This window comes from Pseudoalteromonas porphyrae, from assembly GCF_001298125.1.
Lineage (GTDB): Bacteria > Pseudomonadota > Gammaproteobacteria > Enterobacterales > Alteromonadaceae > Pseudoalteromonas > Pseudoalteromonas neustonica.
The window spans coordinates 1-57671 of record NZ_LHPH01000028.1 but is presented as its reverse complement, the minus strand read 5'-3'; the positions used below and the strand labels follow the sequence as shown (position 1 = coordinate 57671).

The 57671-nt window shown below is 40.3% G+C and carries 50 protein-coding genes (1 of these 50 running past the window's edge); 23 read left to right on the top strand and 27 right to left on the bottom strand.

Features of this window, described 5'->3' with window-relative positions; translation table 11 throughout:
• Nucleotides 1–958, top strand: partial view of a response regulator gene (locus ADS77_RS18745; protein WP_054455800.1) — the 3' portion only. 773 nt of this gene lie to the left of the window's left edge; only the last 958 of its 1731 coding nucleotides appear in the window; its start codon lies off the left edge, out of view; the stop codon is at nucleotides 956–958.
• Between the two features lie 21 nt (nucleotides 959–979).
• Here ADS77_RS18745 and ADS77_RS18740 read toward each other — a convergent pair whose 3' ends face one another.
• On the bottom strand, nucleotides 980–1597 hold the full coding sequence (locus tag ADS77_RS18740) for a hypothetical protein (RefSeq protein WP_054455799.1): 618 nt from the start codon (nucleotides 1595–1597) through the stop codon (nucleotides 980–982).
• A gap of 741 nt (nucleotides 1598–2338) precedes the next feature.
• On the opposite strand from ADS77_RS18740, the gene ADS77_RS22770 reads away from it, so the two are divergent.
• The gene (locus ADS77_RS22770) at nucleotides 2339–2611 is read left to right on the top strand and encodes a hypothetical protein (protein WP_235575807.1); all 273 of its coding nucleotides are present in this window, start codon (nucleotides 2339–2341) and stop codon (nucleotides 2609–2611) included.
• A 417-nt stretch (nucleotides 2612–3028) separates the two neighbouring features.
• Complete coding sequence (locus tag ADS77_RS22895; protein ID WP_268794919.1) at nucleotides 3029–3157, top strand: hypothetical protein; 129 nt, start codon at nucleotides 3029–3031, stop codon at nucleotides 3155–3157.
• 502 nt (nucleotides 3158–3659) lie between these two features.
• Here ADS77_RS22895 and ADS77_RS18730 read toward each other — a convergent pair.
• The 7 genes from ADS77_RS18730 to ADS77_RS18700 all read right to left on the bottom strand — a co-directional run bounded on the left by ADS77_RS18730 (nucleotide 3660) and on the right by ADS77_RS18700 (nucleotide 11014).
• Nucleotides 3660–3857 carry a hypothetical protein gene (locus ADS77_RS18730; protein WP_054204933.1) on the bottom strand — a complete coding sequence of 66 codons (198 nt, stop codon included), beginning with the start codon at nucleotides 3855–3857 and terminating at the stop codon, nucleotides 3660–3662.
• Nucleotides 3858–3934: 77 nt separating this feature from the next.
• Entirely contained in the window at nucleotides 3935–4813 is an 879-nt protein-coding gene (locus ADS77_RS18725; RefSeq protein ID WP_054455797.1) for a TraB/GumN family protein, read from the bottom strand.
• Between the two features lie 46 nt (nucleotides 4814–4859).
• Nucleotides 4860–6293: a sensor histidine kinase gene (locus ADS77_RS18720; RefSeq protein ID WP_054455793.1), complete on the bottom strand. Its 1434-nt coding sequence runs from the start codon at nucleotides 6291–6293 to the stop codon at nucleotides 4860–4862.
• A complete protein-coding gene (locus tag ADS77_RS18715; RefSeq protein ID WP_054204930.1) occupies nucleotides 6274–6948 on the bottom strand; it encodes a response regulator transcription factor in 675 nt (224 codons plus the stop codon). Before ADS77_RS18715 ends, ADS77_RS18720 begins: the two co-directional genes overlap by 20 nt.
• A gap of 57 nt (nucleotides 6949–7005) precedes the next feature.
• Nucleotides 7006–8955: an LTA synthase family protein gene (locus ADS77_RS18710; protein ID WP_054455789.1), complete on the bottom strand. Its 1950-nt coding sequence runs from the start codon at nucleotides 8953–8955 to the stop codon at nucleotides 7006–7008.
• Nucleotides 8946–9317 carry a diacylglycerol kinase gene (locus ADS77_RS18705; protein WP_054455787.1) on the bottom strand — a complete coding sequence of 124 codons (372 nt, stop codon included), beginning with the start codon at nucleotides 9315–9317 and terminating at the stop codon, nucleotides 8946–8948. Before ADS77_RS18705 ends, ADS77_RS18710 begins: the two co-directional genes overlap by 10 nt.
• Nucleotides 9314–11014 carry a phosphoethanolamine transferase gene (locus tag ADS77_RS18700; RefSeq protein WP_054455785.1) on the bottom strand — a complete coding sequence of 567 codons (1701 nt, stop codon included), beginning with the start codon at nucleotides 11012–11014 and terminating at the stop codon, nucleotides 9314–9316. Before ADS77_RS18700 ends, ADS77_RS18705 begins: the two co-directional genes overlap by 4 nt.
• A gap of 607 nt (nucleotides 11015–11621) precedes the next feature.
• Here ADS77_RS18700 and ilvG point away from each other — a divergent pair.
• From ilvG to can, 7 genes are all read left to right on the top strand, one after another.
• Nucleotides 11622–13271, top strand: coding sequence for an acetolactate synthase 2 catalytic subunit (gene ilvG / locus ADS77_RS18695; RefSeq protein WP_054455783.1), 1650 nt, complete (start codon nucleotides 11622–11624; stop codon nucleotides 13269–13271).
• Nucleotides 13268–13510 (top strand): acetolactate synthase 2 small subunit, encoded by a 243-nt coding sequence (gene ilvM / locus ADS77_RS18690; RefSeq protein ID WP_054204925.1) that lies wholly within the window; start codon nucleotides 13268–13270, stop codon nucleotides 13508–13510. Before ilvG ends, ilvM begins: the two co-directional genes overlap by 4 nt.
• Before the next feature lie 112 nt (nucleotides 13511–13622).
• The gene (ilvD, locus tag ADS77_RS18685) at nucleotides 13623–15479 is read left to right on the top strand and encodes a dihydroxy-acid dehydratase (RefSeq protein ID WP_054455810.1); all 1857 of its coding nucleotides are present in this window, start codon (nucleotides 13623–13625) and stop codon (nucleotides 15477–15479) included.
• Nucleotides 15480–15481: 2 nt separating this feature from the next.
• Nucleotides 15482–17032 (top strand): threonine ammonia-lyase, biosynthetic, encoded by a 1551-nt coding sequence (gene ilvA / locus ADS77_RS18680; protein ID WP_054455781.1) that lies wholly within the window; start codon nucleotides 15482–15484, stop codon nucleotides 17030–17032.
• A gap of 393 nt (nucleotides 17033–17425) precedes the next feature.
• Nucleotides 17426–18475: an ABC transporter substrate-binding protein gene (locus tag ADS77_RS18675; RefSeq protein WP_082355724.1), complete on the top strand. Its 1050-nt coding sequence runs from the start codon at nucleotides 17426–17428 to the stop codon at nucleotides 18473–18475.
• 33 nt (nucleotides 18476–18508) lie between these two features.
• Complete coding sequence (locus tag ADS77_RS18670; protein ID WP_054455779.1) at nucleotides 18509–19693, top strand: methyltransferase; 1185 nt, start codon at nucleotides 18509–18511, stop codon at nucleotides 19691–19693.
• A gap of 11 nt (nucleotides 19694–19704) precedes the next feature.
• Entirely contained in the window at nucleotides 19705–20358 is a 654-nt protein-coding gene (gene can / locus ADS77_RS18665) for a carbonate dehydratase (RefSeq protein ID WP_054204921.1), read from the top strand.
• Nucleotides 20359–20414: 56 nt separating this feature from the next.
• Here the strand turns inward: can and ADS77_RS18660 are convergent, their stop codons facing one another.
• From ADS77_RS18660 to ubiK, 5 genes are all read right to left on the bottom strand, one after another.
• The gene (locus tag ADS77_RS18660; RefSeq protein ID WP_054204920.1) at nucleotides 20415–20870 is read right to left on the bottom strand and encodes a carboxymuconolactone decarboxylase family protein; all 456 of its coding nucleotides are present in this window, start codon (nucleotides 20868–20870) and stop codon (nucleotides 20415–20417) included.
• A gap of 90 nt (nucleotides 20871–20960) precedes the next feature.
• Nucleotides 20961–21764, bottom strand: coding sequence for a helix-turn-helix domain-containing protein (locus ADS77_RS18655; RefSeq protein ID WP_054204919.1), 804 nt, complete (start codon nucleotides 21762–21764; stop codon nucleotides 20961–20963).
• An 8-nt stretch (nucleotides 21765–21772) separates the two neighbouring features.
• Entirely contained in the window at nucleotides 21773–22561 is a 789-nt protein-coding gene (gene map / locus ADS77_RS18650) for a type I methionyl aminopeptidase (protein ID WP_054204918.1), read from the bottom strand.
• Nucleotides 22554–22760, bottom strand: coding sequence for a ParD-like family protein (locus tag ADS77_RS18645; protein WP_054204917.1), 207 nt, complete (start codon nucleotides 22758–22760; stop codon nucleotides 22554–22556). Before ADS77_RS18645 ends, map begins: the two co-directional genes overlap by 8 nt.
• A 113-nt stretch (nucleotides 22761–22873) precedes the next feature.
• Entirely contained in the window at nucleotides 22874–23149 is a 276-nt protein-coding gene (ubiK, locus tag ADS77_RS18640; protein ID WP_054455777.1) for a ubiquinone biosynthesis accessory factor UbiK, read from the bottom strand.
• A 113-nt stretch (nucleotides 23150–23262) separates the two neighbouring features.
• Here ubiK and rep point away from each other — a divergent pair, with 113 nt between their 5' ends.
• Nucleotides 23263–25281 carry a DNA helicase Rep gene (gene rep / locus ADS77_RS18635; RefSeq protein WP_054455808.1) on the top strand — a complete coding sequence of 673 codons (2019 nt, stop codon included), beginning with the start codon at nucleotides 23263–23265 and terminating at the stop codon, nucleotides 25279–25281.
• Between the two features lie 29 nt (nucleotides 25282–25310).
• On the opposite strand, the gene ADS77_RS18630 is transcribed toward rep, so the two are convergent.
• The 3 genes from ADS77_RS18630 to elbB all read right to left on the bottom strand — a co-directional run bounded on the left by ADS77_RS18630 (nucleotide 25311) and on the right by elbB (nucleotide 29680).
• Entirely contained in the window at nucleotides 25311–27890 is a 2580-nt protein-coding gene (locus ADS77_RS18630; RefSeq protein WP_054204915.1) for a diguanylate cyclase domain-containing protein, read from the bottom strand.
• A 197-nt stretch (nucleotides 27891–28087) separates the two neighbouring features.
• Nucleotides 28088–28477: a c-type cytochrome gene (locus ADS77_RS18625; protein ID WP_054204914.1), complete on the bottom strand. Its 390-nt coding sequence runs from the start codon at nucleotides 28475–28477 to the stop codon at nucleotides 28088–28090.
• Nucleotides 28478–29029: 552 nt separating this feature from the next.
• Nucleotides 29030–29680 carry an isoprenoid biosynthesis glyoxalase ElbB gene (elbB, locus tag ADS77_RS18620; protein ID WP_054455775.1) on the bottom strand — a complete coding sequence of 217 codons (651 nt, stop codon included), beginning with the start codon at nucleotides 29678–29680 and terminating at the stop codon, nucleotides 29030–29032.
• An 806-nt stretch (nucleotides 29681–30486) separates the two neighbouring features.
• On the opposite strand from elbB, the gene polA reads away from it, so the two are divergent.
• Nucleotides 30487–33222, top strand: coding sequence for a DNA polymerase I (gene polA / locus ADS77_RS18615; protein WP_054455773.1), 2736 nt, complete (start codon nucleotides 30487–30489; stop codon nucleotides 33220–33222).
• A 59-nt stretch (nucleotides 33223–33281) separates the two neighbouring features.
• On the opposite strand, the gene ADS77_RS18610 is transcribed toward polA, so the two are convergent.
• On the bottom strand, nucleotides 33282–34088 hold the full coding sequence (locus tag ADS77_RS18610; RefSeq protein WP_082355723.1) for a lipase secretion chaperone: 807 nt from the start codon (nucleotides 34086–34088) through the stop codon (nucleotides 33282–33284).
• A gap of 3 nt (nucleotides 34089–34091) precedes the next feature.
• Entirely contained in the window at nucleotides 34092–35012 is a 921-nt protein-coding gene (locus ADS77_RS18605; protein WP_054204910.1) for a lipase family alpha/beta hydrolase, read from the bottom strand.
• Between the two features lie 444 nt (nucleotides 35013–35456).
• Between ADS77_RS18605 and ADS77_RS18600 the strand changes: the two genes are divergently transcribed.
• Nucleotides 35457–36047, top strand: a complete 591-nt coding sequence (locus ADS77_RS18600; protein WP_054455771.1) for a YceI family protein — start codon at nucleotides 35457–35459, stop codon at nucleotides 36045–36047.
• The gene (locus ADS77_RS18595) at nucleotides 36044–36568 is read left to right on the top strand and encodes a DUF1285 domain-containing protein (protein ID WP_054455769.1); all 525 of its coding nucleotides are present in this window, start codon (nucleotides 36044–36046) and stop codon (nucleotides 36566–36568) included. The genes ADS77_RS18600 and ADS77_RS18595 overlap by 4 nt, the downstream gene beginning before the upstream one ends.
• A 19-nt stretch (nucleotides 36569–36587) precedes the next feature.
• Here ADS77_RS18595 and yihA read toward each other — a convergent pair whose 3' ends face one another.
• Entirely contained in the window at nucleotides 36588–37253 is a 666-nt protein-coding gene (yihA, locus tag ADS77_RS18590) for a ribosome biogenesis GTP-binding protein YihA/YsxC (RefSeq protein ID WP_054204907.1), read from the bottom strand.
• 280 nt (nucleotides 37254–37533) lie between these two features.
• Between yihA and ADS77_RS18585 the strand changes: the two genes are divergently transcribed.
• The 3 genes from ADS77_RS18585 to ADS77_RS18575 all read left to right on the top strand — a co-directional run bounded on the left by ADS77_RS18585 (nucleotide 37534) and on the right by ADS77_RS18575 (nucleotide 40020).
• Nucleotides 37534–38166, top strand: coding sequence for a c-type cytochrome (locus ADS77_RS18585; protein ID WP_054204906.1), 633 nt, complete (start codon nucleotides 37534–37536; stop codon nucleotides 38164–38166).
• 754 nt (nucleotides 38167–38920) lie between these two features.
• On the top strand, nucleotides 38921–39508 hold the full coding sequence (gene yihI / locus ADS77_RS18580) for a Der GTPase-activating protein YihI (RefSeq protein WP_054204905.1): 588 nt from the start codon (nucleotides 38921–38923) through the stop codon (nucleotides 39506–39508).
• Nucleotides 39508–40020: a DUF2489 domain-containing protein gene (locus ADS77_RS18575; protein WP_054204904.1), complete on the top strand. Its 513-nt coding sequence runs from the start codon at nucleotides 39508–39510 to the stop codon at nucleotides 40018–40020. Before yihI ends, ADS77_RS18575 begins: the two co-directional genes overlap by 1 nt.
• A gap of 65 nt (nucleotides 40021–40085) precedes the next feature.
• On the opposite strand, the gene hemN is transcribed toward ADS77_RS18575, so the two are convergent.
• The gene (gene hemN, locus ADS77_RS18570) at nucleotides 40086–41459 is read right to left on the bottom strand and encodes an oxygen-independent coproporphyrinogen III oxidase (protein WP_054455768.1); all 1374 of its coding nucleotides are present in this window, start codon (nucleotides 41457–41459) and stop codon (nucleotides 40086–40088) included.
• Nucleotides 41460–41573: 114 nt separating this feature from the next.
• Entirely contained in the window at nucleotides 41574–43601 is a 2028-nt protein-coding gene (locus tag ADS77_RS18565) for a methyl-accepting chemotaxis protein (RefSeq protein WP_054204902.1), read from the bottom strand.
• Nucleotides 43602–43730: 129 nt separating this feature from the next.
• Between ADS77_RS18565 and ADS77_RS18560 the strand changes: the two genes are divergently transcribed.
• Complete coding sequence (locus tag ADS77_RS18560; protein ID WP_054204901.1) at nucleotides 43731–44501, top strand: NADP-binding protein; 771 nt, start codon at nucleotides 43731–43733, stop codon at nucleotides 44499–44501.
• Here the strand turns inward: ADS77_RS18560 and hutH are convergent.
• From hutH to hutC, 3 genes are all read right to left on the bottom strand, one after another.
• Nucleotides 44498–46030 (bottom strand): histidine ammonia-lyase, encoded by a 1533-nt coding sequence (hutH, locus tag ADS77_RS18555; protein ID WP_054204900.1) that lies wholly within the window; start codon nucleotides 46028–46030, stop codon nucleotides 44498–44500. The two genes, ADS77_RS18560 and hutH, sit on opposite strands and share 4 nt — an antisense overlap.
• A gap of 2 nt (nucleotides 46031–46032) precedes the next feature.
• A complete protein-coding gene (gene hutU / locus ADS77_RS18550) occupies nucleotides 46033–47706 on the bottom strand; it encodes a urocanate hydratase (RefSeq protein ID WP_054204899.1) in 1674 nt (557 codons plus the stop codon).
• 81 nt (nucleotides 47707–47787) lie between these two features.
• Complete coding sequence (gene hutC / locus ADS77_RS18545; RefSeq protein WP_054204898.1) at nucleotides 47788–48495, bottom strand: histidine utilization repressor; 708 nt, start codon at nucleotides 48493–48495, stop codon at nucleotides 47788–47790.
• A 110-nt stretch (nucleotides 48496–48605) separates the two neighbouring features.
• Between hutC and hutI the strand changes: the two genes are divergently transcribed.
• Together hutI and ADS77_RS18535 are read left to right on the top strand one after the other, a co-directional pair.
• The gene (gene hutI, locus ADS77_RS18540) at nucleotides 48606–49853 is read left to right on the top strand and encodes an imidazolonepropionase (protein ID WP_054204897.1); all 1248 of its coding nucleotides are present in this window, start codon (nucleotides 48606–48608) and stop codon (nucleotides 49851–49853) included.
• 130 nt (nucleotides 49854–49983) lie between these two features.
• Nucleotides 49984–51642: a GGDEF domain-containing phosphodiesterase gene (locus tag ADS77_RS18535; protein ID WP_054455806.1), complete on the top strand. Its 1659-nt coding sequence runs from the start codon at nucleotides 49984–49986 to the stop codon at nucleotides 51640–51642.
• Here the strand turns inward: ADS77_RS18535 and ADS77_RS18530 are convergent.
• Entirely contained in the window at nucleotides 51639–52697 is a 1059-nt protein-coding gene (locus ADS77_RS18530) for a formimidoylglutamase (RefSeq protein ID WP_054455765.1), read from the bottom strand. The two genes, ADS77_RS18535 and ADS77_RS18530, sit on opposite strands and share 4 nt — an antisense overlap.
• Before the next feature lie 2 nt (nucleotides 52698–52699).
• A complete protein-coding gene (gene rraA / locus ADS77_RS18525) occupies nucleotides 52700–53197 on the bottom strand; it encodes a ribonuclease E activity regulator RraA (RefSeq protein ID WP_054204895.1) in 498 nt (165 codons plus the stop codon).
• Between the two features lie 215 nt (nucleotides 53198–53412).
• On the opposite strand from rraA, the gene ADS77_RS18520 reads away from it, so the two are divergent.
• The 3 genes from ADS77_RS18520 (at nucleotide 53413) to ADS77_RS18510 (ending at nucleotide 56974) form a co-directional block, all read left to right on the top strand.
• Nucleotides 53413–53946 carry a phosphatase PAP2 family protein gene (locus ADS77_RS18520; RefSeq protein WP_054204894.1) on the top strand — a complete coding sequence of 178 codons (534 nt, stop codon included), beginning with the start codon at nucleotides 53413–53415 and terminating at the stop codon, nucleotides 53944–53946.
• A complete protein-coding gene (locus ADS77_RS18515; protein WP_054204893.1) occupies nucleotides 53943–54971 on the top strand; it encodes an MJ1255/VC2487 family glycosyltransferase in 1029 nt (342 codons plus the stop codon). Before ADS77_RS18520 ends, ADS77_RS18515 begins: the two co-directional genes overlap by 4 nt.
• A gap of 122 nt (nucleotides 54972–55093) precedes the next feature.
• On the top strand, nucleotides 55094–56974 hold the full coding sequence (locus ADS77_RS18510; RefSeq protein WP_054455763.1) for a methyl-accepting chemotaxis protein: 1881 nt from the start codon (nucleotides 55094–55096) through the stop codon (nucleotides 56972–56974).
• Nucleotides 56975–57100: 126 nt separating this feature from the next.
• On the opposite strand, the gene tnpC is transcribed toward ADS77_RS18510, so the two are convergent.
• The coding region (gene tnpC / locus ADS77_RS18505) for an IS66 family transposase (RefSeq protein WP_152960641.1) at nucleotides 57101–57671 on the bottom strand (571 nt) is incomplete at its 5' end.

Here is a 57671-nt window from a genome sequence, read left to right as displayed (position 1 = left end):
CACAGCGCAACAGGCTGTAAAACAACAAGCGCAATACTGCGCTAATCGCCTTATCAATATGTTAGATGAGTTACATGAAGCCCAGTTGATAAATAAAGGTTTGTGGCAACTCAAATTGTCTCGTGCGAATGTATTAGATAGCTTACAGTCGGTGGTTAATTCGTATCAATTTGCTTGCACACAAAAGCAACTCGCTTTATTTATAAATTTATCGCCAGAGCTTGACTGTGATGTGGAGTTGGATCATCCCCGTTTGCAGCAATTGGTTGGCGAGTTACTGAGCAATGCGATTAAATTTACAGATAAAGGCAATATAACGGTATCTGCATCCATACATAAAATGCAGCAACTGCATTTAACAGTAAGTGATACCGGGACGGGATTTTTAGGGGATTCACCAGCGTTTTTTTTACAAAATGAGACGCAACAAAATCACTTTCAAGGCCTGCAAATGGGGCTCTCTCGCGTGCAGAATATAGTTTCGGCACAGCAAGGAGATATCGAATTTTTAAGTAACAAACCTTACGGTGCAAAAGTGCATGTGGTGTTACCTGTTAAAGTCGCAAATGCCGGTGATGAAACTCAATTACCAGTAAATTTACATTGCCTAGTTGTTGAAGATAACCCACTTAATGCAATGATATTAGGGCGTATTTTGGCAGAGTTAAATTACACTTATGACATGGCTGAAAATGGTTTAATTGCAACGGATAAAGTAACTGAATCTCAGTACGATTTAATTTTTATGGACTTAAATATGCCCGTAATGGATGGTTTTCAGGCGATTAAGGTTATTCGTCAAGAATTAAAATCGCAAGTGCCTATTATTGTCGTCACTGCAAATACCTCAACCGCTGATTTAGAGAAGACCTACGAATTGGGCGTCAATAATCATGTATATAAACCGATTAATGCTGAGTATATTAAAAAAGCCCTTATTGAAGCTGTTAAGGGCTAAACTATTTATTTGCTGACAAGGTTAGCGAGTGATTTTAATATCACCTACGCCCACTTCAACATTAATAGAATATTGACCATTACCACGGTATAGTGTTTCAGAACTTACCATTTTACGGGTATGCTGAGCATCATTTTTCATGTTAGATACACGCGTGTCGCCCACACCACTATCAAGTTCAATACGTTTGTAATCATCAAGTTCGCTGCGAATACGCACCGCACCAACACCTACGTCAATATCGGCTGAGTTAGCAAAATCATTGACTTCAATATCGCCCACGCCAAGCTCTAAATCAATAGCCATGCTCGTTGGTAAACTAACAACCCACTTTTGTTGGATGTCGTCATTATCTACATTTAGGCTTAATTTATTGGCGTTTTGTTGATGATCTAACGTGATACTTTCAAGATCAATCTCAGATTTGAATCCGTTATTGTTTTTAGCTTTAAACTCTATCGATACTTTAACATTAGAGCCTTGGTGAGTCGTCAGTTCTAAACTGCCAACAGGGACATTAATATCCAACTGCTGTTGCCCTGAAATATTAAATGTTTGCTCAATATGTGGCTCAGCATGAGCAAAAACACTGGTTGTTAATAGTGCACTGGCGGCTGTGAAAAGTAAAAAATTGTTCATAGTATTGCTCATTATTAGTTGGTTTATAAGTTAGACGCAGTGACGTTTAAAAAGGTTTAAAAAGGTTTAAATTAATTTTTACCATCAGTAGTTATCTTTATCAAAGTCATGTATTTTCAGGTTAAATAACGTAGAGGATCGTTTAGTGCAATCAATTCAACTGCAAAATATTACAGCTCGGTTAGGCGCTGAAGAGCGAGATGGTTACCTGCTGAAAGGTATAAGCTGGCAAGTAACAGTGGTGAACATAGGGTATTATTAGGTGGTAATGGCGCCGGAAAATCCGCAATTACAGCAACTCTATTATTTTACTAGCAAAGAAAAGGTTCTAGATGCTAGGCATTAGGAAAAGCCACTTACTTCTCAATCAATAAAAATAAACTGGCTTAAAGTATATGGATAGTAAACAGTTACATAATTTGTTATTAATGAGTAATGTATATAAGGGTACGCGCCTTTTGTCTAAAAGAGGAAGGTACTCTTTGATTGAATTGTTAGATATATCACATTGGGGCTACTATGGATGCAATGACTTGGGGGTTTGCTGGTACGCTTGTAGGGGCTACAGCAAGTATTGCTACTACCGCGATGACAAATTAGATTACATATAAAACTTCAAGAAACACCAAAATTCAAGATCGAGAAGAGCGTGCAAGAGTATTCCAAAGAGAAACGTTACTTGAATTACAAATTGAAATTCGAAAATATATTCTCATCTGTTCTCGCTCATATCGATCAAAAATGAAAATTTACGACTTAACTTGTGAATGGAAAGAGCATATTCTTGAAAATTTAGATGAACAATTATTTGAGTTGAATTCAAAAACATCAATTTTAATTCAGCGTGTATCAAACGACAAACTACGCAATAAATTAGATGAACTACAAACAGCAGCAACCAAGTGTAATAGGTCTAAAAATGAATGCGAGGCTGAAACACATTATGTTGCTTATTCAGATATTTATGAAAAGTTGCATGAACAATTAGGCTACGAATTGAGAAGTTTATACTAGTCAGAATGCCTAATAGATATAAGTCTTAACCAGTCGATAGTAGTCTTTTTGGCCGCTTTATACAATGATGGTCAATTCTAAATCAATAAACAAATTCGTTCACTTCCTCTAAAGCGCAGCGCCTATTAATCTTTTTGAAAATAATTGCTTAAATTTTTTTGCATAATAGAGGAAAGAATGCTCATCCGGTAGGTCGTCATTTATGGCGACAGTTTTTAGTTATTGTATTTTACGCGCTAAAGCACGACCTACGCCAATCCCTGACTTTTAGTTACCTAACATACTAACTTAGATTTTACCTCTTAAGCGCAGCGCCTATTAATCTTTTTGAAAATAATTCGCTTAATTTTTTTGCGCAAAGAGGAAAGAATGAGAAGTAAGTGAGGGTAATTTAGCGCTTATTATTGGTATGTTTAAATGTGTAATCAAATCGGTATTGAAGTTAAAGCAGCCCGCTTGGCTATTAATAACCAAGCGGCTGGATTGTTTATCCGTGGTTGCTTACAGTCGAGTGACGGTAAAACCGTGATCTTTAAATTGCTTTAATAAATCGTGTTACTCTGGTAAATACAGTACTAATACTCAGAATACTTATTCAGAAGACATCCACCCTAAAGGTTGTATTTTTCATATTTTTTACTGGTTTTTAATTAGTATGAAAAACAAATAGCTTCACAAGAAGTTACTGTGAAAGTCTAAACAGAAAGCAGCGAGCGAATCGCATAGAACTTGAACTACTCATTAAAAAATTAAAGATGCAATCATGCAGTGATTTTCATGCATGTAATTTAGGGTTTTCAATGATATTTACTCATTTAATGAACGATGAGCGAGTAGTGATAAAAAGAGATAATTTTTAGCCCAAATAATACTAAGATGACATCTATCTTAAATATCGTATTTATAATATAAACAAACTATGTTTGGGGCTTGACGAGAGGATCAGCTGTGTTATAGCTCTAAATATAATAATAGGCGCTGACATGGTAATTTATGTAAATCACCATGTAAAAGTTAAAAGGACAAATATTAAGTACCACTTATAGTGTTAGGCTTTTGCTATTAAGGGCTTTTTATATTTTTTATAAAGTTTGATCGTAAAATAAACGCTTACTTCCATAACAAGAATAATAGAGGCGAAAATTAATGTTCCACTTAGGTTGAAGCTGCCTTCTTGGTAATAGTAAACAGCGCTTAAAAGTAAGGCTAATACAAAGTATGAAATTGTGAATTTAAAACGTTTCATCGTTATCCTTAATAACCAGCTGGTATTACTCAGCTGGTTTTAATGGTGGTTTTAATGGTGGTTTTAATGGTGGTTGCTTACAGTCGAGTGACGGTAAAACCGTGATCTTTAAATTGCTTTAATAAACCGTGTTGCTCTGGTAAATGCAGTGCGCCGACTGCAATGAATAGCTTTTCTTTACCAATACGAGGAGTGAGTTCCTTCACCCAGTTGTTGTTGCGCTCAATGAGCATGACCTGTTCACTGATTTCGCCGTAGCTGCTGTCATCAAAGCTTTCATTGTAATACTTGGTTAACGTTGTCATATCGCCATTTTTCCACGCATTTACTAAGGTAATAAAGTAAGTTTCAACATCAGCGAGTTGCTCAAATGTTTCTTCAATCATTTCATTGCTTAATAAAGACATGTGATTAAACATTTCCATTTGATACTCAAGGGTTTCTAGCTCACCAATAGCAATGCCATTGCTTTTGGAGTAAGCAAGTACTTGCTTGTCAATGCCATTTTGATCTGAAAACCCAGCATTTTGAAATTCAATTTGCATCATAGTGACCATAACGGCCCACGGTGCTAAGTTGTTAAACATCGCAATATCAATCGACTTTTCGGCGAAGTATTCTTTGAGCTTTTTGTAGTTATGTTCAGAGAGCTCTGACTGTAGTGTTTTACCATTTTTAAGCATCATAAAAGGCATTGAACGGCGCTGCATTTCGATTGGGCTAATAGCGCTGATATCAACTTCTACAATTACTTTTTCGCTGGCATCAATTGCTTTGATAACTTTTTTAGGAAGTCCTTTCATGGAGGTATCACCTACATGCACGGTGCCAAAAAGGTAAGAGTTAATGCCGTTTTTTTCTATTTTCCAAAGGCCAGGCTCACTATGGCTGGCAAAACTGGCACACAGTAAAAGAGATAAAATAAAGTAGCTGCTAATACGCTGTGTAAAATTCATAATTGTCCTTATTGTTTAGGTATGCGTTCATCTTAAACCAATATGTTTAATTGGGTAATATTAAAATTAGGGCTAAGCGGGAGTCTGGTTTATTTTCTGCTTTGATAGTAAATTTATTAAGTGTACAAATGCTTTTAACTATCGCTAATCCTAAGCCATGGCGTTGGTTATTTGTTCTTGAACTATCAAGTTGGTACAAGGGATCAAAAATAGCTTCCAGCTGCTGAGCCGTTAAAGGTGTTACCAAGGTATTACATAAGGTGATTGTTGTATTATCAGGTGATTGCTCAACGTGTAAGTTGATAGGATCAGTGGTTAAGCCATAGAATAAGGCATTATCGAGTAAATTTAATAAAATAGTATGCAAACAAAACCGATCAGCGACAACGCGAGCTGTCGGTACAACTGTAAGATTTAAACGCTGCTTAATGTTTGGGTGTTTAAAATTTAATTCGTTACAGGTTTGTTGAATAAAATCAGCCAGAGTGATGATTTCTTTGGTTAGCTCTATCGAACTGCTTCCAGCGCGTTGTAATAACAATAAGTTATTTACAATGGCTTTCATTCGCACCGAAATCGCCAGTATATCACTGGTATAAGTGGCGCTAATTCGTTCATCGTTAGGATAACGCAGTGCGACTTCAGATAAGCTTATTAATTCAGCAATAGGTGTTTTTAACTCGTGGGCTATATCGCTTGTGAGGCGTTTTTCATTTTGATACAGCTGCTGGTTGGTGGTAATAAATTTATTGAGCTCGTTACGTATCGGCTCAATTTCCTCTACAGGAAAATCACTTTTTATTGTTTGTGATGCACCGGTAATATCCAATAACTTAATTTGTTCATTTAAGTTATTTAGCGGATAAAGCCCTCGACTTACAATGCGCGTGACTAAATAGCGCACCCCAAAAACAGCAATAATACAGGTGAGTACAAACACCACATCAATAATAATCAGTACTTTATTTAAAGCGGCGGTAGGGGCTGCAATCGTTAATGTCATTGTCATAAAGTGATTATTATCTTGGGGGAGATCGTCATCTTTTTGAGCAATAAAATGGCTGATCATAGCGCGACCGCTTTCACCATTAGGTAATACGTAATCAATAATTTTAAACTCGTTGATTGGAATGTCTAAATTAGGCAGTTCAACGGATGGGTATAACGCTAATGAATCTGATTTTTCAAAAGTACGTTGCTCATGCCATAGTTGATAAAACTCTGTGGCATTAGCTTGTTCGTATTCAGACATAAACTCACCTGCAAAATCAAACTCTAGTATGCCGTTATCGTCCTCAACCAATGTTTTTAAATAGTTCGATTTATTTGAAAGAGATTGATTAAATTGATCTTCAACCCAGCCATCAACGCTTAAATCCACGGTTAAAAAAATAGTGACTAAAATAACGGATATAACCGCACTGATATTATTTACGAGTTTACGTTTAATTGAATGAATTTTAATTCTCTGAGGCGACATAGCCAAATCCACGTTTATTTTTTATTGGTAGTTCGCCGCCTAATAGACGCACTTTTTTACGAACGGCTGAAATATGCGCCTCTAGCGCGTTTTTTGAGAGCATATCAAATTGCCCAACGACGGCTTCGCTGATCATTTCAAGCCCAAGGACTCTGTCTTTTGCGCTAAATAAACACTCGATAATTTTGTATTCATTACGAGTGATATTGACTGACTGCTGCTGATAATTAAACGTTTTTAAACTCAAGTCTAATACGCAGTCACCAACACGTAATGTATTTTGTTGGCTTTGTAGTTGCCCTCTACGTGACAACGCAAGCACTCGAGCATGCAGCTCTTCAAACGAGAATGGCTTAGTGAGGTAATCATCAGCGCCTTTCATTAAGCCATTTATTTTATCGTGCGCTTCACTGCGTGCTGAGAGAATTAATACCCGTGTTTGGCTGGGCGTACTCCTTAGCGCTTGTAATATGCTCATACCATCAACACTGGGTAGCATTAAATCGAGTATGATTAAGTCATAATCACTTGATAGCGCCATACTCAAACCTTCAGAGCCATCGCCGCTTTCATCCACGGTAAAGCCTAAATTGTTTAGCCCCACGAGAAGGCTGCGCCTTAGCGGCTCTGAATCTTCGATTATTAGTATTTTCATGCTGTTAGCTTTTATAAAACATAACCTTTAGCTTCTAACTGTAGCAAGCTGCTTAAATTAATGATACCAACCTTTTTGGTAGGCAAGGTTGCCTAAATTAGCGTGAGCTAACGCTTGTTTGACCATTATTGGATCATTGCTAGTCGGCACCAGTTTATTTTGTGTGTAAGTGTACGTTGTAGCTGGTTTTTGTGGTTGTAATATGACGACTTTATTGCCTTGCATATAAGCAAAGTTTTTATCGTACTGCATTATCGCGCGATGTTTATCTGAGTGCATTGTTTGCGATAGGTCATGACCTATCATTGGGTGTTCGCCACTGGCACCAATAAGTGATAACAGTGTCACTGGGATATCTAATTGACTTGCTAGCTGGTGGTCGCGTTTAGCGGTAATGCCATTACCAAAAATAACAGCAGGAATACGAAAGTGATCGATAGGCACAAGGCTTGCGCCAGAAACACGTGAGTCATGATCAGCAATAACAATAAAGATGGTATCTTCCCAGTAGCGTGATTTTTTTGCCTTCTCAATAAAAGTGCCTAATGCGTAATCTGCATATTTAGCGGCATTATTGCGGGTTTGCTTTTGGTTATCGTATAAAGTGATTTTACCATCAGGAAATTCATAAGGGCTGTGGTTTGAGCTTGAAAAAATTAAACTAAAAAATGGCTTATTCTGTTGCTGCAATTTATTTAATTCTATATCGGCTTGGTTAAATAGATCTTCATCTGAGGCACCCCACGAGCCATTAAAGTCAATATTAGCAAAGTCATCACTATCAATAATCTGCTTAAAACCATTACCTAAAAAGAAGCTTTGCATATTATCGAAATGACTTTCACCGCCGTAAATAAACTGTGTATGGTAATCCCGCTTGGCAAGAAAATCAGCGATAGTGAAAAAGTCTCGTTGTGATTTATCTAATTTGACAACGGCACGTGAAGGGGTTGGCACAAAGCCGGTGATCACAGCTTCAATGCCTCTGACGGAACGAGTGCCAGTGGCGTACAAATTATCAAACCCCCAACCTTGTTGATAGAGCGCGTCAATATTTGGTGTCAGTGGTAAGCCACCTAATGTCCCCACGTAACGTGCACCTAAACTTTCTTGTAAAATGATCACCAAATTCTTTGCTTTGCCTTGGTTGCTAGCGCTATGAAAGGTTTTTGTTGGTGCTGTTGTATCGTTAAATAATGCAGATTCGTTTTGCATTGCTGCTCTGACTAAATTGAGTAACTCTGGTTCAGGTATTGTGCCGTAGTAATCTTGGCTGGATTTTTCATTGCCTAATTGTTTAATTGCAAAGGCGACGCTATACAGTGAGTTTAATGTCAGGTCATTTAATAAATGATCAGTGGAAAATGCGACCATCGCAGGGTTAAGTGGGCGGTGCCCTAACGAGTTTCGTGCACCTAATACTGTTAAGCACAATAAGCTTACAATTAGGAGTGTATGCGTTATAGCTGAGAGTTTACTTTGACTACGCCATTGACTTGAAAAAATTTTAGTGGCTAGCTTCACGCCTAAAACCAACACGAGTAAAGTGATAAATACTTCAACTTTATAACCTGAAAAAATCATTTTTGAGACTTCTTTAGGGTAAATGAGGTACTCAATAAATAAGCGGTTTGGACGTAAGTCGTATTCGTTAATAAAGGTTGGTGTGATCACTTCAAAAAAGATTAATAAAGCGGCCATGAATACTAAATAGTATTTAATGATAACGCGAATAACATGTTCTCTGGAGAATAAAGTACTGGCAATAATAAGTAATAATGCAGGCATTAAAATATAACTTAAGGTCGCGATATCAACCCGTAAACCACCTATAAAAATAGACATCCACGCGTGGGAGCTAAAAACTCTTTCGCCTTGCCATATGCTCAGACTAAAGCGAGCGAGTGTGAGGATACAGAGCGATAAAGCAAAAAACACCATTAATACCCAGTATGGACCAAGACGATTTTTAAATGCTGTAAACGCGGTTTGATTAACTAAGCCCATAATAGTGCCCACCAAATTGCAGCGCAAATAAGCATGGCAATAAATACACTCGCAGAAGCGATGTCTTTGGCGAGTCCTGACAGCTCATGGTGCTCAGTCCCAATGCGATCGACTACCACTTCAACTGCGGTATTAACGAGCTCTGCAAACAACACAAATAAAAGGCTGGCAGCTAATAGTAACTTATCTGATAGCGGGATCGTTTGAAGCCATAAGTACAGTCCTAGCAGGCTAAATAGCATGAGCTCTTGGCGAAATGCGGCCTCGTGTTTACTCATCCATTTTAAGCCATTAAAAGTATGGCGTAAGGTAAATATAAGGCGCATTAGTCCCTGGCGTTTTATCACTGTTTTATTATTCATAAGATTACTTCGCTGTGATGTTTAAGTTGGGTGATTGGCTGGCAATGGGCAAGTACATCTAAGTTTTGTTGGTAAGTGAGAGTGTTAATGCCGATTAAATTCACTAAGGTATGAAAAATATTGTCATGAGAAAGGCTTTGCGTTGGGTTTGCTTGCGCTATACATGTATTTGTAATGCCTTGATTTGTATGATCAGCCCAAATATAAAGAGGAACATGAGTTTGGCCGCTAGGGGCAAAGCTATATGGAAAACCATGCAGATACGCACCATTTTCACCTAGAGACTCACCATGATCAGAAATATATAAAAAGCTTTTTTCTATATTGTCAGGGAGTGCATTTAGTTGTGCGATGGCCAAGCTATTTACGTAATCGCTATAGGCAATGGTGTTGTCGTATGTATTCGTTAATTGTGTGCTAGAGCAGTTTTGAATATCACTGCGATCACAAGTGGGGGTAAATTGTTTAAATTGTTCAGGATAGCGCTGAAAATACGTAGGCCCATGAGAGCCCATCATATGCAATACAATAACGGTATTAGCGTGGCTAAGGTTTGCCAATTTGCGTCGTAAAGGTGCAATTAGCGCTTCATCGTAACAATGTGCTTGTTGACAAAAAGCAGCATTATTAGGGGTCTTAATTGCTTCATTGTTGATTGTAGTAACACGGTTGCATACCTCTTTACAGCCGCTGTTATTATCAATCCACAGTACATCTGCTCCCGCACTTTGAGCTAGGTCCAGTATATTTTGTTGGTTGTCAGTGTCGCGACGAGAAAATGCAACTTGTGGCTGAGCTGAAAACATACAAGGAACAGACACTGCGGTAGCTGTACCACACGAAGCCACATTATTAAAATAATGCACGCCCAACGGTTGCGTATATTGATTAGTATTACGAGGGTAGCCTTGGTAGCTAAAATTTTCAGCGCGGGCTGTTTCGCCTACCATAATGACGGTAACGCGTGTTTGGCTTGGTTTAACTAATAGTGGATTGGTATCAAGTTGTTTAAATGGCATATCTTTGTATAGCCATTGATCACGGATATATTTATAGCTACTCGTTAAATATTGAAATGGAATGAGCTCTTTTTTCAGAATCCGATTATTACGCCCAGTTGCAGCGTAATCAGCATAAAAATTAACGACCACAAGTGCGATGAGCACTAAGCAGCCGGCAACTAGCTTGCTACGACTGAGTAGCTCTTGATGTGGGCGATTGAAGTTAATTTTCACTTTATTCAAAACAAATAGCGGTATGGCGCAAAACAACATTAAAAAGCCAATGAGCTGGGGATTTAAGTAGCTCATTGCTTCTTTGCCGTCGGTTTCAAAAGTGTTTTGAATCATTGAATAATCAAACACCACGCCGTAATTAACAGAGCCATATAGCGCGGCGCTAGAAATCACTAACAGTATGTAGGCGGCTGGCTTTAGTAGCCAGCGAGTGGAAAGCAGTGAGAAAAACAGCACCAGCAAACACATTAACAAAAGTGGTACAGACAGCAAAAATAACCATGAAAATGAATTTAAAGCAGTAATTGCCGTAAATGCACCTTCTATAAAAGGTATGTTGATCACTAAACAGTAGTAACAAGCTAGCACTACAATAAATACGTTGGCGCTACAGTGAAAATAGACGTGTTTATTATTGGTCGTAACTTTAAGCGAGGGTAATCTTTTAATTAAATCTAACATAGCAATACTCTGTAAACATAACCTCGCTATATTAATTAATTAGACTTAAGAAACGCTGAGGAGAAACTACTCTTTACCTGAAGACGTTGCTGCTGGTGTGGTATTTTTGCTGGTTTTTTGAATTAGACTGATTTAGTCGCTTAAAAAGAATAATTTATTGAAACAGTCACAAAAATTAATCAAACCGTTAATTGGTTATAACGGGGTATGAAATATCAATACTTTCGAATGTAGGAAAAATAAATCTATTTATTGGTTTATGTTGGATTTTTATACCTTTTAAACGATATCAACCTCTTCTTTTTGGATTGATTTTAAGGTTGACTTGAGCTGCTCATCGCGGTACTAATATAAAAAGACAGCGGGGGAATTGATACCCTTGCCTAATTCAACAAATTATTGGTATTTATTACATGCTTACAAACGCACTAAACCTAGTCCTAATTAACGTCGTGGTGATTATTATTACCGCGGGGGCTACTTAGTGCTTTAAGAAAGTAAAGCATTGATAAAGCCCCCCGCCTTAACAGTCGGGGGGCTTTTTAGTTTCAGGGTTTAGAACAGGTTATTGAGCTTTAAAATGTCACTGAGGAATGAGGGTTATTTAATGACAGGCGCAGAGTTAACAATCGATTTATTAGCCAAACATGGCGTAAATGAAGTGTTTGGTTACCCAGGTGGAGCCATCATGCCAATTTACGATGCGTTGTACGGCGCGCCAGTGAAGCATTATTTGACTCGCCATGAGCAAGGGGCTGGTTTTGCTGCTGTAGGCTATGCTCGCAGCACGGGTAAGTTAGGGGTTTGTTTTGCGACCTCCGGCCCTGGTGCTACTAACTTAATTACCGCCCTGGCTGATGCAATGATGGACTCGGTGCCGCTACTTGCTATCACAGGTCAAGTACCAACAGCCGCAATCGGTTCAGATGCATTCCAAGAGATAGACGTGCTGGGCATGTCACTGTCATGTACTAAACACAGTTACATGGTGGAACGTCCTGAAGATTTAGCTGAAATACTCCAAGAAGCAATGCATTTGGCACAAAGTGGCCGTCCAGGTCCGGTGTTAGTTGATATCCCTAAAGATATTCAAATGGCGCAAGTGCCATTCAAACCTTGGTTAGCAGCTGATGATTACCTTCCAGAACTAGATTTAAATCAAGTTGCTATAGCTAATCAGCTATTAAGCGAAGCAAAACGCCCCGTTGCCTATGTTGGCGGCGGTGTTCAAGCGGCGGGTGCGCAAAATGAGTTAATGCAATTTTTAAATAAAACGCAAATGCCAGCAGTATCAACCTTAAAAGCACTGGGTAGTGTATTGCCTGAGTACGAATATGAACTGGGCATGCTTGGGATGCATGGCGGGCAAGCGGCTAACTTTGCAGTACAAGAATGTGATGTGTTGGTATGCATAGGCGCACGCTTTGATGACCGTGTGACGGGTAATTTAGGTAAATTTGCAGCCAAAGCAAAAGTAATCCATTTAGATATCGATGCCGCTGAAGTGGGTAAGCGTAAACCCGCTAGAGCGTCATTAATTGCAGATTTAAAAACATCATTACCGCAACTTGAGTGTTTTGTGACTGAGCAAGCATGGCGTGATCACACTAAAGCAATGAGCATTGAGCATGCATGGCGTTATGACTACCCAGGCGATAAAGTATTCGCCCCGTATTTACTTAACCAACTTAGTAAGCGTATGCCAAAAACAGGTGTGGTGTGTTGCGATGTGGGTCAGCACCAAATGTGGGTGGCGCAGCACATGAAATTTAGTCATCCAAGTAACCATTTAAGCAGTGGTGGCGCGGGTACAATGGGCTTTGGTTTACCCGCCGCCATAGGCGCGCAAGTAGCGCGTCCAGATGACTTTGTAATCACGGTATCTGGCGATGGTTCTATCATGATGAACATTCAAGAGCTTGCGACTATCCGCCGTAACAATTTACCTGTAAAAATACTCATACTTGATAACCAACGTTTGGGGATGGTTCGTCAATGGCAAGAGCTGTTTTTTGAAGGGCGCTACAGCGAAACCGATTTATCAGACAATCCGGATTTTGTGCAACTGGCTGCTGTATTTGGTATCCCAGGGCAAACAATTACCCACGCAAATCAAGTTGATGATGCTATTAGCGCGCTAATAAGCAGTAAAGGTCCTTATATTGTTCATGCCTGTATTGATGATAAAGAAAATGTATGGCCATTGGTTCCACCAGGTGCTGCAAATGATGAAATGATGACGGAGAGTGCAAAATGAAACACAGTTTAACCGTATCTTTAAAGAGTCAAAGTATCGCTGTTGAACGCTTTTTACGCGTTGTGCGTCATCGTGGCTTTGATTTAACCCATTTTCAACTCAATATGGATGATGGCCAATACCATGTCGCAATGACAGTCGACAGTGATAAACCTATTTATTTATTAACCACGCAGCTTAATAAGCTGGTGGATGTTAAAAATGTGACATTGGAAAATTTACAACAACAAGCAATGTAACTTGTTATAAAAAATCAACAGCGTTAATAGGCATGTGCTAATTAACAATAAAAATTTAAGAATGAGGAAGTCAGCGTCCTAAATGCTGGTCGCTGCAAACACTGAGGTAACTATGGCTAAATTAAGAAGTGCAACAACTACGGAAGGACGAAAGCGCGCAGGTGCTCGTGCATTATGGCGTGCAACAGGAATGACTGACTCTGATTTCGGTAAACCGATTATCGCCGTTGTAAATTCGTTCACACAATTTGTGCCAGGTCATGTTCATCTTAACCAGCTCAGTGAATTGATGGCTGAAACCATCACTCAAGCGGGTGGTGTGCCAAAAGAATTTAATACAATTGCAATTGATGATGGTATTGCGATGGGCCACGGCGGCATGCTGTACTCATTGCCTTCACGCGACTTAATTGCTGACTCAGTTGAATACATGGTTAATGGTCATTGTGCTGATGCGATGATCTGTATTTCAAACTGCGACAAAATCACTCCAGGGATGATGTTGGCAGCACTGCGTTTAAACATCCCCGTCATATTTGTCTCTGGCGGGCCAATGGAAGCAGGTAAAACTAAACTTGCGAATATTGATATTAAGCTAGATTTAGTTGATGCCATGGTCAAAGGTGCGGATCCAAGTGTAAGCGATGCAGACTCAGAGCAAGTGGAGCGCTCGGCTTGCCCTACGTGTGGTTCATGTTCAGGCATGTTTACGGCTAATTCAATGAACTGTTTACTCGAAGCAATAGGTTTAGCATTGCCTGGTAATGGTACAACGCTTGCTACTCATAAAGATCGTAAACGATTGTATGTTGAAGCGGGTGCACGCATTGTTGATTTATGCCGTGAGTATTATCAAAAAGATAACCACGATGTATTGCCTCGTGCGATTGCTAACAAAACGGCTTTTATGAATTCAATGGTTGTTGATATTGCCATGGGCGGCTCGTCAAATACCGTATTGCATTTACTTGCAGCGGCACAAGAGGCTGGGGTTGATTTTGATATGTCGCACATTGATGAATTATCTCGTAAAACGCCATTTTTATGTAAAGTTGCGCCAGCAACTCCTGAGTACCACATTGAAGATGTGCACAGAGCGGGTGGCATGATGGCGATAGTACGTGAGCTTGGCAAAGCGGGCTTAGTAGACTTATCGGTTAATCATGTTGCTGGTATGACGATGGGTGAACTGGTTAAAAAATGGGATGCGACAGATCCTAATAATGAAGTTGCACAAAAGTTTTATCGTGCAGGCCCTGCGGGTATTCGTACTACTAAAGCAATGAGCCAAGAGTGCCGTTGGGATGAAGGGGATAATGACCGTGAACATGGTTGTATACGCAGTGTTGAACATGCATTTCGTCAAGACGGCGGCTTAGCAGTATTGTCGGGTAATTTGGCCGAAAATGGCTGTATTGTTAAAAGTGCGGGTGTGGTTGATGAAATGCTGCATTTTGAAGGCACCGCCGTGGTATATGAATCTCAAGATGATTCGGTTGACGGTATATTAAATGATGAAGTAAAAGCTGGTGACATTGTAGTAATTCGCTACGAAGGACCTAAAGGTGGCCCAGGTATGCAAGAAATGCTTTACCCAACCAGTTATTTAAAATCAAAAGGCCTCGCTGAAAAGTGTGCTTTGATCACTGATGGCCGTTTCTCTGGTGGTACATCTGGTTTATCTATTGGTCATGTTTCACCTGAAGCGGCTAGTGGCGGCGCGATAGCCTATGTTGAAAATGGTGATAAAATCATTATTGATATCGCAACCCGTGAGATCACATTAGCGATTAGTGATGAAGAGCTGCAAGCACGTAAAGAAAAGCAACTTGCGCGCGGTAAACAAGCGTATAAACCACTGAATCGTGAGCGTTATGTATCATCTGCGTTAAAAGCGTATGCGCTGCTTGCCACCAGTGCCGATAAAGGTGCGGTGCGTGACTTAGCCAAACTGGAGGAGCTTAGCTAATTATGGTTTCTCAAGAGCTCGATTATTTTCGCGCTATAATCCAAGCGAATATGGAGCCACTGGCTAAGGTCACTGATGTAAGTGACATGGCTGAGCTTAGTACTCGCCTTGGTAATCAAGTGTGGTTAAAGCGCGAAGATCAGCAACCGGTTTATTCGTTTAAATTGCGTGGCGCGTATAACAAACTAGTAAAGTTACCAAAAGGCTCGGTAGTTATTACCGCTTCTGCGGGTAATCATGCTCAAGGTGTGGCGCTCAGTGCGTCACATTTGGGCCATCAAGCGACCATTGTAATGCCGCTTACTACACCTGAAATAAAAGTTAATGCAGTGCGCGCACTTGGCGGTGAAGTGATATTACATGGTCATCACTTTGATGCTGCAAAAGCACACGCACTGGAATTAACTGAACAACGAAATGGCGTGTTTGTCCCTCCATTTGATGATCCTGATGTTATTGTTGGACAAGGCACAGTAGCGCGAGAATTAATGCAGCAACTTAATGAATTAGATGCGGTGTTTATTCCTGTTGGCGGTGGCGGATTGCTCGCAGGTATGGCCGTTTATATTAAGTCATTACGTCCTGATATTAAGGTTATTGGCGTAGAGGCCGACGAGAGTGCGTGTTTGCAAGCGGCACTGAAAGCTGGCGAGCCCGTTGAGCTTGAGCGCGTTGGTAGCTTTGCAGACGGCGTAGCAGTAAAGATTATAGGTAAAGAAACCTTTCGTCTAGCGCAAAAATTTTGTGATGAGGTGGTAACAGTAACTGGCGATGAAATATGTGCAGCGATGCAGGACATTTTCGTATCAACCAGAGCTATTGCAGAGCCTTCAGGGGCATTAGCCACGGCAGGGCTAAAAAAGTGGTGCCAACAAACGGGGTATAAAGGCCTGCATTTAGCGGCTATATTGTCTGGCGCTAATTTGAACTTTGATCGCTTACGTTATGTTGCTGAACGCACGGCGCTTGGAGAAAAAAATGAAGCGCTATTAGCCGTTACTATCAATGAAGAAAAAGGCAGCTTTAAGCAGTTTTGCGCTTCATTGGGGGGGCGTGCCATTACAGAGTTTAATTACCGTTATGCAGGCCCGGGCGAAGCGCAAATATTTGTCGGTATTGCGCTGCGTCAAGGCCAGCAGGAGCTGGATGAACTCAAAGGTGATTTAGCAACTAATGGTTACCAATTTTGCGACTTATCAGATAATGAATTAGCAAAGTTACATGTGCGTTATATGGTCGGCGGTAAAGCACCAGAGCAAATGCATGAGCGTTTACTGCGCTTTGAGTTCCCTGAGTATCCCGGTGCATTGGCACGCTTTTTAGATACTTTGGGCTGTAATTGGAATATTACGTTATTTCATTATCGTAACCATGGTGGCTCTATGGGGAATGTATTGGCTGGTTTTGCAATTGAACCAAGTCAGTATGAGATATTTAACGAGCACTTAAACCGTCTTGGTTACAGTGTACAAGATGAAACACACAATCCATGTTTCACTCAGTTTTTGACTAGTCAGGCTTCAGTTAATACAGCAAAAGCTGCCAATCACTAGCGCAACACGCCCTAGGGCGTGCTGCGCTTTCGTGATTAATTTTGCAGCAGTATGTTTGGTATTTAGGCAAGGTATAGCCTATGTTGTGTGGTTGTTCCCCATAAATAGGCGATAACGCAGTATAAATGCCAAACATGCGCTGCCCAAAGGGTTCTTCCTAGGGGCGATTGACTCTTTGTTGCTCGATTTTTACTTAGCCCGCTAGGTTACAAACCTCGCGCCGCGATTAAATCGCCCCTAGATTGAACAAATTTCAATCCACAAAGGTCAACACGCCCTAGCACTTTGCAATAAACAGTATTTAACGCGAGATACTGTTTATTGCACATATTTTTTGGTCTTATCAAGCCTGTTATCTATAGTTATATAATTAAAGTGCCTAGCTAGGTTTGCATGTTGCCATTTAAAAGGTTGTTAACACTAAGTGTGGCTGCTTTGTTGTTCAGTACAGCAAGCTTTGCCAGTAAAAATGTTACACTGCAATTGAAGTGGCTCCATCAATTTCAGTTTGCCGGCTATTATATGGCTGCTGAAAAAGGCTTTTATAAAGATGCTGGCTTGAATGTCACTATCTTACCCGCGGATCCAGATAACCCGGATACTTTTAGTAAAGTACTGGGTGGACAAGCCCACTTTGGGGTTGGCCATTCAGGAATATTACAGCATAGAATTGATGGCAAACCGCTGGTGGCTATGGCCGCGATATTACAATTTTCACCGTATTGTTGGATGGTAAAAAGAAGCTCCGAAATTTTTCATCCTAGGGATTTTGCTAATAAACGCATTAGCAGTATTAGTCGTAAAGAAAGTGCAGAACTACTGGTAATGCTAGAGCGCAGTGGTATTAACACTTCAAAACTCCCCGTTTATTCAGGAAGTGGTGGGAGCCAAGACTGGCTTGATGGATTACTTGATGCGATGCAGGTGTATGTAACTAACGAACCATTTTTGATGCGTCAGGCGGGGGTTGAACATAGATTAATTTGCCCACAAAAGTATGGCATTAATGTCTACAGCGATATTCTTTATACCACCGAAAATATGCTTTTATACCATCCACAAACAGTGGAAAATTTTCATCAGGCGAGCTTAAAAGGGTGGCGCTATGCGATGATGAATTTAGATGAGTCAATTGCCGTTATCCAACAACATTACGCTCCTAATAAAAGTCTTAGCGAATTAACGTATGAAGCTGAGGTCTTAAAGGATTATATTTTACCTCCTGGGACTCATCTCGGCGCTATGTCGATGGCTAAATGGCGATTGATCGCAGACTTATATAAGTTCGATCAGACTGTGTTTAATAGCGCAAAAGAAGGGTTTATCTACTCTTATGATAGACCTGAAGAAATACAAATGTCCTGGATGTTGATCGCTGCAATTATTTTAACTTTATTATCAATACCGCTTTATTTACGACTGATGCTGAGAAAAAGCGTATAATATACACATTCACATTTCACCGCTTATGATCATATGACCCTTGCTGAGCAGTTTACAGCCCTCGATAACCTATTAATAACACACCGTAATTTTTGGCAGTGTACAGCTTTTGATTTTGACGAATTACCATGGCCTGAGTTAGTCCCAGTTTTTGATTTATTAAGCGATGAACAGGTTGCTGAACTGGATACTGATCAGAATGCGCTCTACCAACTTTTTAGCCCCTATATACCCGGTTTGGATACTCTTACTTCTTTGTGTGAGTTAACGGCTGCAAACACAGATCGTGATGAATATCCTTTTTGGCTAAGTAATGGTATTAAAGGGCGTAAATTTACACAATTACAAGACTTTGTCAGTGCACTTGAGCGACCACAGCCTGCGTTACCTATTTTAGAATGGTGTGCGGGGAAAGGGCATTTAGGTCGAATGCTTGCATTTAACAAAGCCTCTAATGTGCACAGTATAGAACTCCAGCAATCATTATGTGAGCAAGGTGAAAAAAGTGCACAACAACAAGGGCTGGCTATGCGATTTACTCAGGCCGATGTGTTAAAAGACAATGTTGCTAAGCATTTTTATCCAGCTCTGCATGCCGTTGCTTTGCATGCCTGCGGCGGATTGCATCAAACGTTTATGTATCAGGCCTGCCTTGCAAAAACGCAGCAGATCAGCTTTTCACCGTGTTGCTATCACTTATTTACAGAGGATACTTATCAAGGCATGAGCGTTGAGGCTAAAAAAAGCGAGCTGCGCCTATGCCATCGTGATTTGAAATTAGCGCTACAGGAAATGGTTACGGCACCATCGCGGGTGGCTAAAATACGTGAGACAGAAGTTGAATGGCGCTTAGGGTTTGATGCACTGCGTAAATCTCTCACAGGCTCACAATGCTATGTTAGTGTGCCTTCAGTACATAAAGCTATTTTCTCCGGTTCATTTAAAGCATTTTGTGCATGGGCGGCGGATAAAAAATCGTTAGAGTTACCTCAAGACATTGATTACGAGTCATTTTTACTAAAGGGGAAAATGCGCAAAAAGGTGACTGATCGCATTGAACTGGTTCGACATGTATTTAGAAGAGCAATTGAGGTTTGGCTTGTGCTCGATCGTGCTTTATATTTGCAGCAACAGGGTTATCAAGTGAGCGTGACAACATTTTGCGAAAAGCAATTAACCCCACGTAATATCTTGATCCAAGCAAGTTTACCGTCATAAAAAGAGATGCAATGAGAAATTTAAAAAATTTATTTGAGAATAATAAACGCTGGGCCGAGCGTACTTGCAAAGACGATCCTGAGTTTTTTAAAATTCTATCAATGCAGCAAAACCCAGAATACTTATGGATAGGTTGCTCTGATTCACGTGTCCCTGCCAACGAGATTGTGGACTTAATGCCGGGTGAGTTATTTGTGCATCGTAATGTGGCAAATGTAGTAGTACATACAGATCATAATTGTTTATCTGTTATGCAGTACGCTGTTGAAGTACTCAAAGTAAAACATATTATGGTTGTTGGTCATTATGGCTGTGGTGGCGTACAAGCGGTGCTTAATGATGCAAAATTTGGCCTTATTGATAATTGGTTACGTCATGTTGGTGATGTTAAAGAAAAATTCCTTAGCCAAATAAATAACATGCCCGAGCAAGAGCGTTTAAATTGTTTGATTGAGCTAAATGTTATTGAGCAAGTGCGTAATGTGTGCCGTACTAATATTGTGCAAGAAGCATGGTCTCGGGGGCAAGAGTTAACGATTCATGGTTGGGTGTATGGTTTAGCTAATGGTCATTTGCATGATTTAGGATCAGTTGTAACATGTGCGGATGAAGTAAATAGCCAATACCAAAATGCCTCAGTCGAAGTGTTTAAGCGTACATTATAATTTATACCCAAATATAGTTTTAGTATGTTTGGGTATAACCATCGTTTGATGTGCATTTAAATATCAGGTTTAAACTCTAGGCTAACTGCTATTCTATTCCAGCTATTGATCTCCAAAATAACAGTTGTTAATTCTAGCATGCCTTGTTCGCCAAAGGCGTTGATTATGCTTTGGTAGATTTCGTCGGTGATAGTTGCCTGACTAATAGTGGTTAACGCTTCACTCCATGCTAATGCGGTTTTCTCTGCATCAGTAAAGGCATCGACTTCTTGCCATTCACTTAAAATATCTAACCGAGCTTGAGTTTCATGGTTTTTTCTGGCTTCATTAATGTGCATATTTAGACAAAACGCACAGTGATTAATTTGCGAAACCCGTATTTTAACTAAGTGGATGATGGTTTGATTGAGCGCATTATTTTTTGAAAAATCAACGTTACCTAGTTCTATAAGGTGCTTGGGAATGCGTGGGATCAGTGTATATAGTGCTTGTTGGGATAGACGATTAGCCATGTTTTTCCTCAATAGTGAATTGTTATTGAGGTTATACATTAAGTAATTATGTGTTTGCTGCCTTGTAGTTTTGCGACATTGTGGGGTAGTTTAGGTGAGAATGCTTAATATTTTACGTTTGCGATATTGCTGTGGTGTTTCAAAGGTGAAATTGAGAAACGAATGAGTGAAATGTGCATGATCATAATAACCACACTGTAATGCAATATCAGTTACTGAGGCGTGACTATTACTTAGTAATGCTCGCGCAGTTTTGAGCCGATAAAATTGCTGCAATTGGCCGGGGCTCAAGCCTGCTTCTTTTTTTAAGCGCCGCTCTAACGTTCGCCGTGTTAATCCTAACTCTTTGCTTATATCGGTGGCAGAGTTCTTATGCTGGATTAGCTTTTGTATCACCTGCAGCGTGCTGCTTTTAGCAAGTTTATTGCTAATAGCTTGGTTGAGCAGCCATTGTTCGAGTAGGTATAATTGGCTGGTAAGTGGGCTGTTGTGCATTTTTTCAACGCATGCTATTAAACTGCTATACCAACGAGGGGTAAAGTCATAGCCTAGCAAGTAACTCTCTTCAGCTAAGTCATGCAATGCTATTCCGAGTAGGTGGTAAGCGCCTGTAGGAGCAAAGCGAATACTTAATAGACTATCGTGATTAGAAAAGGTTTTTGCAAGAGTATGGCGATTGAACGTGAAACTAACGATTGGCGTATCATGGCTAAAATCAATGGTTAAGCTTGCGCCTGCATCTGGGTAGAGTTTTTCGTCAAACAATTGCGCTGTTTGCGCGCCCGAAGCACCAATTTTCCAATAACACTGCACCCAATCAGCTAAGCGTTGATCGGGCGAGAATTTTTCAAAGCTCAGGTGAGACAGTTGATTATTTACCAATAAAGTGGGCATTGTTTAGCTTAGTCTACACAATCGTTGGTGAGCTCTTCTTCTCGCAAGGTTAGTACTTCATAGCCATCAGCAGTGACAACAATAGTATGTTCCCATTGTGCAGAGAGTTTCTTGTCTCGGGTGATCACAGTCCAGCCATCTGGTTTGGTTTTTACCTTTGCGGCACCTTGATTGATCATTGGCTCAATAGTGAAGGTCATCCCTTCTTTTAGTTCTACCCCGGTGTTGCGTTTTCCGTAATGCAAAACTTGCGGTTCTTCATGCATTTGCTCACCAATGCCATGGCCGCAGTATTCACGAACAACACTGTAACCATTAGTGTGGGCAAAGTTAGCAATGGCGTTGCCAATATCGCCTAACCTTATTCCAGGCTTAACAAGTTTGATCCCTTGCCACATTGCCTCATAGGTTTTCTCAACTAAGCGTTGCGCTAGCGGTGAGACTTCACCAAGCATATACATTTTACTGGAATCAGCGATATACCCATTTTTTTCAAGAGTAATATCTAGATTAACAATATCACCCGACTTTAATGCTCGTTTAGCGTCAGGAAAACCATGGCATACAACTTCATTTACAGAACTATTTAGTACATAAGGGTAATCGTATTGACCTTTACTGGCAGGGCGAGCGGCGAGTTCATCAACAATATAGCGCTCGACTAAATCATTTATTTCCATCGTTGTGATGCCGATTTTTACCTGCTCGTCTAAATAAGCAAAGACCCGAGCGAGCAAACGACCAGACTCTCGCATTAGTGCAATTTGTGCGGGCGTTTTAATAATTATCTCACTCATGTAAATTTTCTCCCACTGTTACATTGGCATGTGCGAGTTGTTGTTTGATAATTTCGGCGTAGGTCATGGTTGGATTAAGCTCGGCCAACATGCCAATTTTTATCCAGTATTCAGATTGAGAGTTAATTGAACGCACCATAGTGGTACTAGCTTTACGAATTTCTTCGTGGAGTTGATCGCTGATTTTTACAATGCCCATGCGCTTGCCAATATATAAAACGTATACATATCGTATATAGGCAAGGATGTAAATGCAAGAGCTAAAACAAATCAGGCAGCCGAAGCTGCCTGAAAAAATAATTTTGGGCGTTATTATACTTGCGAGTCAGTGTTGTCATTGCTGCTAGTGAGTTGCTGCTCTAATAAGGCAACTTTGGCTTCAAGCTCGGTTAGCTTTTCACGGGTGCGAATAAGTACTTGGCTTTGCACATCAAATTCTTCGCGGCTGACAAAGTCCATCTCAGCAAGCTTATTTTGAATAGCTTGTTTGGTTTTTGCTTCAAACGTATCGGCAAGGTTTTTAACACCTTGTGGCATGTTGTTAGAAATTTGCTTGGCAATTTCTTCAAGTTTTGCTGGGTTGATCATGTCTGTCCCTTACTCTCGCGTAAATGATAATGACCAATATTACCTTATTGGCTAGGCGTATTGTAGTGATTACGTTAAAATTGGCTGTCTTTAATGCAATCTCTTTGGTCGATATGAAACTCAATCCTAAACAAGATGAAGCGGTAAAATATATTAGTGGTCCATGCCTAGTGCTGGCAGGGGCTGGCTCAGGGAAAACCCGTGTAATTACTAATAAAATCGCTTACTTAGTACAAAAATGTGAGTATCAAGCACGTAATATTGCAGCGGTAACCTTTACCAATAAAGCGGCAAAAGAGATGCGTGAGCGCGTTTTTCAAACCTTAGGTAAAAAAGAGTCTAAAGGCTTGTGGGTTTCTACGTTTCATACCCTAGGGCTTGAAATCATTAAAAAAGAGCTCACAACACTGGGATTTAAACCAGGTTTTTCGCTGTTTGATGATCAAGATACCAGCCAGCTGATTGCTGATTTAACCGAAGAAGAGCTCAAAAAAGACAAAGATTTACTCAACTTATTAAAAATGCAAATAGGTAGCTGGAAGAACGAATTAATTCTACCAGAGCAAGCCATTCGCGAAGCGCGAGAACCACAAAAAGCGTTATTTGCACAGTTGTATGCGCGTTATCAAATTCAGCTACGTGCTTACAACGCGCTGGATTTTGATGATTTGATTATGATCCCAACGTTGCTGCTTACCAATAATGCAACGTCGCGTGAGCGCTGGCAGCAACGGTTTCGTTACCTGTTAGTGGATGAATATCAAGATACTAACACCAGCCAATATCAATTAGTTAAGCTGTTAGTTGGTGAGCGTGCGCGTTTTACAGTGGTAGGTGATGATGATCAATCTATTTATTCTTGGCGTGGCGCTCGGCCACAAAACTTAGTACTCCTTAGCAAGGATTACCCAGGTTTAAGGTTAATCAAGTTAGAGCAAAATTATCGTAGTGTGAAGCGCGTTTTAAAAGCGGCTAATATTCTGATTGCCAATAATCCTCATGAATTTGAGAAAAAGCTGTTTAGTGATTTAGAAAATGGTGAGCCGTTAAAAGTAATTGGTTGTCGTGATGAAGAGCACGAATCAGAGCGCGTTGTTGCAGAAATTATCTCGCATAAATTTATGAAGCGCACCAGTTACAAAGATTACGCTATTTTATACCGTGGTAATCATCAGGCGCGTGGTTTTGAAAAATCACTCATGAGTAACCGCATACCGTATAAAATTAGTGGCGGTATGTCGTTTTTCTCACGTTCAGAAATTAAAGATATTATGGCGTACCTACGCTTATTGGTTAATCAAGATGACGATAACGCATTTTTACGTATCGTAAATACCCCGCGACGTGAAATTGGTACAGTGACGCTTGAAAAACTGGGCACTTTGGCCAATGAAAAGCATGCGAGCTTATTTGCTACTTGTTTTGATAATGACTTGGGTTACCGTTTAAAGGGACGAGGTTTGAACTCGCTGGCAGGATTTGCTCGTTGGGTTGTTGAGCTTTCAGATAATGCAGTACGTGGCGATACGTTAGAAGCAGTAAAAGATTTAGTGAGACAAATAAATTACGAAGCCTATTTGTACGAGTCATCTCCAAGTGCAAAAGCGGCTGAAATGCGTATGAAAAACGTCTCTGAATTATATCGTTGGATCACCGATATGTTAACCGGCGATGCTGATAATCAACCTTTAACGCTTGCTGAAGTTGTGAGTAAGTTAACTTTACGCGATATGCTAGAGCGTAATGAGGAAGAAGACGAAGCCGATGCCGTGCAGTTATCAACGTTACATGCATCAAAGGGTTTAGAGTATCCTTACGTGTTTATGGTCGGTATGGAAGAAGGGTTACTGCCGCACCAAGTAAGTATTGATGAGGATAATGTAGATGAAGAGCGCCGTTTGGCGTACGTAGGTATTACCCGTGCTCAACAGGAGTTGACCATGACCTATGCAAAAATTCGTCGTCAATTTGGCGAAACATCACAAACCGAGTTGAGTCGATTTATACAAGAACTACCGCAAGATGATTTAGAGTTTGAGAATCGAAAGGCACCAAATACCCAAGCTCAGCGGATGGAAAAAGGCCAAGCTCGTGTTGCAAATTTAAGAGCGATGCTTAAAAAACCAGAGTAGTGGTTTGGGTATGTTTATCCAGGGCTGGGCTAATTAAGTATCTGTTCGTTATTGAGTGGAGCATTTTTTATAAGGGGAATGTTTATCGCATGTTGTTTCCCAACAAAAAGTGATAATCCATGGGTATCGAGTAGGGCTCTAAAATTAAGAATTGAAGGGCCCTTTGCAATGACTTTTATTTGTTTTATTTTCGTAATTGCTAACACGCCTTGCAGCTGTAAATCGTAGCTTTCTTGCTGCAAAACACGTTTGCTAAAAGTAGAGCTAAGCAATAAATAATCAAACTGTAACTCGGTCAATAAATTTAGCTCGCAACGGTCTTTGGCAAAGTCATTTAAGCCAATTGAATATCCTTGTTCGCTTAAAGTTTTTAGGTTACTTACTTGTACCGCCGATGCATAACGAATTTCTTGTTCGTTAAATAACAGGCAAATATGGTTTTTAATATTCAAGTTTTTAAGTGATTGGCATAAGGCCCTAAATTCCGTTTTTTCTAGTAGTAGTCCTGAGCAGGGAAATAAAATCATCGCTAATTGTGCCGATTTAGCTTGCTCGCATGCATTACGCAGTAGTTGTAACTCAACCTCTAATTGTTGCGCTTTATCAGCTGCAAATTTCTTGAGTATGTCAAAACTGGTACTGCCAAGTACAGGATGCTCTCCAAATGCTTCAAGTAATGTTTCTGACTGATATTGTTCACTAAGGGTAACAATTTCAGAGCTGCGAAAATTCATCGGGAGTGAGTCTAAATGGTGGCTTGATTCAAACACATGATGACTTGAAGCTGCATTAACACTCAGCAGAGGATGATAAAATTCAAAACGGCTACGACCTGCATTTTTTGCGTAATACATCGCGGCATCGGCATCTCTAATAATTTCATCGGTATGTTTATAATTCTTTTTTGAATATGTAATGCCTATACTTGCACCACTTTGTACGCAAATTCCTTTCATACAAAATGGTTTTTTCATTATTTTAATCAATCTTTTAGCAATGTCTTCAGCTTGCTGGCGACAGGTTAAATGCGTTAATAAGATAACAAATTCATCGCCTCCTAATCGCGCTAATAAATCGTGTTCGCGTATACATTGGGAGAATGACTCACCAACACCGATTAAAAATTGATCTCCAGCCTGATGGCCGAGTTGATCATTTATGTCTTTAAATTTATCCAAATCAATAAACAGTACTGCAAACTCTTGCTCAGGGTAGCGCTGATAATGCTGTAATGTTTTTTCTAACTGGGTTAAAAACAAACTACGATTTGGTAGTCCTGTAAGAGGATCATGATGAGCGTCATGGTACAATTGTTGTTCTATTTTTTTGCGCTCTTCGATTTGCATATGCAAATGCATATTTGTTTGGCTGATTTCTTTTGTTTTTTCTGCAACGCGAAGTTCAAGATCTTGATGGCTTTCTTTTAATGCTTGGTTAGCTAAATGAGCCTGTAATACGGTCGCTATTTGATGCGAAACAAATGTAATTAGTTCAAAGTCATCTTGGCTAAAGTTATGTTTGTTACTATAGGCTTGGCAAACAATAAGACCAATAACACCTTGCGCTGTTTTCAGTGGAGCGCCGAGCCAGCTTGTGGCAGTCTGTGATTCAGGTACTTGGGTTGGTCGTTCAATTATACCAGAATCAATGAGAATGTTTGCTCGCTTATCATCAATTAACTGCGTTTGTTCAGTGCTGATCACTAATTCGCTGTAACCCTTAGCAAAGGGACGAGGTTGGGTATTGTGATTAAACTCATCAATGCAATAGGGGAAGCTCAGCCAACCAGACTCTCGGTCATGTAAGGCTATATATAAGTTATCAGCATAAGTAATTGATTTTATTATTTCATGTACTTGTTGGTACACTTCTTCTATGTGTTTACTCTGTGTTGCAAGCTCTGAGATTTTAAACAAAATATGCTGGCGTTCTAGGGTTTTTTTATGCTGCTCTACTTCTAAGTTAAGTGCTTCGTTACTTTGAGTGAGTGCGCGCGTTCTAATTTTTACTTCTGACTCGAGTAGTTCCCGTTTTTTAACCCGCTCGATTGCTGTTGATAGATATAGCGACATTACTTCAAGTAGCTCTATCTGTTGTTCGCTATAGCTTTGTTGCTTATCGTAACTCTGCGCAACTAATACACCAATTATGCTTTGCTCTCGGTAGACGGGCACACCAACCCAATGTTCCGCAGGCGTACCAAGCACGCGGAATAAACCTTTATCAGCAGCAGCCTGCATTTCATCACCTTGATAGTAGGTGGTTTTTCCGCATTTAAATACATAACCGGTAACCCCATAGCTAAAATTATGGTCTTGATGAAGAGGCACCGAAATACCATCTTTTTCATCTGCAAAATAAGACAGCTCAAGTGTATTGGTAAATTGATTTAGTAGAACAACATAAAAGCTTTTACTTGGTACGTAATCTTGCAAAATGTTATGTATGGCGGGGTAGAGCAGGCTTAATTCGGCAACAGTACTGGCTTGCTCTGATAATTGTATCAGGGCATTTTGCAAGTGATGTGATTGCTTGTACTTCTGTACTAGTGCATTTAAACGTGCATTCTTGTGCTCTAGTTTTTGTAGTAAAGCTGCTTTATCTTCCACTAACGTAGGACCGATTGTTATTATTGTATATTTATTATTCTTATATTTTCATTTTTTAGCTTAATCGTCAAGTGGATAATAGTATTAGAAAGGGATAATGAAAAATAATGATATAAGACTTTGTTTTTATACTTAGGCAATAAAAAAGGCTGATAAAAATCAGCCTTTCATTATTTAGTCTAAGTAATTAAGTATTACTATTTAGTCATGAACGTAATAGCTGCTTGAATCTCATCATCAGAGCAGTCCATACACGTGCCTCTAGGAGGCATTGCATTAAAGCCATTAATAGCATGTTCTAAAAGTGTGTCAGCACCTTTAGCTAAGCGAGGCGTCCAATCGTCAGCAGATTTAGGTGCACCTAATGCACCTGTACCGTGACATGCAAAACATGATGCTTGGTAAACTTGCTCGCCAGTACGAGGGCCAGTAGGCACATCAGCAACTGCTGCTTTAGCGCCTTCAAAGTAAACGGCACCAATAGGTGCGATACGTTTTTTGATTGCATCTTCAGTCATAGAGTTATCATATGGCTGTGCGTATGCGGTAGTTGTTAGCAATAATAATGCAGCTGATAGTTTTTTCATTTTGCCTTGCTCACTTCGATTTGAACGTGATCAATCACGATAGATGACGGAATTTAGAACGATTATAACGCTTAGCCACCATTTATAAAACGCTACGATGGATTTTTATTATGAAAAAACAATATTTTTTGCGTTAGCGCAAGAAATGACACAATGGAACTTGTCGGTTTAAGGGACTTGGCTGGTATTTTAGGCACGTTAGACATGATGAAGTTTATAGTGGAATAACTTAACCACGCTAAACGTCTAACTGGCTAAGTTATTCTAATTATTATACCCAAACCATCTCAAGATGCGAGCGTCGTTGGAATTTAAAGCGATTTAGGCAAGGTATTGGTTGCAAGTAATAGTCGTTCTATTGTTAAAATCAATCTTTTATAAAAGCAACGCAGTATAAATCTCTTTAAAAACAACCAGGTGGGTGTTTTAAAGGTACTTACTCTCATCGTTGTTACTTCTTAAAAGGGACTGCCATTGTTGCAAAATAACGCCTGATATTAAGCCCCTGTGAAACGCTGAATTCTGTATCTTGAGGTGGCTCGGGTATGGTTGCTAGCTCATGCGTAATACTGCGCCAACTAGCTTTTCAATTCCTGCATCTGCTTCTAGAATCGATTGCGCTAACATGTAAGCAGGGGTGCTCACGAGTTTGTACTGTTCATCAATTACGATGTCACTTACTGCGCAATCAACGTGCTGAGCACCTAATTTTTGCATGGCGTGTGCTGTATTAGCATCATTACCAATTGTTGCTTTTACGCCAGTATTATAAATCAATGGGATCATTGCAGGGGCGATGCACATATAGCCTGCTGGCTTATTAGCATTAGCAAAGGCTTGGCAAGCACGTAACATCTGAGGATTCACCTGTGCATCAGATCCTTTTATAGCAAAATCACATAGGTTTTTTGCTGCACCAAAACCACCAGGAATAATTAAGCCATCAAAGTCATTTGCAGTGAGCTCTGTGAGAGCTTTTATATCACCGCGAGCAATACGTGCGGCTTCCACTAATACATTACGGTTAGGTTGCATTTCTTCACCATTGAGGTGATTAATGGTGTGCAATTGATCAATATCAGGAGCAAAACATTGATAACTAGCGCCTGCTTTAGCTATATGTAATAAAGTTAATACAGCTTCGTTGATTTCTGCGCCGTCATAAACACCACAACCAGCTAAAATTACAGCTATCTTTTTCATGCCTTTACTCTCCTTTAGTTTTAGTCGTATCAGTTTAGCATGGTCAACTAACTTGAGCTTTGGAATCGAGCGGGCTCGATAACTGTTCCTGCGTTATTCTACTGGCTCACATCCAGTGAGAATAAGTAAAAACCGAGCAAAGCTTCCGCGTCCTGCTCACGCCCTTACCTACATCGGTGTAGGCAACAAAGAGTTAATCTCCCCTGGGAAGAACCCTTTGGGCAGCGCATGTTTGGCATTTATAATGCGTTATCGTCTATTTATGGGGAACAACCACACGCCCTAGTCCAAAGCGCAAGTTAACTAATCGTAGTCGTGATTTCTATAAGATCACTGATGATCTTAGAAAGTTAATTTAAAATAATTTTACTTTTAAAATTAACTTTAAGCGGAGTAAAAGCACGCTATATACTTTTTTTTAAGTTTGCTAATAGGAAAAAATTATAAAGGATCGCTATGATCTTTGATCCATTGTGGTAGAATGCTCGTCCGGTTATTTAGAAGCTTTAAAATAATCGAGAAACTAGATTGAATGAACAAAGACTTAAAAATTTTTTCCACATTCAGCTAATAAAATAATAAAAAAGAACATCGTATTATCTTTTTAAATAAAACAATAACTTACATTTTTTCTAAGTCGTTTTTACTACTTTGGAAGAATTTTCCGTGGTTGTTATCTACATAGTTATCCACAACTTACTCTTTTAATGATTACTTGCGTAACTAATTCACAGTCGTTTTCTGTACTGCCTTATGGCATGCTTGTAATTATTTAGTTTTTATCTCATTTAGGATCCAATTACACCATGGCTCAGATCCCCGAAAACCCACTTATTTTAGTTGATGGTTCATCGTATTTATTTCGTGCTTATCATTCTCCGCCGCACTTAACAAACTCTAAAGGCGAAGCCACTGGCGCTATTTATGGCGTAGTTAATATGATGAAAAGTCTGATCAAGCAGTATGATCCAAGTCATATGGTGGTGATTTTTGATGCCAAAGGTAAAACCTTCCGTAACGATATGTACAGTGAATATAAAGCCAATCGCCCGCCTATGCCGGATGATTTACGCACTCAGATAGCGCCACTACACGATATTATTAGAGCGATGGGCTTTCCGTTGATCAGCATTGAAGGTGTTGAAGCCGATGATGTGATTGGTACGTTTGCACGTATTGCTTCTGAGCAAAAACGTCACGTATTAGTGTCAACGGGTGATAAAGACATGGCTCAGCTTGTTAATGAGCATGTTACTTTGATCAATACGATGACTGATAGCATTTCAGATCCCGTCACTGTGGTTGAAAAGTTCGGTGTTGGCCCTGAATTGATCATTGATTATTTAGCTTTGATGGGTGATAAGGTTGATAACATACCAGGTGTAGACGGGTGTGGACCAAAAACAGCGGTTAAGTGGTTACAAAAATATGGATCATTACAAGGTGTATTAGATCATGTGAGTGAGATCAAAGGTAAAATAGGTGAAAAGCTGGCAGCAGCAGTACCTCATTTACCATTGAGTTATGAACTTGCGACAATAAAGTGTGATGTTGAGGTTGAATCAGATCTAGATACGTTCAAGCTACAAGAACCTGATCGTGATGCGTTGATTGCTTTATATGGTGAATGTGAATTCCGCCGCTGGTTGGCTGAGTTACTCGACAATCCAAAAGATGCTGAGACTCATTTAGCCGTGCCAAGTGAAGTGAGTGAATTGCCGCAAGTGGTAGACGCTCACTATGAAACAATCCTTACTGAAACACAGCTTGATACGTTAGTTGAGCAATTAAATGCTGCTGAATTATTTGCTTTTGATACTGAAACAACCAGCTTAGATTACATGCAAGCGCAGTTAGTCGGCATGAGCTTTGCCATAAAGGCCGGTGAAGCGGTTTATTTACCCGTTGCCCACGATTACCCCGGCGCACCGCAGCAATTAAGTTTAGAGACTGTGATGGCGAAGATTGGGCCAATTTTAGCAGATGAAAATAAAGCCAAAGTAGGGCAAAACCTTAAATACGATAAAAGCGTATTAGCGAATGCTGGTTTTGAACTAAAAGGGATTAAGTTCGATACCATGCTTGAGTCATACGTGTTTAACAGTGTAGGCACACGCCACGATATGGACTCTTTAGCATTAAAATATTTAGGTCATAAGAATATCAGCTTTGAAGATATTGCAGGTAAAGGCAAAAAACAGCTAACGTTCAACCAAATTGAACTTGAAAAAGCCGCGCCGTATGCAGCAGAAGATGCGGATATAACCCTACGATTGCACCAAGTACTTTGGCCTAAAATTGAAGCCGACGATAAGCTTAAATCAGTATTCGAAGAAATTGAATTACCATTAATTAGTGTTATTTCAGATATAGAACGCACCGGCGTAGCGATTGATAGCAAGATGCTAGCAGCGCATAGCCAGCGTTTAGGTGAGCGACTTATTGAGCTTGAAAAAGAAGCGCATGAAATAGCAGGCGAACCATTTAATTTAAGTTCACCTAAGCAGTTACAAGTATTATTGTTTGAAAAGCTTGAGCTGCCAGTTATTAAGAAAACGCCAAAAGGTGCCCCATCAACCGCTGAAGAAGTGCTGCAAGAATTAGCGCATGATTATCCGTTGCCTAAAGTTATTATTGAGCACCGTGGTTTATCTAAGCTTAAATCGACCTACACTGACAAACTACCGCTAATGGTCAATGCGCAGACTAACCGCGTGCATACCTCGTATCATCAAGCAGTGACAGCAACAGGGCGTTTAAGCTCGACGGATCCAAATTTACAGAATATTCCAATTCGCTCAGAAGAAGGGCGTCGTATTCGTGAAGCATTTATAGCCGCTGAGGGTTATAAAATTGTCGCTGCCGATTACAGTCAAATTGAATTACGTATAATGGCGCATTTATCGCAAGATAAAGGCTTATTGAATGCGTTCGCACAAGGCTTAGATGTACACAGTGCAACTGCGGCTGAAGTGTTTGGTGTTGACTTAGATGATGTAACCACAGATATGCGCCGTAAAGCGAAAGCGGTAAACTTTGGTTTGATTTATGGTATGTCAGCCTTTGGTTTAGCACGTCAACTTGATGTGCCACGCCATGAAGCACAGCACTATATCGACAAATATTTTGAGCGTTTCCCGGGGGTATTAGAGTACATGGAATCAACGCGAGAAAAAGCCGCTGAAAAAGGCTATGTTGAAACCATTTTTGGTCGTCGCTTACATTTACCTGAAATTAATGCTCGCAACGGTGCTCGTCGTAAAGGTGCTGAACGCGCAGCGATTAATGCGCCAATGCAAGGCACTGCGGCAGACATCATTAAAAAAGCTATGCTGACAGTTCACAAATGGGTGCATGAGCAAGCACCCAATACAGTGAAGTTATTGATGCAAGTACACGATGAATTAGTATTTGAAATCAAAACAGAATGTGCTGAAAAATACACGGTAGAAATTTGTAGATTAATGTCAGAAGCTGCGAAGCTAGATGTGCCATTAATTGTTGAAGCCGATGTTGGTGACAACTGGGAGCAAGCACATTAATAGGTAAACAAGCTCTGAGGAGTTTACAGAGTGAAAAAACGCGGCTAGAGCCGCGTTTTTTATGTACGAGGATAAATTGCCAAAAATCGTCGCTTTTGGTTAGGTGTTAAATGTTCATCAAGTAAAGCTGTAATTTTTTGTTTGGCTTGTTCTTTATCATATTGCTCATTTAATAAATTTATTTGAGAGATTAATTGCTTACTCAATGCTTGCCATTGTTCTCGCTGTTGCTGCAATGCGATTAAACGTGTTGCGCTCGCATCACCAAACTCGCTCGCCAGTTGGTTGTAATCGGAATTGATGAGTGCCTTTTCAAATTCATTATTCAATGCCTGTAACTGTTTGCTGGGTTTTAGTGCTTGAGTAAGGCGTTCAGGTAATGCACTTTCAAGATTCACTAGTAGCTGTTGTTTTAACTCATCGCTTATTGTTTCATCTTCGTTAATTTCAAGCTTAGCAATCGTATAGCGTTGCCATTGGTTGTCGTCATCGAATAGTAAAGCGATTTCATCGTCGCTAAAAAAGCGGCTTTGAAAAGCGATCATTGTTTTTAATTGCTCTGACAGTGGTAGCGCAATCAGCGTATATTGCAACTGAGCAAGTTCCTGCTTAAAGCTTAAGTAACGTGTAAATAAAGCCGCATGTTTTTTACATTGTACTATTTGCGTGCAGGCGTGTTGTGTTTGTTCAATATTAAAATGCTCGCGTTCTTGCTCAGCTAAAATAACGTGTTCAAATATGTCGTCAACCGCTGTGGGTATTGTTACAGCTGGCAAGGAGGCCCGTTTGTCAGCGGGGTAGATAAAGTAACTAACAACAAGGACTGTGGTGATTACCACAAGTCCTATTCGATATGAGCGAGACATACTCTATAAGCCCATTCTTTTTAAACGGTTCGCATGTTGGCGGTAAACCGTTAATGGGTCAGTTTCAAAAATATGATGAAAGCCAATCATCTGATTTACTTCATCAAGGTGGTTCATTTTGTAGTTGTCCTTCAAAACATAACCAAGGTGGCTGCTACAACGAGATACTAACCCATCATCGTCCCCAGGGATAAGGAGTGATGTGATTGCTAATGCGGCATCTGACGGGTCAAAAATATTAGTAAGTGTACGCGTCCCACTCCATGAAAAATAGTAAACCCCATTACTTGCTTGCATAGGGCCTTGTTCGCATTGTGATGCAGGCAAACCCTCAGGGTATTTTAGATTAAACGCGAGTGCACCTTCAGTGGTTAAGCTCTCAAGTGCACCCACCGCATTTTGTGGCAAACCACTATTACCTGAAAGTAAGGCTATTAACCCGCCAAAAGCATTGAATGCTGTTTTGGCTACTCCCTCAAGCTTTGAGCCGGGGGTAAGACCTTGACGAACAACGTCTGCAACAGGGCTACCAAAGTTAACGCCTCCAACGCTGGTTGCTGAAGCTACAATGTCTGGGCGAATAGATGCTACATAACGAATACTCTGAGCCCCTTGACTATGGCCAATTAAATTAACTTTACTCGCCCCTGTTAATGCCATTATTTGCTCGACTTGCAGCAATAATTGTTCACCTCGTTGCTCAGAACTATTTACAGAGGAAACCGAAGTGACATAAACGCGTGCGCCATCTTTACTTAAATTTGTTGGTAGACGATAGAAGTAATCAATCCCTAATACATCATCAAAACCCATAATCCCATGTGCTAACACGAGGGGGTATTTAGTTTGGGTATAACCTGCACTTGCTGCAGAGCTAAAAATAAACAATAAGCTACAAATAGATAGAACGATTATTTTTTTCATTAAGAGTACTCTTTTTGTGTGTTTTATAATCACACTATTAAATTGCGCTGGGCAGTAAAATGGTGTGGAGCTTTTATTCTATTATTCCCAATAGAGCAAATTATCACCGCTTTATCAATGTTAATTTTAAGTTAAATTAAAATATAATTTGTAGGATTAGTTATATGTTTATCAATTCTTTCAATTCGTCTGTGTATTTAGTTTATTTATGTGAACTAGTTTGGTAAAGTCCGCGCCGTCCTCATCCTGTAGGACATCCTGTTGATGATGCACTCGAAAGGGTGCAACGTATTGATAGCTTCTCCCCAGTTTGCTATGCCGGCCCCGCATTAATTTACGGGGCCGTTTTTTTGTTATTTAGATGTTAATTATCAAGACGTTGATTGCACTTAATAATGCAAGTGATACTATTAAGACTCATTTTCATTTTTAAAGAGTTGCGTCATGATTAAGTCATTTGCGATTATTGGTTTATCACTCACTAGTTTATTTTCAGCCAGCTTTGCGCATGCAGATTGGCAGCTTGATAACGAGCATAGTAAAGTTAGTTTTGTATCAATTAAAAGTAATTCAATTGCTGAGGCGCATCACTTTAAGGCATTAACGGGTGAGCTTTTGGAGCAAGGTCAATTTAAATTAGAAATAGACCTTAATTCAGTTGAAACGCTTATTCCTATTCGTAACGAGCGCATGAGTCAGTTGCTTTTTAAGGTTGCTAAATTTCCTGCTGCGACACTTAGCGCCGATTTATCAAGCGCAGTAAAAATACTAAAGCCAGGTTTGCACCTTCTTGAAGGAAAAAAAGCAGAGCTGAATTTTCATGGTCAAACAAAAACATTGAACATTGATGTATTAGTGACAGTATTAGAAAACGGCGATATGACGGTAAGTTCGTTTACACCTGTGATTATTAATGCCGCTGACTTTAGTGTGACTGAAGGCATTACACAGTTACAAAAGTTAGCTGGATTACCCTCTATAGCAACCGCAGTACCCGTCACGTTTACACTTACACTTACACTTAAAAAACAGTGATCTCACTCAAAGAGTTGGCTGCCCAATTGAGTCAGCCAAGCAAACCGTTTGATAGTTGGCAACCGGCTCATTGTGGGGAGCTGCCCATTGTTATTGATGCGCAAGGCAAATGGCATTATGCAGGTAGCGAGATAACACGCAGTGCAATGGTTAAGCTATTTGCTAGCGTATTATGTAAAGAGCAAGGTCAGTTTTACTTAAAAACACCCGTTGAGAAAATCGCAATTACAGTTATTGATGCGCCTTTTAATATTATTGCATGGCACATGGAGCAGACAGCGCAAGGCACAGTACTGTGTTGTCGTGACAACATAGAAAGAACGTGGTTGGTCAGTGCTGATTTACCATTGGTAATGCAAAACTATCAAGGCAATGAGATACCTTATTTACAATTACCAAATGGATGTAGTGCACGAATAGCGAGAAGTGTATTTTATCAGTGGGCTGAAGAAATAGCACAAGCTGATGAGCAAGGCTATTTCATTCAATCTGCAGGGCAGCGTTTTTATTTAAATGTGTAGTTGTTTAACTAAGCTGAGTTTAACTCGCATCTGATTCAGGTGTTTGTTCTGGTTCTTGTGGCGGGATAGCGATGATAGGCCCTAAGAACCATTCATCTAATTTTTTAGCAACTTCAGGTAAGCCTGTGCCTTTTAATGATGAAAAGGCATGCACAGTGATGTCACCATCAAGTGTGCTAAGCTCACGGCGAACTTGCAATACTTGTGCTTTACGTGCACCTTGTTTTAGCTTATCAGCCTTTGTTAAAAGCGCTAACACAGGAATTTCACTGCCAATAGCCCAGTTAATTAAATCACGGTCTAAATCTTTTAATGGGTGGCGAATATCCATTAAAATCACGATACCTTTTAAGCTTTGGCGTTTTTGCAGATACTCACCTAATGATTTCTGCCACTTCTTTTTCATTTCGATTGGTACTTTAGCAAAACCATAACCAGGTAAATCGATTAAACGCATATCATCAACATCAGCAAGCTCAAATGTATTGATCAGCTGTGTACGACCAGGCGTTTTACTGGTACGTGCTAGTTTTTGATCTGTTAGTGCATTTAGCGCACTCGATTTACCTGCGTTGGAGCGACCAGCAAATGCAACTTCAATTCCCGTATCAGCAGGTAATTTAGTGATGTCTGGAGCGCTGGTAACGAACGACGCAGTGTTATATTTGATACGAGATTTGAGCACAGGCTTTCCTAAGTACATAAATAAAGAAGAAGAGTAAACTAATTTTACTCAAGGCGCGTATTTTATACTATTACAGCCGTATTAAAAAGCGTCTTTAGGTCTTCAAAAGGGCTTAAAATTGAGTAAAACTATGCAACTAAAGCTTAATCTAGGTCAAAACCCTATAATTTATAAGTTTAATGTGAGTAGAAAACGTGCCAGAGAATTTATTATCGTGTAGAATATACATATCACAACATCCATATTGTAGATGATACAGGGTCGGAACAGAGAATTCACCATGAAAAAAATAGCACTATCTTTAACTATATTGCTTGGTGCGTTGTCAGCAAGCAACGCAACAGCATTTGATGGCGATGTAAACGCAGGTAAAGAAAAATCAGCAACGTGTGCGGCTTGTCACGGCCCAGACGGTAATGCACCGATTAATATCTACCCGAAAATTGCAGGCCAACACGCAGATTACATATACAAGCAACTTACCGAATTTAAACTTGGTATGACTTCGGGTGGCAAAAGCGGCCGAATGGATCCTGTTATGAGCGCAATGGCAATGCCATTAAGCGATCAAGACATGAAAGACTTATCAGCTTATTTTTCGTCATTAAACATGTCTGAAGGTGAAACACCTAAAGATGTAGTTGAAGTTGGCGCAATGCTTTTTAAAGCTGGAGATGCTGAACGTGGTATTCCATCGTGTGCATCATGTCATGGTCCACGCGGCAATGGTTCTTCATTAGCTAAGTTTCCAAAAATTTCTTTCCAACATCCAGAATATATCAAAGCACAGCTTGAGAAATTCCGTGATGGCTCACGTGAAAATGATTTAAATGGAATGATGAAAGATATTGCTCAAAAACTAACAGATAAAGATATCGAAGTACTTTCTAAGTACTTAGGTGGTCTACACTAAAGTAGTATGGAATAGCTTGGTTTTTAGTACTAAGCTCTATACTAATGATAAAAAGCAGCATTCGCTGCTTTTTTTGTGTCCAGAATTTGCCGATATAACCTACTCGCCTGTGAGACATTGACCATGCTGCGTTGTAAGCTAAGTCTTATTTTAATTTCACTTATTGAAGTAACCTATTGTAATTTAATGTTTTCGTCATGTTGCAATTTGAGCGGTGCAATAAATATTATATAAATTAGTTGTAACAAATTTATTAATGCGTAAATTAACCCCTGTCGCTGAAACAATAAAAACAATATGGATTTAACTATACGGAAAGTAGTACGGCGATAATACTGGGGTTAAAACATCGGTTGATGTTCTCAAAGGAAATACTAAAAAAGTGTCAATGAAGACCGATAATAATAAAAAGTCATGGAAGTTAAAAAATAATAATAAAATGGAATGCCACACGGAAGGTAAATATAATAAAAAAATGGAACAACAATAATAACAATAAAAATAAAGACTAAAAAGTCGAAGGGAGAAGTGTCCAGTTAAATGGCGCTCAGATTAGCAGGCGGTAGAGATGTTTTCTCTACCGCCTTTTTATTTGTCCTGTTACAATGGCAACCGTTTATACTTAAAAGTATAAAGTGCGCTAGTAGTCGAGTTACCCAACCTCAATCCGCACAAACCAAATTCTTCTGGCAAGGCCAGCATCGCAACGCTAAATGAGTGTTGCTCAAAACCTCTTAAGTGAGATGATCAAGATATGAGTAGAACGAAAAAATCACGTAAAAGCCCATCAAATGGCCCTGTTCGTTTAAGCCAAGATAAGCTTAAAGAAATGCGTGCACTGAAAGAACAACGAGTTAAAAAAACCAAAGGCGCTAAGTCAGGTTCACGTAATTCGATTGAAGCTTTAAAGCCTGATACAAAAAGTAATCAGCATAATAAAGATAAGCGTGTTGGTAGTAAAAAGCCAATATCTTTAGTTGCTGTTGCACCAGAGCCTGTCATTGAATTAAAGCGTAACTTAAAGCCACAAGTTGAGTTGAAAAAAGTTGTGCAGCCAGAGTTTACGCCAGAGCAAGAACTGGAAGCGCTAGAAAATGATGAGCGTTTGTTAAAACTAGTTGAGATACATGAAAGCGGTACTCTATTAACAGGTAAAGATGCAAAATACTTCAACAGTCGTATCGACCGTCATCAAGAGTTATGTGAATTGCTTGGTATAGAAGATGAAGATGGGGATGACTTTGATGATGAAGATTTCATCGAAGAAAGTAACAGTGACTTTGATAATTATTTATCTAATGATTTAGCCAATGAATGGCTAGATGATGAGGACGATAAATAATGAATGTGATGATCTTAGCTCTGTGTGTGGGCGCTGTGATCATCGCAGGGTTGGCATTTTATGCAGGGCAATTGCTGTATAAGGTGAGTGCGCAAAAGAAGCTCATAGCTAAAGAGCAGGCTAAGCAGCAAGCAAAGCTTGCTAAATCTCGTTTAGAGCGCAATGCTAAGCTTGCAGATAGTATTCATTTGATTGCTCGAGCAATGCATCAAGAGCAGTGTGAGTTCTCTGAAGGCTGTTTACGTATTTGGGTGTTGATGTCGCAATATAGCTTTGAACATGATGATGACCTTACTATGCGTTATCCTGGTATTTTTGCGATGTATGAAGTGGTTAAAGAAATGCCGACTCATGATGCGCGTAAAAAGTATTCAAAGAAAGAAATATTTAAGCTAGATAGTGCACGCTGGCGTGCTGAAGAAAGTAACGCTGATGCGATTAAAGCTGACTGTGAGAAAATCATTGAAGATTTCAAAGCTGCTCCGGGCAGCGAGAATGTCGTTTTTAACTAACTTGTTCACAATAGCTAAATTGAAAAAGCAGACCTAGGTCTGCTTTTTTGTTTTGACCATTTAGGCTAAATTACTCGTGAGAATCGCGTCGCGTTTATTTGTTTTTGCAAATGAGCATCAAAGCACATACAAATTATACGAATAAACAAATTACCACGAGCGGTGACAATAATACGTTTTCCCTCAATAGCTACCATACCGTCGGCAATTAGTGGCTCTAGAGCTTTGAGCGAGCTTTCAAAGTAGTGCTCAAAGTCGAGTTGATATAGATCAGCAATGCTTTGCATATTGAGTTCAAAGTGACAAATAAGTTGTTTGATGACAGTTGCGCGTATCACGTCATCGCTGTCCAGTTGCATTCCTTTAGTTATTGCACAGCCAAGTTGATGATCTAGGGCGTAGTAATAATGCTTCAACTCTTTTTGGTTCTGTAAAATGGCAGTGCCGATTTGTGAAATAGACGATACGCCTAACCCCAGTAAATCACAGTTTCCATGGGTGGTATAGCCTTGAAAGTTACGATGTAATTGTTGACTATTTTGCGCGACGGCTAATTCATTTGTGGTTTTAGCAAAGTGATCCATCCCGATAAATTGATAACCAGCATCGCTCATTTGCTCTAAGGTATTTTTAAACATGGTAAGTTTATCGTGCGCGTTAGGCAGATCGGCATCTTTAATTTTGCGCTGCGCGGCAAAGCGCTCGGGTAAATGTGCATAATTAAATACAGAGACACGATCAGGACTAAGGGCAATAAGCTGATCTATCGTTTCTTTAAAGCTCTGAGGCGTTTGCAAAGGTAAGCCATAAATCATATCAGCGTTAATTGATGTAAAGCCAAGCTTGCGGGCTTCACTAATCAAGCCTTTCACATCATCGGCACTTTGTGGGCGATTGACTGCAAGCTGTACTGCATCATTAAAATCTTGAATTCCAAACGACACGCGATTAAAACCAAGTGTGCGTAAGTGGCTGAGCATACCATCAGCTAGTGATCGTGGATCTATTTCAATACCACGCTCAGCATTGGCTGTAAATTTAAAGTGTTGGTTTAATAACGAGATTAAGCGACTCATTTGTTCGGCGGTTAAAAAAGTGGGTGTGCCACCCCCTAAATGTAGCTGTTCAACATGATATTGTTCAAATAACGGTGCTTGCGCAATGATTTCTTTTTCAAGGTAATCAAGATACAGATCAGCTTTTGATTGATGGCGGGTAATCACTTTGTTACAACCACAGTAATAGCAAAGCTGGCTACAAAACGGGATATGAATATATAAAGATAAGCTGCGATTATTGGATGAATTAATTGCACGGAGCAAATCTTGCTGTTGGTAGCCATCATCAAACGACAATGCTGTGGGGTAGGAGGTGTACCTTGGTCCAGACACATTGTATTTATTTATTAAGCTTTGATCCCACTTGGGTAAATTAATCATCACGCGCACCTTTACGATTGTTTTAACAATTATAAAAAAGCTGTGTAATGTCAGTATTGATCTGCAACAAAAAAGAGTGCTGTAAGCGCACTCTTTTTATGGTTTGTAGAGTCGTTAAAGTTTGAATTGGTTTACAGTATTGTTCAATGAGCTTGCAAGATCATTGAGATCGCGCGCTTCGTCTGCAAGTTCAAGTGCATGATCTGCAGTACTATTCACTAAATGGTTGATAGCAGCTAAGCTATTATTTATATCTTCAGCAACCACTGTTTGTTGCTCGGTTGAGGTGGCAATGTGATGACTTTGATCTTGTACCTTAGTCACTGAGTCTGCAATGTTCTGCAATGCATCTAACACCTCTTGTGTTTGTGCCACCGAACTTTGTGCGCGCTCTTGTCCTTGTTGCATCATAGTGGAAGCTTGCTGCGCAATTTGCTGTAAGCGTGAAATCATATTGCGAATGTCATCCGTTGATTCTTGTGTACGACTTGCAAGCGATCGAACTTCATCGGCAACAACAGCAAAGCCACGGCCTTGCTCACCAGCACGCGCGGCTTCAATGGCAGCATTGAGCGCCAACAGGTTCGTCTGATCTGCGATGGCATTTATCACGTCAACAACCGCACCAATATTGCTACTTTCTTGCTCAAGGCCCGCAACCACTTTTGATGCTTCGCCAATATGCTCAGCGAGTGCCGTCATCACACTTTGTGCATTTTGCGAGCGCGATGTTCCGTCTGCGGTGATATGTTGCACTTCTTCAGCTGCATTATTAGTGTGTTGAGCGTTACGCGAGATCTCCATTACTGTAGAAGCCATTTCAGTCACTGCGGCACTAACACTATCGACCTGTTGTTTTTCCTGCTGAATTTCATCATTGGTTTTTTGCGACACTGATTTTAATTGCGCCGCGGCGTTAGTTAGTTGTTCTGCTTGAGCCGCTGTGTCGAGCATCATGGCACGCAACTTATCGATAAATGTATTCATGTGCAACGCAAGCTGGCCAACTTCATCTTGGCTATCGATGGTGATTTTTTGAGTTAAATCACCATCGCCTGAGGCAATGTCGCGCATAATATGAGTCAGTGTAATTATCGGTTTTGAGATCATGTGAGTAGCCCACAAGATCATTGCAATGATGATCAATAGAATAACCACAACAGATGTCGTCGTCGTCATGACGGCTTCGTTAACTGGCTCATCAATCATTGTTCTTGGCACTAAAATACCCACATACCAGTCTAAAGATGGCTGCTCTAATTGTAAGCGGTTATAAACAACAAAATACTCTTGGCCTTTTAAAATGACTGTAGCATCACCGCTAATAGTATTCTTCATTTGCAGATTAAGTTCAGTAAATCCTTGAGTGTCGCTGAATTGTTTTTCGAGGGCATCTAAGCCTTGTTTGCCATTGGGTCCCTCGTCAGTTACTGAAAGTTTATGATTAGTACGTTTAGATAAATGAACAACTTTTTGGTCTCCATCAAGCAAGAAGCCATAGCCTTGACCATTAAAACGAACGTCTTCAACCATTTTATTGATTTTGTTGAGCTGTAAGTCCACACCACCGAAACCAACTAATTCACCTTGTTGGTTATACACTGGTTGTTGCACAACGGCAGAAGCATTACCAGTTGTTAGATCAACTGAAATTGGGCCAACATATAAGCGATTTATTTTTAATGCATCCTGCCACCATCCTCTCTTATACGCGTAATATGGCTGACCATTGTAGTGAGTAGTCCGTTCGTGTTCTTTAAAGTATTCACCCGTTTTAGCTGAAGCAAAAAATGCTGATAAGATATTCTCATCATTGCTACTAATACGCACAAAATCTTGGTTTACTTCATCGTAGCCAGGCGCACCTGTTAGTGTTTGATCTCGTTTATCCCATGCATCAAACCAATTTACTAAATGGGGATTATTAACGAATGTATTGACCAGTTTTCCGTATTGGGCAAAATAACCTTGCATTGAGAGTTGCTCACTTTGCAGATAACTGTGAGCTTCCCGTTCAATACTTTGGCGTGATAATGAAGCGATATGATTAACAAAGTAAGATGAAGCAGCGATCAACAGCACAGTGATAGTGCCACCGATTAGCAATAATATTTTTTTTCGCAATGATAAATTTTTTAACATAAGTGCACACATTCTTATTATTTAGTAGAGTAAGCAAGCTTATATAATCATATATTAGTCCTAATCTCCATATTGTGAGGTAAGACAAATGAATAACATTTTATTAAATTGTAAGGACGATGTTACAAGATGGGTACAATAAAAGAACGTTTAATTGTATTAGGTGCAGGTTGGCTTGGGCACCCTTTATGCTTGCAGCAACTAGCACAAGGCTGGGATGTGCAAGGAACCCATCGTGGTATTGAACATCAACATGCATTTCAGCGCCGATTGGTGTTTGAAAATAATCAGTTAAGTCATCAACTCGATTTACAAGATGCTTGGTGGGTGTGTGCTATACCCCCCCGTAGTCGTCAGGCTGATAGCCATTATTTAGAGACTTTAAAGTTAGCGATTGAACTTGCTGGTAATATGAATGCGAAAGGTTTTTTATTATGCTCATCAACGGCAGTGTATGGGCCAGATAACTTAATTTATGATGAGCAAAGCCCGATCGTAGTAACTAGCCCACGACAGCAACCGTTACTTGAGGCTGAACAGTGTGTTTTAAATGCGGGCGGAAAAGTACTTAGATTAGGTGGTTTGATCGGGCCAGATCGAGAGCCTGGTCGTTTTGTAGCTGGTAAAGAACTACAAAGCTCAAGTAGACAAAGCGTTAATATGGTGCAGCAGCAAGATGTGATTAATGCGATTATTAGCGTGTTGGATAAGTGGCAAATTGCAGCGCCAATTTATAATGTAGTCAATCCTGCTCACCCTACAAAAGCAGATTATTATCAACAAAAATGCCAGCAATATGGTACTCAGACGCCTACCTTTATTAGTGACGAAAGTGCCGAACGCATCATTGATGGTTCGGCTATTGAATCACTTGGTTTTAACTACCAGTTTGATATTTAAAACGATGGTAATACGCCTTTAGGTAATAAATTACACAGCTCGCCTTGTTGTAATAACAAGTTAGCTGCTTCGATATCGGGGCCGAAATAACGGTCTTTGTCGTAGTAGCTAACTTTTGTGCGCAGAGTTGCTTTGGCTTGTTCAACTTTTTCAGATGCGAGTAATGGCTTTCTAAACTCTAAGCCTTGTGCTGATGCCAGCCATTCAATTGCCAGTACGCCTTGCGTGTTGTCGGCCATTTCACCTAGACGGCGCGCCGCAAAAGTTGCCATCGACACATGATCTTCTTGGTTTGCTGAAGTAGGTAAACTATCGACTGACGCTGGATGTGCCAGTGACTTGTTTTCTGATGCTAATGCTGCAGCTGTAACTTGCGCAATCATAAAGCCAGAGTTAACACCGCCATTTTCAACTAAGAAAGGTGGCAGTTTTGATAGGTTTGAATCAATTAATAACGCGATACGGCGCTCAGCGAGTGCACCTATTTCGGCAATCGCTAATGCTAAGTTATCAGCTGCCATTGCGACTGGTTCTGCGTGGAAGTTACCACCAGAGATAATATCGCCCACATCTGCAAATACCAGTGGATTATCAGTCACTCCATTTGATTCACACAATAATACTTCAGCGGCTTGGCGAATCTGCGTTAAACATGCGCCGAGTACTTGTGGTTGGCAGCGTAGGCAATATGGGTCTTGTACTTTTTCACAATCAACATGGGCCTCACTGATCTGTGATTGCTCACTTAACATCTCGCGGAAAATTGCAGCGGTATCTATTTGCCCACGTTGGCCACGTATATCATGGATGCGCGCATCAAATGGTGAACGACTGCCCATTGCGGCTTCAATGCTGATAGAGCCAATCGCACAGCTTTGCGCATATAAATCCTCAGCACGAAATAAACCTTGTAATGCAAATGCAGTTGAAGCTTGAGTGCCATTTAATAGTGCTAAACCTTCTTTTGCGGCTAAAGTCAGTGGCTCCAGGTTGGCAATTTTAAGGCCTTCAACAGCGCTAATTAGTTTACCTTGGTAGCGCATTTCGCCTTCACCAAGCAGTGGTAAGCACATGTGTGACAATGGCGCTAAATCACCTGATGCACCCACCGAACCTTTTTTTGGTACGCAAGGGTAAACTTGTGCTTCAAGCAATTGCATAAAAAACTCAATGACTTTTAAGCGAATGCCTGAAAAACCACGAGATAATGAATTAATTTTCAGTACCATCATTAATCTTACGGTACTGTCATCCATGTAGGCACCAATGCCGGCAGCATGCGAAAGCACAATTGAGCGCTGTAACAGCTCTAATTCATGTTCGGCAATTTTGGTATTAGCGAGTAAGCCAAAACCGGTATTGATACCATACACAGTACGATGTTGATCAATCACGTCTTGAACAGTTTGTGCGCTGGCAGCGATTTTAATTTCGCTATCTTGGGCAAGCGTCAATTTTACTGGCGATACATTAATTTGGCGTAGTGTCGCTAAATCAAGTTGGCCAGGTGTGAGAGTAAGTTCAAACATGATTATTCCTTATTTAACATTGGTAGATCGAGGCCTTGCTCGGTAGCACAGTTAATTGCAATATCGTAACCTGCATCAGCATGGCGCATTACGCCTGTTGCAGGGTCGTTCCATAATACACGGCCAATACGTGCAGCTGCTTCGTCAGTACCATCGGCAACAATAACCACACCAGAATGCTGGCTAAAGCCCATACCAACCCCGCCACCGTGATGCAAAGAAACCCACGTTGCACCGCCTGCAGTATTCAGCAATGCGTTAAGTAATGGCCAATCTGATACAGCATCTGAGCCGTCTTTCATTGCTTCGGTTTCACGGTTTGGACTGGCCACCGAGCCTGAGTCTAAATGGTCGCGACCAATTACAACCGGTGCTTTTAGTTCGCCATTTTTAACCATTTCATTAAACGCCAGAGCTAAACGCGCTCTGTCTTTTAGCCCAACCCAGCAAATACGCGCGGGTAAGCCTTGAAATTGAATACGCTCACGGGCCATATCAAGCCAATTGTGTAAGTGCTTATCGTCTGGGATAAGTTCTTTTACTTTTGCATCAGTTTTGTAAATATCCTCTGGATCACCAGAGAGTGCAACCCAGCGGAATGGGCCAATGCCTTCACAAAATAATGGGCGAATATAAGCGGGCACAAAACCTGGGAAATCAAAGGCATTTGTCACGCCTTCTTCAAACGCCATCTGGCGAATGTTATTACCATAATCAGTGGTTGCCGCGCCTGCTTGCTGTAATGCCAACATAGCAGTTACTTGCACCGCCATAGATTGCTTTGCAGCTTTAACCACGGCTTGTGGTTCTTGCTCACGCATTTTTGCAGCATGGTCCATGCTCCAACCTTGTGGTAAGTAACCATTGAGTGGGTCGTGAGCTGAGGTTTGATCGGTTACAACATCAGGGGTAATACCACGCTTAACTAATTCACTAAATACGTCAGCGGCGTTACCGAGTAAACCAACAGATAGAGCTTCACCTTTGGCGCAAGCAGCGTTGATAAGTTCAAGAGCATGATCTAAGTCAGTCGCTTTAACATCAACATAACGGGTTTTTATTCTAAAATCGATGCGAGTTTCGTCACATTCGATAACTAAAGCACTAAATCCTGCCATGGTTGCAGCAAGAGGTTGTGCACCACCCATGCCACCTAAACCACCGGTAAGTACCCACTTTCCAGCGGCGTTACCATTAAAGTGTTGTTTTGCCATCGCTACAAAGGTTTCGTATGTACCTTGTACAATACCCTGTGAGCCTATGTAAATCCACGAGCCCGCAGTCATTTGACCGTACATCATCAAACCAAGTTTATCGAGTTCGTTAAAATGCTCCCAATTAGCCCAATGCGGCACTAAGTTTGAGTTTGCAATTAAAACCCGTGGTGCATTACTGTGAGTTTTGAATACCCCAACTGGTTTACCTGATTGCACGAGTAACGTTTCGTCGTCTTCGAGTCTGTCGAGGGTTTCGATTATTTTATCGAAACAAGGCCAATCGCGCGCTGCTCGGCCAATGCCACCGTATACCACTAACGAGTGCGGGTGCTCAGCAACCTCTGGATCTAAGTTGTTCATTAACATGCGCTTAGCGGCTTCTGTGAGCCAGCTTTTAGCGCTGATCTTATCGCCATGTGGCGCGCGGATAACGCGAGATTCATCAAGTCTGTTGTTCATGGAGTGCTCCTGTTGTATATACAACTGATTTTGTTTTAAAAAATACGCAATTAAGCGCATCTTTTTGATTCGTGTATTATTTTATTTTTTAAATGTTAAATGGCCACCTAAGCGATATTTACTCCCTGGTGACACTAAACGTGCAAAGCTAACAATGCCTGATGATGACCACGTACGGCGTATAACCTGTAAGCAAGGTTCTTCATGATATAAGTTTAGCCATTGGCACATTTCGCTGTTGGGCATTATCGCTTCCACTGTGTGGCGAGCTTCTGTTAACGGCGCAACGCTCGATAAATATTCGTGCGGCGTTAATACGGTAAAATTTTGTTGTAGGTAACTTTTTGCCAAAGCAGGATTAACAAAGCGTTCTTCTACTTGCAGCGGCTGATCATTTTCGTTGTGCACCAATACACTGCGATACACTAGGCTATCTACTTCAACACCTAAAGCAATGGCAATAGGTGCAACGGCGCTGATAGATTCAAGTACTAACACAGTGCAACTGTAATTACCGCTGCGGGCTTTAACTTCATCTGCAATATTTTTAATTTCAAGCAATGATGATTGTGATTTAAAGCTGGCAACAAACGTACCTAAACCTTGGCTACGAGTGAGGATATCCGCTTCTGTAAGTTCACTCAATGCTCGGCGTGCTGTCATCCGACTGACACTAAATTGTTCAGCTAATTCGTTTTCTGAAGGCACGCGTTGGTTTTCTTGCCATGCGCCGGATCGAATATTATCAACAATAAACTGCTTTATTTGTGCGAATTTAGGTGTCGTCATTAGAGTTTTTACAATCTTTTTAAATTACCTATTAACTATAAGATGACATATTTATCTTGTATATACAAGATGGCTTGCTAGACTAATAAAAAAGAATTTTAGGAACCGATATGACCACATTAACCGCGACAGATAACAGCAATGACTGGGACTTACTGATCACTGATGCCAATATAGCCACTATGGATAGCAATATTGATGCACCGTATGGTGCAATTGAAAATGCGGCGCTGGCGGTTAAAGATGGTCATATCGCATGGCTTGGTAAGCAAAGTGACTTACCAACATTTGATGTGTTAGCTACACCGACAGTGTCTGCTAAAGGGCAGTGGCTAACACCCGGTTTAATAGATTGTCATACTCACTTAGTCTTTGCTGGCTCACGGGCTGAAGAGTTCGAACAGCGTTTGCAAGGTGTTAGTTACGAGCAAATTGCCGCGCAAGGTGGTGGTATTGCCAGCACTGTAAGGGCAACACGAGAGGCTGACCATGAAGCGTTATTTGTGCTGGCGAAAGATCGCCTCAATGCACTCTATGCTGAAGGTGTAACTACGATTGAAATCAAGTCGGGCTACGGACTTGACTGCGAAAATGAAGTAAAAATTCTCGAAGTAGCGCGCCTACTTGGTGAAAATCATCCCGTTGATGTAAAAACCACTTTTTTAGGGGCACATGCATTACCACCTGAGTATAAAGGTCGTAGTGATGAGTATATTGATTTGGTGTGTAACGAAATGTTAGATCAGATTGTTGCAGCTAATTTAGCTGATGCGGTTGATGTATTTTGTGAAAATGTTGGTTTTAGTAATGAGCAAACACGTCGCGTGTTTACAGCCGCAAAAAAACATAGTTTGCCTGTAAAATGCCATGCCGAGCAGTTATCTAACCAACATGGCACAGAGCTTGTTGCTGAATTTAAAGGTTTATCGGCAGATCATATAGAGCATTTAGATGAAGCGGGAGTAAAGGCTATGGCCGCAGCGGGTACTGTGGCTGTTTTATTACCCGGCGCATTTTATTTTTTACGTGAAACTAAGCAGCCGCCAATTGAGTTATTAAAGCAATACAATGTACCAATGGCTATTTCAACAGACTTTAACCCGGGCACCTCACCCTTGTGTTCTTTGCAATTAATGATGAATATGGGGTGTACATTATTTCGTTTAACGCCAGAGGAAACTTTAGCTGGAGTGACGTGCAATGGAGCTAAAGCACTTGGTTTAAAAGACCGTGGTGAATTAAAAATAGGGCTACGAGCTGACATTGCACATTGGCAAATTTCTCACCCAGCGCAATTAAGTTATCAATTAGGCGTAAATAAACTGTTAAATCTGTGGATATTGGGTAGACTTAATTAGTCTATTTTAATGTTGTGCTTACTCAATGTCTTTAATTGCGCTATTAACAAATACTGGATTTGAATACGCAGCAAGGAGCGCTTTTTTAAACAATACACAGTTACCCGTTTTTTTAGCCGGTATGGTATTGATGGCGATGGTTTGCGCTTTGTGTGTAGTTAATAAATCGCAGTTGCGATTTAGCTATATACTCAACGGGGTTATTTCGCTAGCGATATTAAGTGCTGCATTTCCTTATTTAGAATTGTTGTTAGCATTGAGCATTTGCCTTCACTTATGGCAAGCATCTAAACAAAATAACTCAACGTTACTCACGCTAAGTTACTGCGCAGCAATAATATTCATAATATTATTTGCTGCTAATTTGCTTTTAGGCATACCCTTATTTTTAGTCACATTGGCAAGTATTATACTGGCAGCATCTGGCTATTTTGATGAGCAAGATTTAGAACCGCACAGCACCGAAACACAAAGCTTAGAGCAAGAAGGCTTTGCTGCAGCATCCCCGTTAATGAGCCTTCCTAGTTGTAAGCAATTACGTAATAGTTATTATGCGTGGCGTGAGCCACAGCATTATCGCGGTGTATTAATAATTATTCGCTTAGAAGGGTTTAAAGAAGTAAATCAACATATAGGACGAGATTTTGGGGATTTATTATTAGCTCAATCGGCAAATCGTATTAAAGAGTTTTTGAATATGGATGAAGTTGTTAGTTTAGGTGGGGACCAAAAGTTAGCACATTTAGGTGGGTTAAATTTCGCATTTATATGTAATTTGGAACAGCAAAAGCACCTGCATGAACAGCTAATTAGTCAAATATTAGGTGCGACTCTAAAGCCTTTCAATGTCGCAAATTGTACAATTGAAGTGAAGGCACGTGCGAGTTATGTAGATTGTGATGAACAGGAAGGTAATTTTGATAATCTTATCTCATGTGGTTACTTAGCGCTTGATAGTGTAGAACCACAGCAGGTAGTTGCTTATCACCAACAAATGAAAATAGAGCAGCTAGAGCAGCAGGCGCGCTTAAAAGAGTTGACTAATATAGACTTTGCACGAGAGCTTGAGCTCTATTTTCAGCCAGTGATAAGAAATACAGATGAAAAAATTGAGTTCTTAGAGCTGTTACTACGCTGGCAACACCCAAAGCAAGGGATACTATCAGCACACCGTTTTATTGATGACATACGTATAGCAGGGCTTGCTTTCCCACTTGCTACATTTGTGATTGAACGTGCGGCAGAATTGGCAATGGCACTGCGTGTGGAGGGTATTAGGATACCCTTGAGCATAAACGTGTTTGGTTCGGAAATGCTTAATGAAGAGTTTATTGATTTTATTGATGATGTTTTTACTGAGCACCAGCTTCAGCCTGGGGATTTGATAATTGAATGCCCGTTAAATTTATTTATGAGTTTAGATGATCAAGGTAAAGCAATGGTTGCACGCCTTAATAGTATTGGAATTAAGGTATGCGTTGATGGTTTAGGTGATAGCCCGGTTTGGTTAGCTAAATTACCAAATTTAGCGGTGGAGTATGTAAAGGTTGCACCAGCATTGACTGCCGACTTTAGTCATCAAGGTCATATTCGCAGTTTAGTTGGCGGTATGGTCGAAATGCATAATAAACAGAATGCCAAAGTGATTTGCGAAGGGGTAGAAACGATTGAGCAGCTCAATTTTGTGAAAAGTTTAAATGCTTACGCTGCACAAGGCTATTACTTTAGTCATCCGCTAAGCAGTGTAGGGATGATTACATGGTTAAAGCAATGGCAGCTTGAGCATTAAACGCTTTTTACATTTTCCCGCGCTTGTAAATACGCATTAGCTAGTGCACAAATGATTTGTCCGGCATCGTTAATACCTGCTTGCAATCCACTAGGGTGCTGGTTTGGTGCTGCTTCACATAGATGTAAATAGTGACTATTTGTTTGACTAGCAGCTAAATGCACAAAATGTTCTGCGTCGCTAACACTAAAACCGCAATTGGTATACGCGCTGACGGGCATTAATGAAATGCTATCAAGGTCGACTTCAACACCAAGTGATGCATCTGTTAAGTTTTGCAAAGCTTGTTGGCATGCATCGCTAAGTGTTTTTTCACGTCTTACTTGCAGTGACTGATAGCTATCATAGTTAAAGTTGGCAGCAGCTAAAGCATCAATAATTGCTTGATTGTTTTTTAGCTCGTGCATACCAATAATATGATAATTATTTAAGAGTTGTTCATGATAAGCATAACGAAAGCCATTACCACTATGACGACCTTCGCAATCGCGAAAATCAGCATGAGGGTCAAAATTAATCGCATTAATAGGGTTATTTTTATGTTTACTTAATGCGCGAATAATACCCAGGCAATTATTATGACCACCGCCAATAACAATTGGCTCTAAACCTGCTGTAAATATTAAACTTAAAACTTGCTCAACACGCTGATCAAGTTGGGCACATAAGTCACGTAATTGCTCAAGTTGCCTTGGGTGTTGATTGCTTAAGCTTGATGCAGCAAGGGTTAAATCGGCAACATCAACTTCGCCTAAAAGTAATACCTTATCACTGGCTAAAAATTGGTTGTCGGGTTGGTTTAAGAAACGTTTAACAAATGCTTGCCAGCCATCTTGCGCACCACCATTACCTACATTAGCGCGAGGACCGATATCTTCACAAATGCCAATGAGCACATAACGAATACCAAATTGGGCGGCATCTTGCATCGCTTGTAATGGGTCAACATGGGTGTCGAGGAGGGCGATTGACTGCCATGCTTTTTTTTCATTTGCACGACTGTTGCACCAAGGTTTAACAGTCGCTTCATCGTAGATATTTAAGTAGGCGGTCACTTTTAGTCTTCTATGATTTCCAGTTCAAGTTCTTCACCAGATAAAATAATACCAGTGCTATCTGCATAAACATAATCATCATCGAAAAAAGACACGCCAGCGAAATTAACGCCAATGCCATCTTCGCCAGCGCCTTCGCTATCAGCAGCGACAGGGATAGATGCAATTGCTTGAATACCTAAATTAATCTCTTCAAGTTCGTCAACATGGCGCACTGCACCATAGACAACAATACCTTGCCAGTTATTTTCTGTGGCTAACTCTGCCAGCTCTATATCAATAAGTGCCCGACGTGTAGAACCACCACCGTCAATGAGCAATATGCGATCTTCGCCTTCTTGAGAGAGTATCTCACGGATCAGTTCATTATTTTCAAAACATTTAGCTGTTTTGATGCGACCACCAAAGCTATGACGGCCACCAAAATTGATGAACATAGGTTCGAGCACGTCGACCACGTCGGCAAAGTGATCGCATAAATCTGAAGTGCTGTAATCCATTTTATTATCCTCTAAAGATACGTTAGCTTGTACTTCAGTATACCTTGCTGAAACGCAATAACAACGACTTAATACCAGTAAATAGCGCTCTTTTTAAACAAATAATGCGCTAAAACAGTAAAAGCAATATTAGTGTCTTAAAACTTTCACCTAATTGTTATTTCTAGCACCTATGCTGAAATTGTGCACAGGTTTGCATGAAAAAGGAGCAAGCAATGAGTGAGTACAATATATTAAAGAAGGTTGCGCAGCTGGATGAAAATTTATTTCTTAAGCTGTTTAATGGTAATTCCCCTTTATGGCTAAAAAATTCCGCATTAGGGTTATCTAAAAGTGGCAACGGAGGCTTGTATCTTGTTATCGCTTTTGCTGTTAGCTGGCTAGGTAGCGAACAAGAGCTGTTGGCGGTTACTTTATTACTGGGCTTTTTAATCGAGCGTCCTATTTACTATATCGCTAAAAATGGGTTTGCACGCGTACGTCCTTGTGATTGCTTAGTGAAAGGCGCGTATATTGTGCCGGGTGACAAATTTAGTTTGCCATCAGGCCATAGTGCGGGGGCTTTTTTAGTGGCAATAATTCTTGCTCAATATTTTCCACAATTAAGCGTTGTGTGGTTTTTATGGGCGGTAGGCGTTGCTGCATCCCGAGTTGTGCTAGGTGTTCATTTTCCTGCCGATGTTGTACTGGGAGGGTTAATAGGTTCAAGTTGTGGTTTGGCAGCCATACTAGTGGTGGGTTATTTATGAGGGTATTGTACGGTATTCAGGGAACTGGAAACGGCCACATAACACGAGCTCGCGTGATGGCAAACGCATTTAGTAGTATGAATATTGACGTTGATTATGTTTTTTCAGGACGAGCTCAGGAAAATTATTTTGATATGGAGGCATTCACTAACTATCGCAGCTTTCGCGGGTTATCTTTCTCAACACAAAATGGCCAAATAAATAGTTATCGTACAATTAAAAATGCGCGAATGTGTAAATTGTTGTCTGATATAAAGCAGTTGGACTTATCTGGTTATGATTTTGTTTTTAATGATTTTGAACCTATCACTGCTTGGGCTGCAAAGCGCCAAGGCGTACCTGTTATTGGCATGAGTCATCAAGCTGCCTTTTTATCACCAAAGGTGCCAATGTTTAGACACGGGCTATTCCATCGTTCATTAATTAAGTGTTATGCCCCAGCAGATATTTACTTAGGGGTCCATTGGCAGCCATTTGCCGATAATATTATTCCACCTTTTATTGCTAATCATCCTCATGAAAATCCTGTAAGTGTCGATAATAAAGTGTTGGTGTATTTACCTTTTGAAAATCTGACTAGCGTGGTCGATTATCTAAAAGATTTTCCTGAAAAAGAATTTTACTGTTACCACCCCAATGCAAGCAATGAGTCTTGCTCTCACATTCATTTGAGAGGGTTATCACGCCAGGGGTTTTTAAACGATTTAGCTAACGCAAGTGGCGTAATTGCTAATGCTGGTTTTGAACTGTCAAGTGAAGCGCTTAAATTAGGTAAAAAATTATTGTTAAAGCCATTAGCTGGTCAATTTGAGCAAGATGCGAATGCACAAACGTTACTTGCTATGAAAGCGGCTCATGTAATGAGGTATTTAAATCCTTATGCATTAGATGATTGGATTAATAGTGAAAGCAAAAGGTTAATTAATTTCCCAAGCGATCCGCAACCGTTGATTGAGTGGTTAACGGCTCGGCAGTGGGGAAGTACACACCAACTTCATAGATCATTGTGGTCAGGAGTCAGTTGAGGACTTTTGGTGCTTAAATAAGGCAACTGACTTAAATTATCTATAAATTGTTAGATAATATGCGCGAAGAAAATATTATTTAACTATACTATATGGTGAGACTAATTTAAGGGCTGTTGTTAATGAGTTTACTTCAAAATTTGACGATTAAACGTCGCTTGCAATTCAATGCGGTAGTCGTTGGTTTAGCTATGATCGTAATGTTATTTGTTATCATTTATGAAGCACGCATTATGCTTAAGTTAAATGAAACAATTCAATACGCTGAAGAGCTAGATATCCACGAACTATCTATGAGAAAGTTTGAGAAGAACTTTTTATTCTATAAGCAAGAGGAGGACTTGGCGCTATTCGAAAATGAATACCAACAACTTGAAGCTAAGATATCAAAGCTTAAAGCAGTTACTGATGAGTTAGGTGTACCAAATAAAGAAGTCGATCAATTTAAAATATTAGCTGAGCGATATTACCAAGATTTTAATACAGTTGTAGTGTTACAAAGAGAAATTGGTTTACACCCAAAAGATGCCCTTTATGGTGAGTTGCGCGGTGCCGTGCATCAAGTAGAGACGCTATTGAAAGAGCGTGAAAACTACGAACTTCTTTCGCTAATGTTGCAGCTGCGCCGTTCAGAAAAAGACTTTATGCTACGCTTTGATATTAAGTATCTTGATAAGTTTAATGATATTACTGAGTTACTGAATAAAAAAATAGCTCAAGCAGGCTTTGATAGTGGTTACCAAAGTCAGCTAACAAACTTACTTGGTAGTTACCAAACTAAGTTTGATGCACTAGTTAAAGCGCAAGTTGCTTTAGGCCTTGATTTAAATTCAGGTGCATTAGGTAAAATGAAGTCAAGCGTAAAAGAAAGTGATGCGGTTGTCTCTAAAATTACCAGCGATATAAAGCTGCAAGTTGAAAAACAAGCCAGTGATGCGCAGATGTTTGCAATTATTATATTTATTTTTGCCAGTATAATCGTAATGGCGCTCGTTTACTTTACAAGCAAATCTATCATTATTCCTATTGAACGGGTTTATCATACAATTAATGAGATTCGTCGTAACAATGATTTAAGCCTTACTATTGAGCAGATAGGAAAGGATGAAGTAACCACGATGACAATTGACTTTAATAGTTTGATTAGCGACTTTAAAAAACTTATTTATGAAGTTAATACGGCGCTAAAAACGCTTAATGTAGCAACAGAGCATTTATCAGAAACAACTGCGGCAACAAGTTCAGGTATGCAAGAACAACTTCATGAAGCTGATATGGTGGCAACCGCTGCAACTGAAATGCAGGCAACCATTCAAGATATTTCACATAATACAGAAGCCGCAGCTAAAAAAGCTGAATCAACGAATGTGAGTGCTCAGCAAGGCCGCCGTGAAGTTGAATCAACAGTTAATCATATTAATCAATTATCTGAATCTTTAGGTAAAGCCTCTAGTGTTGTATCACAGCTTGAAAAAGATGGTGAGACTATAGGGTCTGTACTTGATGTAATTCGAGCGATAGCTGAGCAAACTAATCTATTGGCATTAAATGCCGCAATTGAGGCTGCTCGTGCGGGTGAGCAAGGGCGAGGCTTTGCTGTAGTTGCAGATGAAGTTCGTTCGTTGGCGCAACGTACTCAAAGCTCAACGCAAGAAATAGAAAGTATTATTTCAACGTTACAAGAGCGCACTCAAGAAGTGGTTAGCATCATGCAACAATGCCGTACACAAGGTGGAGAAAGCGCAGCACAAGCGACTAAAGCGGGTGAGTTACTGAGCTCGATTACTGAAGATGTACAAACGATTATGGATATGAGTACGCATATAGCAACGGCAATTGATGAGCAAAGCCAAGTCGCCTCAGAAGTAAATAAAAACGTGGTACGGATACGTGATATTGCTGAAGATGCATCGGCCCATTCAGTGACCAATGCACAAACAAGTGAAGAAGTCTCTGAACAAGCGCGTGTACTTCATAAAGCGATAGATAAGTTTAAGGTTTAGCTGTCAGCCGTCAGTTATAAGTTATAAGCCATAAGTTTTAAGCAGCCTTGAGTTGCTTTGAGCTTATGGCTTTTTTGTTTGGATAATTAAATGGGCAGTTATTCGTAAGCGTATAGCTAACGACACCTAGCCTTGCTTAATATTCCAAGGTAATAGCGGTTCAAGGTCACCGGGCTGCTCTGCAATATGTTGCAAGCACGTTGAGATGTAGTCATGCACTACAAGATCATTTGCCTTTGCGGTTTCAACAAGACTATAGAGTATGGCGCTGGCATGCGCGCCATTGCAGGTATTTGAGAACAGCCAGTTTTTACGCCCTATTACGAACGGTTTTATGGCTCGCTCTGCTCGGTTATTATCAATACTGAGCCTGCCATCATCGAGGTAACGCCTGAATTTCTCAAACTGGTTTATCGCATAGGTAATTGCTTTCCCTAGCGCCATTTGGGGAGGGATTTTATCTTTGTGTTTGAGTAACCATTGATACAATTCATCAACGATTGGTTTGGCTTTTTGCTGCCTAACGGTGAATTTTTCACTGACCGATTTACCTTTGATGGCTTGCTCAATACCATAGAGTTTGCGAATAAGGTTAAGTGCTACATCCGCTTTAACGGTTTTTTTATTATTGCCTTTGGCCTCGATGAACTTACGGCGTATATGAGCTAAGCACGCAACCAGTGTTGCCTTCGTTTGC

Coding starts and splice junctions, on each gene's coding strand:
- hutU (WP_054204899.1), bottom strand. CDS start 47,706: ATGAACAACAGACTTGATGAATCTCGCGTTATCCGCGCGCCACATGGC.
- hutC (WP_054204898.1), bottom strand. CDS start 48,495: ATGACGACACCTAAATTCGCACAAATAAAGCAGTTTATTGTTGATAAT.
- ADS77_RS18705 (WP_054455787.1), bottom strand. CDS start 9,317: ATGAATAATAAAACAGTGATAAAACGCCAGGGACTAATGCGCCTTATA.
- ADS77_RS18610 (WP_082355723.1), bottom strand. CDS start 34,088: ATGTCTCGCTCATATCGAATAGGACTTGTGGTAATCACCACAGTCCTT.
- ADS77_RS18515 (WP_054204893.1), top strand. CDS start 53,943: ATGAGGGTATTGTACGGTATTCAGGGAACTGGAAACGGCCACATAACA.
- hemN (WP_054455768.1), bottom strand. CDS start 41,459: ATGATTAATTTACCCAAGTGGGATCAAAGCTTAATAAATAAATACAAT.
- ADS77_RS18670 (WP_054455779.1), top strand. CDS start 18,509: ATGACCCTTGCTGAGCAGTTTACAGCCCTCGATAACCTATTAATAACA.
- ilvG (WP_054455783.1), top strand. CDS start 11,622: ATGACAGGCGCAGAGTTAACAATCGATTTATTAGCCAAACATGGCGTA.
- polA (WP_054455773.1), top strand. CDS start 30,487: ATGGCTCAGATCCCCGAAAACCCACTTATTTTAGTTGATGGTTCATCG.
- ADS77_RS18700 (WP_054455785.1), bottom strand. CDS start 11,014: ATGTTAGATTTAATTAAAAGATTACCCTCGCTTAAAGTTACGACCAAT.
- ADS77_RS18585 (WP_054204906.1), top strand. CDS start 37,534: ATGAAAAAAATAGCACTATCTTTAACTATATTGCTTGGTGCGTTGTCA.
- ADS77_RS18715 (WP_054204930.1), bottom strand. CDS start 6,948: ATGAAAATACTAATAATCGAAGATTCAGAGCCGCTAAGGCGCAGCCTT.
- rep (WP_054455808.1), top strand. CDS start 23,263: ATGAAACTCAATCCTAAACAAGATGAAGCGGTAAAATATATTAGTGGT.
- elbB (WP_054455775.1), bottom strand. CDS start 29,680: ATGAAAAAGATAGCTGTAATTTTAGCTGGTTGTGGTGTTTATGACGGC.
- ADS77_RS22770 (WP_235575807.1), top strand. CDS start 2,339: ATGAAAATTTACGACTTAACTTGTGAATGGAAAGAGCATATTCTTGAA.
- ADS77_RS18675 (WP_082355724.1), top strand. CDS start 17,426: ATGTTGCCATTTAAAAGGTTGTTAACACTAAGTGTGGCTGCTTTGTTG.
- ADS77_RS18645 (WP_054204917.1), bottom strand. CDS start 22,760: ATGGGCATTGTAAAAATCAGCGATCAACTCCACGAAGAAATTCGTAAA.
- ADS77_RS18600 (WP_054455771.1), top strand. CDS start 35,457: ATGATTAAGTCATTTGCGATTATTGGTTTATCACTCACTAGTTTATTT.
- ubiK (WP_054455777.1), bottom strand. CDS start 23,149: ATGATCAACCCAGCAAAACTTGAAGAAATTGCCAAGCAAATTTCTAAC.
- ADS77_RS18565 (WP_054204902.1), bottom strand. CDS start 43,601: ATGTTAAAAAATTTATCATTGCGAAAAAAAATATTATTGCTAATCGGT.
- yihI (WP_054204905.1), top strand. CDS start 38,921: ATGAGTAGAACGAAAAAATCACGTAAAAGCCCATCAAATGGCCCTGTT.
- ADS77_RS18625 (WP_054204914.1), bottom strand. CDS start 28,477: ATGAAAAAACTATCAGCTGCATTATTATTGCTAACAACTACCGCATAC.
- can (WP_054204921.1), top strand. CDS start 19,705: ATGAGAAATTTAAAAAATTTATTTGAGAATAATAAACGCTGGGCCGAG.
- ADS77_RS18560 (WP_054204901.1), top strand. CDS start 43,731: ATGGGTACAATAAAAGAACGTTTAATTGTATTAGGTGCAGGTTGGCTT.
- ADS77_RS18510 (WP_054455763.1), top strand. CDS start 55,094: ATGAGTTTACTTCAAAATTTGACGATTAAACGTCGCTTGCAATTCAAT.
- ADS77_RS18575 (WP_054204904.1), top strand. CDS start 39,508: ATGAATGTGATGATCTTAGCTCTGTGTGTGGGCGCTGTGATCATCGCA.
- ilvA (WP_054455781.1), top strand. CDS start 15,482: ATGGTTTCTCAAGAGCTCGATTATTTTCGCGCTATAATCCAAGCGAAT.
- ADS77_RS18660 (WP_054204920.1), bottom strand. CDS start 20,870: ATGGCTAATCGTCTATCCCAACAAGCACTATATACACTGATCCCACGC.
- ADS77_RS18725 (WP_054455797.1), bottom strand. CDS start 4,813: ATGAATTTTACACAGCGTATTAGCAGCTACTTTATTTTATCTCTTTTA.
- hutH (WP_054204900.1), bottom strand. CDS start 46,030: ATGTTTGAACTTACTCTCACACCTGGCCAACTTGATTTAGCGACACTA.
- ADS77_RS18655 (WP_054204919.1), bottom strand. CDS start 21,764: ATGCCCACTTTATTGGTAAATAATCAACTGTCTCACCTGAGCTTTGAA.
- hutI (WP_054204897.1), top strand. CDS start 48,606: ATGACCACATTAACCGCGACAGATAACAGCAATGACTGGGACTTACTG.
- ADS77_RS18535 (WP_054455806.1), top strand. CDS start 49,984: ATGGCGATGGTTTGCGCTTTGTGTGTAGTTAATAAATCGCAGTTGCGA.
- ilvD (WP_054455810.1), top strand. CDS start 13,623: ATGGCTAAATTAAGAAGTGCAACAACTACGGAAGGACGAAAGCGCGCA.
- map (WP_054204918.1), bottom strand. CDS start 22,561: ATGAGTGAGATAATTATTAAAACGCCCGCACAAATTGCACTAATGCGA.
- ADS77_RS18740 (WP_054455799.1), bottom strand. CDS start 1,597: ATGAACAATTTTTTACTTTTCACAGCCGCCAGTGCACTATTAACAACC.
- ADS77_RS18605 (WP_054204910.1), bottom strand. CDS start 35,012: ATGAAAAAAATAATCGTTCTATCTATTTGTAGCTTATTGTTTATTTTT.
- ADS77_RS18710 (WP_054455789.1), bottom strand. CDS start 8,955: ATGGGCTTAGTTAATCAAACCGCGTTTACAGCATTTAAAAATCGTCTT.
- ADS77_RS18520 (WP_054204894.1), top strand. CDS start 53,413: ATGAGTGAGTACAATATATTAAAGAAGGTTGCGCAGCTGGATGAAAAT.
- ADS77_RS18720 (WP_054455793.1), bottom strand. CDS start 6,293: ATGTCGCCTCAGAGAATTAAAATTCATTCAATTAAACGTAAACTCGTA.
- ADS77_RS22895 (WP_268794919.1), top strand. CDS start 3,029: ATGTGTAATCAAATCGGTATTGAAGTTAAAGCAGCCCGCTTGGCTATT.
- rraA (WP_054204895.1), bottom strand. CDS start 53,197: ATGGATTACAGCACTTCAGATTTATGCGATCACTTTGCCGACGTGGTC.
- ADS77_RS18730 (WP_054204933.1), bottom strand. CDS start 3,857: ATGAAACGTTTTAAATTCACAATTTCATACTTTGTATTAGCCTTACTT.
- ilvM (WP_054204925.1), top strand. CDS start 13,268: ATGAAACACAGTTTAACCGTATCTTTAAAGAGTCAAAGTATCGCTGTT.